The 57,671-nt window shown below is 60.1% G+C and carries 47 protein-coding genes (2 of these 47 cut by a window edge); 19 read left to right on the top strand and 28 right to left on the bottom strand.

Features of this window, described 5'->3' with window-relative positions; all coding sequences use genetic code 11:
• Both M0H32_RS08230 and M0H32_RS08225 read right to left on the bottom strand, forming a co-directional pair.
• Positions 1-175: the 5' end (the start) of an ABC transporter permease gene (locus M0H32_RS08230; protein ID WP_248153095.1), read on the bottom strand. Its footprint begins 539 nt before the window's first position; only the first 175 of its 714 coding nucleotides appear in the window; it begins with the start codon at positions 173-175; the stop codon falls past the left edge of the window.
• Positions 176-307: 132 nt separating this feature from the next.
• Positions 308-1,084, bottom strand: coding sequence for an ABC transporter substrate-binding protein (locus M0H32_RS08225; RefSeq protein WP_248153094.1), 777 nt, complete (start codon positions 1,082-1,084; stop codon positions 308-310).
• Between the two features lie 336 nt (positions 1,085-1,420).
• Here M0H32_RS08225 and M0H32_RS08220 point away from each other — a divergent pair, with 336 nt between their 5' ends.
• On the top strand, positions 1,421-2,068 hold the full coding sequence (locus M0H32_RS08220; RefSeq protein ID WP_248153093.1) for a glutathione S-transferase family protein: 648 nt from the start codon (positions 1,421-1,423) through the stop codon (positions 2,066-2,068).
• 29 nt (positions 2,069-2,097) lie between these two features.
• On the opposite strand, the gene M0H32_RS08215 is transcribed toward M0H32_RS08220, so the two are convergent.
• Positions 2,098-3,006 carry a LysR family transcriptional regulator gene (locus M0H32_RS08215; RefSeq protein WP_248153092.1) on the bottom strand — a complete coding sequence of 303 codons (909 nt, stop codon included), beginning with the start codon at positions 3,004-3,006 and terminating at the stop codon, positions 2,098-2,100.
• A 185-nt stretch (positions 3,007-3,191) separates the two neighbouring features.
• Between M0H32_RS08215 and M0H32_RS08210 the strand changes: the two genes are divergently transcribed.
• Positions 3,192-4,187: an MBL fold metallo-hydrolase gene (locus M0H32_RS08210; protein WP_248153091.1), complete on the top strand. Its 996-nt coding sequence runs from the start codon at positions 3,192-3,194 to the stop codon at positions 4,185-4,187.
• A 45-nt stretch (positions 4,188-4,232) separates the two neighbouring features.
• Here M0H32_RS08210 and M0H32_RS08205 read toward each other — a convergent pair whose 3' ends face one another.
• The 9 genes from M0H32_RS08205 to M0H32_RS08165 form a co-directional block, all read right to left on the bottom strand.
• Entirely contained in the window at positions 4,233-5,510 is a 1,278-nt protein-coding gene (locus M0H32_RS08205; protein ID WP_248153090.1) for a molybdopterin molybdotransferase MoeA, read from the bottom strand.
• Positions 5,507-6,028, bottom strand: a complete 522-nt coding sequence (gene mobB, locus M0H32_RS08200; protein WP_248153089.1) for a molybdopterin-guanine dinucleotide biosynthesis protein B — start codon at positions 6,026-6,028, stop codon at positions 5,507-5,509. The genes M0H32_RS08205 and mobB overlap by 4 nt, the downstream gene beginning before the upstream one ends.
• The gene (gene mobA / locus M0H32_RS08195) at positions 6,025-6,678 is read right to left on the bottom strand and encodes a molybdenum cofactor guanylyltransferase MobA (RefSeq protein WP_248153088.1); all 654 of its coding nucleotides are present in this window, start codon (positions 6,676-6,678) and stop codon (positions 6,025-6,027) included. Before mobA ends, mobB begins: the two co-directional genes overlap by 4 nt.
• A complete protein-coding gene (fdhD, locus tag M0H32_RS08190; protein ID WP_248153087.1) occupies positions 6,675-7,553 on the bottom strand; it encodes a formate dehydrogenase accessory sulfurtransferase FdhD in 879 nt (292 codons plus the stop codon). The genes mobA and fdhD overlap by 4 nt, the downstream gene beginning before the upstream one ends.
• Before the next feature lie 68 nt (positions 7,554-7,621).
• The gene (locus M0H32_RS08185; RefSeq protein WP_248153086.1) at positions 7,622-8,791 is read right to left on the bottom strand and encodes a benzoate/H(+) symporter BenE family transporter; all 1,170 of its coding nucleotides are present in this window, start codon (positions 8,789-8,791) and stop codon (positions 7,622-7,624) included.
• 133 nt (positions 8,792-8,924) lie between these two features.
• Positions 8,925-9,383, bottom strand: a complete 459-nt coding sequence (locus M0H32_RS08180) for a BLUF domain-containing protein (protein ID WP_248153085.1) — start codon at positions 9,381-9,383, stop codon at positions 8,925-8,927.
• A gap of 274 nt (positions 9,384-9,657) precedes the next feature.
• Positions 9,658-10,338, bottom strand: coding sequence for an SDR family oxidoreductase (locus M0H32_RS08175; protein WP_248153084.1), 681 nt, complete (start codon positions 10,336-10,338; stop codon positions 9,658-9,660).
• 158 nt (positions 10,339-10,496) lie between these two features.
• Positions 10,497-11,063: a substrate-binding periplasmic protein gene (locus tag M0H32_RS08170; RefSeq protein WP_248153083.1), complete on the bottom strand. Its 567-nt coding sequence runs from the start codon at positions 11,061-11,063 to the stop codon at positions 10,497-10,499.
• On the bottom strand, positions 11,060-11,227 hold the full coding sequence (locus M0H32_RS08165) for a hypothetical protein (protein ID WP_248153082.1): 168 nt from the start codon (positions 11,225-11,227) through the stop codon (positions 11,060-11,062). The genes M0H32_RS08170 and M0H32_RS08165 overlap by 4 nt, the downstream gene beginning before the upstream one ends.
• 262 nt (positions 11,228-11,489) lie before the next feature.
• Here M0H32_RS08165 and M0H32_RS08160 point away from each other — a divergent pair, with 262 nt between their 5' ends.
• Complete coding sequence (locus M0H32_RS08160) at positions 11,490-12,632, top strand: Mrp/NBP35 family ATP-binding protein (RefSeq protein ID WP_248153081.1); 1,143 nt, start codon at positions 11,490-11,492, stop codon at positions 12,630-12,632.
• Between the two features lie 430 nt (positions 12,633-13,062).
• Positions 13,063-14,301, top strand: coding sequence for a multidrug effflux MFS transporter (locus M0H32_RS08155; RefSeq protein ID WP_248153080.1), 1,239 nt, complete (start codon positions 13,063-13,065; stop codon positions 14,299-14,301).
• 42 nt (positions 14,302-14,343) lie between these two features.
• Here M0H32_RS08155 and moaA read toward each other — a convergent pair whose 3' ends face one another.
• From moaA to M0H32_RS08140, 3 genes are all read right to left on the bottom strand, one after another.
• On the bottom strand, positions 14,344-15,333 hold the full coding sequence (gene moaA, locus M0H32_RS08150) for a GTP 3',8-cyclase MoaA (protein ID WP_248153191.1): 990 nt from the start codon (positions 15,331-15,333) through the stop codon (positions 14,344-14,346).
• A 207-nt stretch (positions 15,334-15,540) separates the two neighbouring features.
• Entirely contained in the window at positions 15,541-15,987 is a 447-nt protein-coding gene (locus tag M0H32_RS08145; protein ID WP_248153079.1) for a MarR family winged helix-turn-helix transcriptional regulator, read from the bottom strand.
• Positions 15,980-17,086, bottom strand: coding sequence for an Acg family FMN-binding oxidoreductase (locus M0H32_RS08140; protein ID WP_248153078.1), 1,107 nt, complete (start codon positions 17,084-17,086; stop codon positions 15,980-15,982). Before M0H32_RS08140 ends, M0H32_RS08145 begins: the two co-directional genes overlap by 8 nt.
• A 154-nt stretch (positions 17,087-17,240) precedes the next feature.
• Here M0H32_RS08140 and M0H32_RS08135 point away from each other — a divergent pair, with 154 nt between their 5' ends.
• The 6 genes from M0H32_RS08135 to M0H32_RS08110 all read left to right on the top strand — a co-directional run bounded on the left by M0H32_RS08135 (position 17,241) and on the right by M0H32_RS08110 (position 21,335).
• Complete coding sequence (locus tag M0H32_RS08135; RefSeq protein ID WP_248153077.1) at positions 17,241-17,681, top strand: cupin domain-containing protein; 441 nt, start codon at positions 17,241-17,243, stop codon at positions 17,679-17,681.
• Complete coding sequence (locus tag M0H32_RS08130) at positions 17,678-18,019, top strand: ArsR/SmtB family transcription factor (RefSeq protein ID WP_248153076.1); 342 nt, start codon at positions 17,678-17,680, stop codon at positions 18,017-18,019. The genes M0H32_RS08135 and M0H32_RS08130 overlap by 4 nt, the downstream gene beginning before the upstream one ends.
• Entirely contained in the window at positions 18,016-18,450 is a 435-nt protein-coding gene (locus M0H32_RS08125) for an SRPBCC family protein (RefSeq protein ID WP_248153075.1), read from the top strand. Before M0H32_RS08130 ends, M0H32_RS08125 begins: the two co-directional genes overlap by 4 nt.
• Positions 18,451-18,550: 100 nt before the next feature.
• Positions 18,551-19,987, top strand: a complete 1,437-nt coding sequence (locus tag M0H32_RS08120; protein ID WP_248153074.1) for a cryptochrome/photolyase family protein — start codon at positions 18,551-18,553, stop codon at positions 19,985-19,987.
• A gap of 73 nt (positions 19,988-20,060) precedes the next feature.
• Positions 20,061-20,429, top strand: coding sequence for a gamma-butyrobetaine hydroxylase family protein (locus tag M0H32_RS08115; RefSeq protein ID WP_248153073.1), 369 nt, complete (start codon positions 20,061-20,063; stop codon positions 20,427-20,429).
• Between the two features lie 183 nt (positions 20,430-20,612).
• Complete coding sequence (locus tag M0H32_RS08110) at positions 20,613-21,335, top strand: DNA helicase (protein ID WP_248153072.1); 723 nt, start codon at positions 20,613-20,615, stop codon at positions 21,333-21,335.
• A 55-nt stretch (positions 21,336-21,390) separates the two neighbouring features.
• Here the strand turns inward: M0H32_RS08110 and M0H32_RS08105 are convergent, their stop codons facing one another.
• The 5 genes from M0H32_RS08105 to M0H32_RS08085 all read right to left on the bottom strand — a co-directional run bounded on the left by M0H32_RS08105 (position 21,391) and on the right by M0H32_RS08085 (position 26,228).
• Positions 21,391-21,984, bottom strand: a complete 594-nt coding sequence (locus M0H32_RS08105; RefSeq protein WP_248153071.1) for a L,D-transpeptidase — start codon at positions 21,982-21,984, stop codon at positions 21,391-21,393.
• Between the two features lie 663 nt (positions 21,985-22,647).
• A complete protein-coding gene (locus M0H32_RS08100; protein WP_248153070.1) occupies positions 22,648-24,285 on the bottom strand; it encodes a fumarate hydratase in 1,638 nt (545 codons plus the stop codon).
• A 138-nt stretch (positions 24,286-24,423) separates the two neighbouring features.
• Positions 24,424-24,981 carry a YceI family protein gene (locus M0H32_RS08095; protein ID WP_248153069.1) on the bottom strand — a complete coding sequence of 186 codons (558 nt, stop codon included), beginning with the start codon at positions 24,979-24,981 and terminating at the stop codon, positions 24,424-24,426.
• A gap of 24 nt (positions 24,982-25,005) precedes the next feature.
• Positions 25,006-25,590, bottom strand: coding sequence for a cytochrome b (locus tag M0H32_RS08090; RefSeq protein WP_248153068.1), 585 nt, complete (start codon positions 25,588-25,590; stop codon positions 25,006-25,008).
• 53 nt (positions 25,591-25,643) lie between these two features.
• Entirely contained in the window at positions 25,644-26,228 is a 585-nt protein-coding gene (locus tag M0H32_RS08085; RefSeq protein WP_248153067.1) for a YceI family protein, read from the bottom strand.
• A gap of 422 nt (positions 26,229-26,650) precedes the next feature.
• Here M0H32_RS08085 and M0H32_RS08080 point away from each other — a divergent pair, with 422 nt between their 5' ends.
• From M0H32_RS08080 to M0H32_RS08065, 4 genes are all read left to right on the top strand, one after another.
• Positions 26,651-27,370, top strand: coding sequence for a glycerophosphodiester phosphodiesterase (locus M0H32_RS08080; protein ID WP_248153066.1), 720 nt, complete (start codon positions 26,651-26,653; stop codon positions 27,368-27,370).
• A gap of 482 nt (positions 27,371-27,852) precedes the next feature.
• Complete coding sequence (locus M0H32_RS08075; RefSeq protein ID WP_248153065.1) at positions 27,853-28,860, top strand: FecR domain-containing protein; 1,008 nt, start codon at positions 27,853-27,855, stop codon at positions 28,858-28,860.
• Between the two features lie 344 nt (positions 28,861-29,204).
• Positions 29,205-30,227 carry a FecR domain-containing protein gene (locus M0H32_RS08070; protein ID WP_248153064.1) on the top strand — a complete coding sequence of 341 codons (1,023 nt, stop codon included), beginning with the start codon at positions 29,205-29,207 and terminating at the stop codon, positions 30,225-30,227.
• A gap of 76 nt (positions 30,228-30,303) precedes the next feature.
• Positions 30,304-33,069, top strand: coding sequence for an EAL domain-containing protein (locus M0H32_RS08065; protein ID WP_248153063.1), 2,766 nt, complete (start codon positions 30,304-30,306; stop codon positions 33,067-33,069).
• On the opposite strand, the gene M0H32_RS08060 is transcribed toward M0H32_RS08065, so the two are convergent.
• The 6 genes from M0H32_RS08060 to M0H32_RS08035 form a co-directional block, all read right to left on the bottom strand.
• Positions 33,066-34,523: an NAD-dependent succinate-semialdehyde dehydrogenase gene (locus tag M0H32_RS08060; protein ID WP_248153062.1), complete on the bottom strand. Its 1,458-nt coding sequence runs from the start codon at positions 34,521-34,523 to the stop codon at positions 33,066-33,068. The genes M0H32_RS08065 and M0H32_RS08060 overlap by 4 nt on opposite strands.
• 192 nt (positions 34,524-34,715) lie before the next feature.
• Complete coding sequence (locus tag M0H32_RS08055; RefSeq protein ID WP_248153061.1) at positions 34,716-35,069, bottom strand: helix-turn-helix domain-containing protein; 354 nt, start codon at positions 35,067-35,069, stop codon at positions 34,716-34,718.
• 226 nt (positions 35,070-35,295) lie between these two features.
• Positions 35,296-39,642 carry a translocation/assembly module TamB domain-containing protein gene (locus M0H32_RS08050; RefSeq protein ID WP_248153060.1) on the bottom strand — a complete coding sequence of 1,449 codons (4,347 nt, stop codon included), beginning with the start codon at positions 39,640-39,642 and terminating at the stop codon, positions 35,296-35,298.
• Positions 39,643-39,647: 5 nt separating this feature from the next.
• Entirely contained in the window at positions 39,648-41,495 is a 1,848-nt protein-coding gene (locus M0H32_RS08045) for an autotransporter assembly complex protein TamA (protein WP_345779323.1), read from the bottom strand.
• A gap of 454 nt (positions 41,496-41,949) precedes the next feature.
• Complete coding sequence (folD, locus tag M0H32_RS08040) at positions 41,950-42,861, bottom strand: bifunctional methylenetetrahydrofolate dehydrogenase/methenyltetrahydrofolate cyclohydrolase FolD (RefSeq protein WP_248153059.1); 912 nt, start codon at positions 42,859-42,861, stop codon at positions 41,950-41,952.
• 126 nt (positions 42,862-42,987) lie between these two features.
• Positions 42,988-44,172, bottom strand: coding sequence for an AGE family epimerase/isomerase (locus tag M0H32_RS08035; protein WP_248153058.1), 1,185 nt, complete (start codon positions 44,170-44,172; stop codon positions 42,988-42,990).
• A 237-nt stretch (positions 44,173-44,409) separates the two neighbouring features.
• Here M0H32_RS08035 and M0H32_RS08030 point away from each other — a divergent pair, with 237 nt between their 5' ends.
• From M0H32_RS08030 to M0H32_RS08010, 5 genes are all read left to right on the top strand, one after another.
• Positions 44,410-45,540 (top strand): SLBB domain-containing protein, encoded by a 1,131-nt coding sequence (locus M0H32_RS08030; protein ID WP_248153057.1) that lies wholly within the window; start codon positions 44,410-44,412, stop codon positions 45,538-45,540.
• A 76-nt stretch (positions 45,541-45,616) separates the two neighbouring features.
• On the top strand, positions 45,617-46,966 hold the full coding sequence (locus M0H32_RS08025; protein ID WP_248153056.1) for a capsule biosynthesis protein: 1,350 nt from the start codon (positions 45,617-45,619) through the stop codon (positions 46,964-46,966).
• Positions 46,967-47,084: 118 nt separating this feature from the next.
• The gene (locus tag M0H32_RS08020) at positions 47,085-48,272 is read left to right on the top strand and encodes a capsule biosynthesis protein (RefSeq protein WP_248153055.1); all 1,188 of its coding nucleotides are present in this window, start codon (positions 47,085-47,087) and stop codon (positions 48,270-48,272) included.
• Complete coding sequence (locus M0H32_RS08015; protein WP_248153054.1) at positions 48,269-50,008, top strand: capsular polysaccharide export protein, LipB/KpsS family; 1,740 nt, start codon at positions 48,269-48,271, stop codon at positions 50,006-50,008. Before M0H32_RS08020 ends, M0H32_RS08015 begins: the two co-directional genes overlap by 4 nt.
• A gap of 18 nt (positions 50,009-50,026) precedes the next feature.
• Positions 50,027-50,851: an SDR family NAD(P)-dependent oxidoreductase gene (locus M0H32_RS08010; RefSeq protein WP_248153053.1), complete on the top strand. Its 825-nt coding sequence runs from the start codon at positions 50,027-50,029 to the stop codon at positions 50,849-50,851.
• A 35-nt stretch (positions 50,852-50,886) separates the two neighbouring features.
• On the opposite strand, the gene M0H32_RS08005 is transcribed toward M0H32_RS08010, so the two are convergent.
• Positions 50,887-52,245 (bottom strand): aminotransferase class I/II-fold pyridoxal phosphate-dependent enzyme, encoded by a 1,359-nt coding sequence (locus M0H32_RS08005; RefSeq protein ID WP_248153052.1) that lies wholly within the window; start codon positions 52,243-52,245, stop codon positions 50,887-50,889.
• Positions 52,246-52,271: 26 nt separating this feature from the next.
• Positions 52,272-57,671 carry the 3' portion of a type I polyketide synthase gene (locus M0H32_RS08000; RefSeq protein WP_248153051.1) on the bottom strand. 2,214 nt of this gene lie beyond the right edge of the window, so 5,400 of the gene's 7,614 nt are visible here — the last part of the coding sequence; its start codon lies beyond the right edge, outside the window — the gene reads right to left on this strand; the stop codon is at positions 52,272-52,274.

Raw genomic sequence — 57,671 nt, 5'->3', positions numbered from 1 at the left:
CCGCGAGTTTCAGGCTCGGTTCCGACGACTTTTTTGCAAGTGCGATCAGAAACCCGAGAACCAGTCCGAACGGCAAGGTGGCGATTGCCAGTGAAACCGTTACCAGGACACCGAGCGCAATCGTATCGCCCCAGCCCTGGTCCCCAAAGGACAATAGCGTCAAAGCTTCATTCATAAGCCGGCGCTTCTTTCGTTCTTGTTGTTGTTATCCGGCCGCCCCTCCGGCCGTACCGCGGGATTTTTCCCTGCGGCATGGCGCGGCGCGCAGAACGCGCCGCGCCGGTTGCATTGTCAAGCAGCAGCTCGATCAGCCGCCGTAAACGTCAAACGTGAAGTACTTGTCGTTGATTTCCTTGTACTTGCCGTTCGCCAGGATGCCTTCGATGGCCTTGTTGAACATTTCTTTCAGTTCACCATCATCCTTGCGGATCGCAATGCCGGCGCCTTCGCCGTTGATGACCGGATCCGGGGTCAGCGTGCCGAGCAGCTTGCAGCAGGCGCCATCTTCGGTTGCCAGCCAGTCGGACAGCACGACGACGTCGTCGATGACGGCGTTGACGCGGCCGGAAGTGATATCAAGCTTGTACTCGTCCGGGGTGCCATAGAGAACCAGCTCAGCGGACGGAAGCTTTTCTTCGGCGTAGTTGGAGTGGGTCGTGGAGGACTGGGCTCCAAGCTTGATACCCTTCAGGTCTTCGTCGGACGTGCCGGTGAGGGCGGAATCCTTCGGCACGGCGATTGCCGGCGGGGTGTTGTAATACTTGTTGGTGAAGTCGACCTTCTGAAGGCGCTCTTCAGTGATCGACATGGACGCGATCACGGCGTCGAACTTGCCAGCCTGCAGCGCCGGGATCATGCCATCCCAGTCCTGGGTGACGAATTCGCACTCGACCTTCATCTCTTCACAAAGAGCATTGGCAATGTCGATGTCGAACCCGACCAGCTGACCGTCGGCGGTCAGGGAGTTGAACGGAGGATAAGCACCTTCGGTGCCGATGCGCACCTTGGACCAGTCTTTCGCCTCAGCGCCACCCACAGCAGCCAGAACTGCAACAGCGGCCGCAGCCATACGCAAAACACGCATTATTTAGTTCCCCTAATATTATTCTTCGCGACGCAGGCAGGTTCTTCCCGCCTTTTTGCCCGAAGGCCCTATTCCATACACTTCGCTTTAAATTTCAAGCAGGACTCCGAAAAAAACACAGGGGGATTTGGCCCAATTTTCACTTTTTGACAGGTGTCGTCGGGGAAACGGCGATGTTTGGAATGAAGGTCTTCCACGTCGGAATGTTCCGCCCGGATATTCACGCAGCTTATGATTTTGATGAAATAGTTGAATTTGTTGCAGCGAGAGCGACGCCTTAGATAATTCAGCCCGGCAGACGGCCTGCCTGCCGGACCATGGGAAAAGGAGCCTGTCGTGCCCGACTTCGATCTCTTCATCGGCAACAAGAACTATTCGTCCTGGTCGTTCCGGCCATGGATCGCCCTGCGACACAAGCAGATTGCCTTCCGGGAACATCTCGTGCCGTTCGATTTCAAGAACGGCAACCCGGATTTCGCGGCTTTCTCGCCAAGCATGAAGGTGCCTGTTCTCAAGGACGGCGATCTGACTGTCTGGGACAGCCTGGCCATTCTGGAATATGCCGCCGAACGTCACCCTGAAGCGGGTCTGTGGCCGGTTGCCACGGAAACGCGTGCCTTTGCCCGGGCCATTTCCGCGGAAATGCATTCCGGCTTCGCCGCGCTGCGCAGCGCCTGCCCGATGAACATGCGGCGCCGTTCGGACAAGCTCGATGTCAGTAAAGCGGTCAGAAAAGATGTGGCCCGGATCGTTGCCATCTGGAGCGAATGCCTGGAAAAATCCGGTGGCCCGTTCCTGTTCGGGGACTTCACCATTGCCGACGCAATGTACGCGCCTGTGGTCAGCCGCTTTGCCACCTATCGGCTTTCGGACGATCCGGTCGTACGGCGCTATCACGAAGCAATGACCGGAACGGAAGCCTGGCAGGCCTGGCAGACGGACGCGGTGAACGAGCCCTGGATCGTCGAGGAAGAGGAAGTTTGACGTCGTCTGACGTCCTTTATCGCGGGTAATCAGTCCGCGTAAAACGCGCCTTCCTGTTCAAAGAAAGCATGCAGGGCGTCAACAAAACGCCGGACCTTGAGCGGAATGAAGCGGTTGGACGGATAGACCGCGTGGACCGGGTGATGCGGGTACTGCCAGTCCGGCAGTACCTGCTCAAGCTCTCCGGATTTCAGATAGGGGTCTATCAGCCAGCGGTTCGACAGGGTGATGCCAAGTCCGGCGAGTGCTGCCTGGCGCAGTGTCGCGGAATTGTTGACGATCATGGTGGGGTTGATCCGGATCGAAAGCTGCTCACCGGCCGCCCCGAAGAAGGGCACGCAATCACCCGTCGAGATGTTCCGATAAAGCAGATAGTCGTGCTCGGTGAGGTCGTCGGGATGCTGCGGCCGGCCGCGCCGGTTCAGATAATCCGGCGAGGCGACGAGACACCGCCTCGCATGGCCCAGCTGGCGTACGATCAGGCGGTCGTCCTTGATCTCGCCCATGCGGATGGCGACATCGAGACGCTCCTGAATAACATCCACGAACTGATCGGACAGCGAGATTTCGAGCAGGATGTTGGGATGCTCCTTCTTGAAGCGGATCAGAAAATCGGACAGGACCGTTTCGGCAAAGCCGAGCGGCAGGCCGACGTTGAGGGGCCCGGTCATCTGCGCTTCTTCGCTCTGGACGGACCTGTCGGCTTCCGCCAGTCGCTCCAGAACGTCGCGGGCGTACACATAGTAGCGCTCGCCTGCCTCCGTCAGCTTCAATTGCCGTGTGGTGCGGTTCAGGAGACGGGTGCCCAGATCGTCCTCAAGGCCGCGAACCTGCTGGCTGATTGCGGGCTGCGACACGCCGAGATGCTTGGCGGCAGCGGAAAAGCTGCCGAGATTGACGGATTGAACGAAACCGGCGAGTGCGCTGAGCTTGTCCATGAGCTACCTGTCTTGGCAATGAGGACGGAGATGGCGCCTATATATAAGCAAGGCTAATGAGTTTTATAAGCCAGCCTCCTCTTCAAAATTTTTTTGAATGAAACACTTTTAGGGCAGCCCGCCGGATCCCTTCGGACCGGGCTTTCTCAAATTGCTTCACTTCAGTTCAAGCCGGGAGGCTTTTCATGACCAAATCCGACTTTTCCGTCTCCAGACGATCCCTTCTCGGCGCCGTTGCCGGCGCTGGCGCGGTGGCCGCAGCCGGCGGTGTTTCGCTGATCGCAGCGCCGGCACAGGCCGCGGCTCCCTTGGCGGGCGCGCCGTTCGCGGGCGCATTGCGCTACAAGGTCGGCGATTTCGAAATCACAGCTCTGCTCGACGGCTATCTCGATCTCACACCCGAAGTCGTCATTGGCTATGACGAGGCCGAGGGCCAGCGCCTGCGCGACAAATCCATGATCGAGGGCAACGCCCTGCGCATTCCCGTCAATGCCTTTCTGGTCAATACCGGCGAGCGGCTGATCCTGGTGGATGCGGGCACTTCCAATGCCATGGGCCCAACCATGGGCAAATTGCCCGGCGCCCTGGAAGCCGCGGGCGTCTCGCCGGATCAGGTCGATGCCATCCTGATCACCCACATGCATCCGGATCATTTGTTCGGCGTGGTCGATGGCGAGGGCAAGCGGGTCTTCGCCAATGCGGAACTGATTCTGCCGGAGGTCGACAACGCCTTCTGGTATGACGATGCCGCAATGAATGCCGCCCCGGACCAGTTCAAACCGTTCTACCTGGGCGCGCGCCGTGCCGCGGAAGCCTATCAGGGCAATCAGACGCTGTTTTCCGGCGAAGAGGAGATCGTGCCGGGCGTCCGCCCCCTGGCGTTGCCCGGACACACGCCGGGGCACACCGGCTATCTCTTCGACAGCAACGGCGAGACCCTGGCCATTGCCGGCGATATCCTGCACATGGCCGCCTATCAGTTCGACCGGCCTGACTGGGGCATCGGCTTCGATATCGATACGGCGCAGGCTGCGACGACCCGCAAGAGCTTCCTCGACCGGGCTGCCAGCGACAAACTGTTCTTTGCCGGCGCGCATATCCCGTTCCCGGGCCTTGGCCGGGTTGCCAGGGACGGTGAAGGCTATCGCTTCGTGCCCGCGGCCTTCCCCTACGCCTACTAGGGTCTGTGGGGGAACAGGCATTGGCCCGGCGGGACGGCCGCCGGGTCAGCGAATGCCGAAGCCGGAAAAGGGCAGGAAGGTCACCAGATCGCCCCGCTTCACAGCGGTGACGTCTTCTGGGATTTCGACAAGTCCGTCTGCCTCCCGCAATCCGGTGATTAGGCCGGACCCGTCGCGTGCGAATTTATGCGCGGCGGGTGTACCGTCGGCGCCCTGCCGCAGGGAGGCGCGGTAAAACTCCCGCCGGTCGGGTTTCTTTTTCGCCACCTCGAATGCAGCCGGAACCTTGAACGCCTGTGGTTCCAGAAACGCGCCGCCGCCGAGCACGCTCATCACCGGACGCGCATAGAGCAGGAAACAGACCATGGCGGCGACCGGGTTGCCGGGCAGGCCCAGGAAGACACAGTCGCCGATGGTGCCGAACATCATTGGCCGGCCGGGCTTGATCGCCAGCTGCCACATGTGCCGCGTGCCCAGCCTGTCCAGCGCGGTCAGCATGTGATCCTCTTCGCCGCGGCTGGCGCCGCCGGTCGTCAGGATGACGTCATGGTCTTTTGCGGCCTTGGTCAAGGTGGCTTCCACCAGACCTGGGTCATCCTTGAGGATGCCGAGATCGGTGACCTCCAGCGCAAGCGTGTCGCACAGGCCTTTGAGCAGGAAATGGTTGGAATCGTAAACATCGCCGACGGTGATCAGGTTGCCCGGACGGCGCAATTCATCTCCCGTGGAGACGAGCGCCACGTTCAGCTTGCGATAGACACTGACCTCGGCCTGGCCGGTTGAGGCGATCGCTGCAATGTCCTGAGGGCGCAGGCGCTGGCCAGCACTCAAAATGGTGGTGCCTTCCGCGACATCTTCCCCGGCAAGCCGGCAATTGGCGCCTTTTTTCAGACCCTGAGGCACGATGACGAACTTCTGACCGTCCTGGTCATGGGGCTCGCAGTCTTCCTGCATCGCGACCGTGTCGGCACCCGGCGGCATGACGGCGCCGGTGAAAATCCGGGCCGCGCCCCAGGGCGCCAGCGTGGCGTCTGTGGCATGGCCCGCCGCAATGCGCTGCTCAAGGCGGAAGAAGCCGCCGGCCTCGTCAAAATCGGCATGGCGAAAGGCATAGCCGTCGACGGCGGAATTGTCGGCCAGTGGCACATTGCGCGGCGCCATCACATCTTCGGCCAGCACGCGTTCCAGGCACGCTTCCAAGGGGACGGTTTCGCTCTTGGCGACGGCGCTCAGGCGCGACCTGAGGATTTCGAGAGCCTCGTGGTGGCGCAGACGGTCCCGGTCATGCAGAAAACAGTCGTCCAGGAGACGCTTTCCGGTCATGCCACACGCCTTTCAAGGTCCAGGCGCGACTGAATGAAATCAGCCATGGCCGGAACGTCGTTGAGGTCGAAAACCGGCAAGGTTTCGTTGGGAAGCACGTGGTCGGAGGCAACCGCCAGAATGTTCGGATCTGACGGGGCGAGGGGGCCGCGGTCCTGCGTTTCTAAGCGCCGGGCCTCGATTTTCGGATGGTTTTCCCGCTTGTAGCCTTCGATCAGGATCAGGTCGCAGGGGGCCAGGCGGGCGAGGATGTCCTCCAGCGGTGGCTCGTTCTCGTCCCTAAGTTCGTGCATCAAGGCCCAACGGCGTCCAGACACCAGCGCGACCTCCATTGCGCCAGCCTCCCGGTGCCGGTAGCTGTCGGCGCCCGGTTTGTCGATGTCGAAATTGTGGTGGGCGTGCTTGACGGTCGAGACCTTGAAGCCTCGCCGGGTGAATTCCGCCACCAGACTGGTGACAAGCTGGGTTTTGCCGGAATTCTTCCAGCCGGTGATACCGAATACAGGCGTGGGTTTCATTGTATATGCTGGCTCAGGGTGTCGCGGACGGTTGTCAGGTCGTCGGGCCGGTTGGCGTTGAAGAAAGGGTCCAGCCCGGTGGCCGGATCAAGGCTGAAAGCGACTTCCACGCTGTTGTGCCGGTCGACAAAGGCAAGCACCTTGCCGCTCTTGCCCGACGCCAGCCAGTCATGAAGATCGGCGCGCAGGGCCACCGGCCACAAACCGAAGACGGGATGCAGCTTTTCCGAGGAAGAGGCCAGGGCAATCACAGGCTTGTCGGTCGGCACGGCAGCGGAAAGACGGCGGACAAGGTCGGTGGGAAAAAAGGGAGTGTCGCCCGCGACCGACACCACGTGGCTGATCTCAGGCTTGTGTTGTTCGGCATAGCTCAGCCCGGCAAGGACGCCGGCCAGCGGTCCGGCATAGTCGCCGACCGGGTCCGCGACCACTGGCAGGGCAAACCGCTTGAAGCGCGAAGGATCGCCGTTGGCATTCAGAACGATATCGGTGATCTGCGGACGGAGTCTTGCCAGGATCAAGTCCAGCATGGACTTGCCGCCGAGATCCATGAGCGACTTGTCGCCGCCACCCATCCGGCGTGACTGGCCACCGGCCAGAACGCAGCCGAGCAATTTGTCTTTGGTCAGGTTTTGTCGGCTTGCCATCATTCTGCGAAAACGCTCCCCTTGCGACGGATCTTGTCCGGCTCCTCGTCCGCATGCAGCGGGTCCATGTCGAACTCGATGCGGTCCTGGCCGGCCAGAGCGACAAAGCGCTTACCGCGTGCGCGGCCGATCAGGGTCAGGCCCGCCTGCCGGGCCAGATCGACGCCCCAGGCGGTGAAACCCGAGCGTGAAACGAGAATCGGTATGCCCATCATCACGGTCTTGATCACCATTTCAGAGGTCAGGCGGCCGGTCGTGTAAAAGATCTTGTCGGACGCCGTAATGTCGTTGAGCACCATCCAGCCTGCGATCTTGTCGACCGCATTGTGGCGGCCGACATCTTCCATATAGACCAGCGGCCGGTCTTCCTGACACAGCACGCAGCCATGGATCGCACCGGCCTCCAGGTAAAGGGACGGGGTGGTGTTGATGGTCTTTGTCAGACTGTAGAGCCAGGACGTCTTCAGGCGCGCGTCCGCGGACAGAGACACGGTCTCGAAACCTTCCATGACGTCGCCGAACACAGTGCCCTGGGCGCAGCCGGAGGTGCGCACCTTCTTTTTGAGCTTTTCCTCAAAATTGGTTTCGCGCTCGGTGCGCACGATCACCACGTCGAGGTCGTCGTCATAGTCGATATCTGTAATGACATCGTCATCGGCGAGCATGTTCTGATTCTTCAGGTAACCGACCGCCAGCAGATCCGGATGGTCGCCGATCGTCATCATGGTGACGACTTCCTGCCGGTTCAGGTACAGCGTCAGCGGCTTTTCGGTCACCACCCTGGTTTCGACGGGCTCGCCATTCTGGTCGATCCCGGTCACCGAGGTCGACAATCCGGGGGCGAAGGGATCCGGTTGCAGCACATAAGGGCCTGTCACAGCCGCGCGACTCCATAATTTGTATCTTTGACAAACACTATGGGACGCGGTCACTGCGGGGCAAGGTGTTAGTTAGCACGTCTGGTACGGGCAAGTGCCATGAAGGCTCCGCCGGCCAGAAGGCCCCAGAAGGCACCTGAGACGCCAAAGAAGCTGACACCGGAGGCCGTCACCATGAAGGTGATGATGGCGCTGTCACGGGTCTCCGGCGATTTGGTGGCTTCGCCGATGGAAAAGGCGAAGGCACTCAAAAGCGCCAGGCCGGCGACCGCCTCGATCAGGATCGATGGGGTGGCAGCCACAAAGGCCATGACAAAACCGGCGAACAGACCGAACAGGATATAAACAGCGCCGGAAGTCGCCGCCGCCCAGTAGCGTTGTCCCGGATCCTTGTGCGCATCCTCGCTGGCGCACATGGCCGCGGTGATGGCCGCCAGATTGACCGCGTGCCCGCCGAAAGGCGCCGACAGCAGGCTGAACACACCGGACAGCGTGAACAGGGGGCCGCTGTGCGGTTCATAGCCATAGGCCTTGAGGACCGCGACGCCGGGAATATTCTGGGAGGCCATCGTCACGATGAACAGGGGCAGGGCGATGCTCACCAGGGCTTCGATGGAAAAGACCGGGCTGATCAGGACCGGAGTCGTGATCAGGTCGGTTGCGGAAAGGTCAATCGGGCCGCTGATGTAAAGCGCGATCACGAAGGTCATGGCCATGGCGAGAGGAATGGCGAACAGGCGCAGGAAGCGCAGCGCGATTGCCCAGACGGCGATGATTGCAAGGGCGCTCAGTGGAAGTTCGGCAACTGCCTTGACCGGGGCAAGGCACAGGCCGAAGAGGACACCGGCGAGCATGGCGTTGGCCAGCGGCGCGGGAATCGCGGCAACGGCGCGCCCGAAGGGGCGGACCAGACCGGCCAGCACAATCAGGATTGCACATACAATGAAGGCTCCGACAGCCGCGGCGAAACCTCCGTCGACAGGGCCGGCTGAGGCGAGCAGGGCGGCTCCCGGCGTGGACCAGGCGATGCTGACCGGGATTTTCGTTTTTAGAGACGCGACGATCGAACAAAGGCCCATGGAAATGGACAGGGCCATCAATCCGCTGGTCGCTTCCGCCACCGAGGCGCCAGAGGCCGACAGGCCCTGAATGACGATGGCGAAGGAGCTGGCGAAGCCGACAATGGCTGCCAATAGGCCTGCGGACAGAGATTGAAAATTGGGACGGCTTGCTGACATGGCCTGGCTCTCCATGGGCTGGAGCGCCAGCAATAGTTGCCATAAGCAAAATTGACTAGGACAAGAAAGTCACATCCGAAACCAAAACGCGGGCGGCATCGCGCAGTATCTGGCAGTTTGCCGCGCCCGCTGTTCAGATCATCAGCATCTCGTTGGTCAGGCGGCCCTGCTGAAGCTCGTTGGCGAAGTGGCTGAAGGCCAGATAGGCTTCGTCCCGTGTGACTTCTCCCGGATGGTCCAGAAGCGGGCGCAGCACATCGTGCTGGGCGGCGGCCCGGCCGTCGGTCAGATCGCGGAAGAACATCAGCGAGTTCGGAAAAAGACGAAAATCTGCGGGTTCGTGAATGATGCCCTCGATGTCGCTCAGGCGCGGGTCGTTCATCACGCAATAGACGGTATCGAGAACCTGGCCCGTGTAGCCTTCCAGCACCTGGATAATGTGCTGATCGACCAGCAGCAGCGCGCCGGTCACCCCGGCCTTGCGGTTGATGCGGCGGATCCGCAGCAAGGTCTTGTCGATCTCGTCGGGCAAGGGCAAACGCATCTTGTCCCACTTGATTCTGCTGCGATAGCAGGCGCGATACAGTTCCATGGCAGGTCCCATCCTTTTGCCGATGAAATCAGCCTGCGCTTCAATTCCTCACATTTGCTTAAAATTTGATTCAATTTGTAAGAAGAGCGGGCGTGGTTACCGATCCCTTGCCAAGTTCTGCGGATATCAGTGCTTGGCGGCGCGGCCGTGCCGTCAAGAAAACTGTGTAAAACAACGTGCTCAAATCTTTGTGTGGAAAAGGCTGCTGGACGCGCTGATCTTTCTTGAAAAAGGCGCTGCTTGTGACCCCGCAGTCCGAGTCGGACTGGTGAAATCAGAATGGCCGTTCTTCCCCCGACCATCTGAAAAATTTGCCGGTATCTGCAAGTGTCAGCCGTTCGGCGACCTCAAGAATTCCCTCTGCCACCGCAACCGGATCATTGTCGGCCTGCGGCCCGCCCATATCCGTGCGCACCCAGCCCGGATCGATCAGCGCGACAGGGATGTTGGAGGGTTCCAGTTCGGTTGCCAGTCCCTGCATCACCTTGTTGACGGCGGCCTTGGAGGCCCGGTAGGCCAGGGTGTCGGATTTGCGGTAGCCTATCCAGGCCATCTGGCTGGAGATCGTCAGAATCCGGCCGTTTACCGACTTGCGCAGCGGTGGCAGGAAAGCCTGCGACACGGCCAGGGGCGCGAGCGTGTTGACTTTCAGTGTTTCCGCGAAGCCGTCGAAATCCATGTCGAGCGGGGACTGCCGCTTGGGGCTAATGATGCCGGCGTTGTTGATCAGAAGATCAAGGGCATTGTCGAGGGAGGCTGCGACGGCATGCACGCGCGCATGGTCCGTCACGTCGAAGACCAGAGGCTTGAAGTCCCCGTCAAGGCGGGATGCAGTCTCGTGCGCCAGCTCTTCGGTACGGACCGAACCGTAGACGGTCCAGCCTCTGGCAAGCGCGGCGCGCGCGAGTTCAAATCCGATCCCGCGATTGGACGCGGTGACGAGACATACCGGCATGGTCAGATCCTGTGATTTTGCTTTTTGAAGGCAGGCAACTTGGCGGAGCGAAACGGTACTCCATTCAACCGGTCACGCAAGCCCGGTATTGTTCCGATCGGGCTAGGGATACAATTTGATCGACTATTGCAGGCCGTTCACTGGTATTTGGCGTGAATTTAGGCGTATGTGCCATCCGCCTTGACCTCGGCCAGGCCCTTGTTGAAGTCCTCAAGCAACAGGTTCGACAAGGGAAAAGCCTTCGACAGACAAAGAAAAAGCGGTTTGTCGGCCATGATCGAAAACCTGAACCTCCCGCTGAGGCCAAGCCACTTGATGAGGAAATCGGTTGCCTGCCGTCCGTTCAGAAAATTGTCGAGGCGTCCGTGTTCGAGCATCTTGATGCCAGCCTCGCCGTTGGGAATGTCGATTGGATCGATGCCGAAATCCGTCAGTTTCGCATGGGTCGAATATCCTGTGACCGCGCCGACTTTCTTGCCGATCAGATCGGCATGGCTTGAATTCTGGTCATCGGCAAAGTCGGAGCGGTAATAGACACCGTCCGTGGTGCTGCTCAGTTGCTCCGAATAGAAGGCGAATTCTTCGCGTTGGGCGCGGTAGGCGCAGGACAGGAGGCCGGCGGGGACTACCGCCACGGCCCGCTTCCAGGGAACAAAGGCGATTCTGGCCAGCCAGCCCGTCCGGGCAAAAGTCTCGATCACCACTTCATAATCGAAACCGCTCAATCCCTCCACGGCTCGGCCATTTCGAACGGCGGATAACCGGTTGCGAGAATGGTGATGGACTTGTCCGGCTGAGGGGTGGCAAAGGCGGGGCCTGCCAGGCCGAGAACGGCAACGAGTACCGTCGCCTCAATCTGGTTTTGAAAAACAGTGCCCAGTGTGCACATGTGTCTCTTTCTTCCGGTTGTATTTTTAAAAAGATACATCACAAAGGTTGGCGGGTGTGTTGCAAATGCCTGAGACCGATGGGCCGCTCGCGATTTTGGAAGCGGCCTTGTCTCTGAAATTCATCGCTCTTATGACTGCTCTGGAAGAGGCGACGTCCCGGGCTGCTACAGTTTGGCAACTTGCAGGGCGGCTGCTGCGATCTACATTCCGCCGATGAGCGTCGTTTTACGGACGCATCCCGGGGACAAGCAGGACGAAAAAATGAACGACACCATCAAAAACGCGGTCATGGATCGTCTGAGGCAAATCAAGGGGCCGGATCTGGAAGGCGACATTGTCTCTCTGGGACTGGTGTCTGATGTGTTTGTGTCCGACGGGCGGGTGGCGTTTTCGATCACCGTGCCCGCCGAGCGGGCTCAGGAGCTCGAGCCGCTGCGCCAGGCGGCCGACAAGGTGGTCCGCGAAGTGCCGGGCGTTGAAACGGCGATGGTCGCGCTGACGGCGGAGCGCGCTGCGGGGGGCGCCCGCAACACTGCGCCGAAGGCAACTCAGCCGGCGCCGCGAAAGGCGCCGGAGGAACAGGCACCGCAGAAGCCCGGTGTGCCGGGCATCAAGCACATTGTCGCCGTCGCGTCCGGCAAGGGCGGTGTCGGCAAGTCCACGACGACCGCGAATCTCGCCCTCGCGATGGCCGCGCTGGGCAAGAAGGTGGGCGTTCTGGACGCCGATATTTACGGTCCGTCCGTGCCGCGCCTGTTCAATGTCTCCGGCCGGCCGGAGCCGGTCGAAGGCCGGGTGCTGAAGCCGCTGGAAGGCTACGGCATCAAAGTGATGTCGATGGGGTTCATGGTGGAGGAAGAAACCCCGATGATCTGGCGCGGGCCCATGGTCATTTCGGCGCTCACCCAGATGTTGCGGGAAGTCGCCTGGGGCGAGCTGGACGTTCTCGTCGTCGACATGCCTCCGGGAACGGGGGACGCCCAGTTGACCATGGCCCAGCAGGTGCCGCTCGCCGGAGCCGTGATCGTGTCGACACCCCAGGACCTGGCGCTGATCGATGCCCGCAAGGGGCTCAATATGTTCAAGCGCGTCGACGTGCCGGTTCTCGGCATTGTCGAGAACATGAGCTATTTCCTCTGTCCCGACTGCGGCGGCCGGCACGATATCTTCGGCCATGGCGGCGCGCGCGCGGAAGCTGTGCGGCTCGGTGTGCCGTTCCTGGGAGAGGTTCCGCTGACCATGAAAATCCGGGAAACGTCGGACGCCGGCACGCCGGTCGTCGTGTCGGATCCAGAGGGGGACGTTGCGGGCATCTACAAGCAGATCGCCGCGTCCGTTCTGGCCGGCATCGAGGCCGCGGATGCATCGCAGGAGAAGGCCGCGCCCAGCATCGTGTTCGAATAGGCGCTCGCCAGACCGATCGTCCTCTTCGTCATCCCGTGCTTGACCCTGATCTGCCCCTGCCAATATTGGCAGGGGTTAAGCAATCTGAAGTTGAAACGTGCTTGGTGGTTGCATTTCTGGAAAGACATGCAACCTGCCCGGTTACCTGGAGATATGGCGAGCCGGTCCAAGGCAATGGTGCGCGCAGCGCCATGTGTCTCCATCGGCGGTCCGGCGGGCTGGCGGCGAAAATGAAGCCGTCACAGCCCGCACGGCAGGACAAGATCAATTCTTCGCTTCAGTGCGGCAAGCGGCTGACGTTTCACACCGTGAAATGATGAGCGCTTGGAACAATTGGCTTTTTCACGGCCGGATCACGGGCCTTCTGTATCTTGAACCCTTCAGACCACTCAGAGGAGTCGGTCACAACAACAAGGGTTCTCTCCCGGGCATGTCAGCTGGCGTCTCCCCTTCACGTGATGACGAAGCCAAACCGTCCTTGGGCGTGCTTGTTGCAATTTCCACCATTAGCCCGCTTGCCATGCAGATCTATCTGCCGTCGCTTGCAGGCATGATGGTTGTTTTTTCTGCAACCGCAGGTGAGATCCAGCTGACAATGTCAGCCTTTTTCATCGCGGTGGCCCTGTCACAACTGATCTGGGGTCCGTTGTCGGACCAGTTCGGACGCCGGCCGGTGGTGATCGCCGGTATGGTCCTGTTTGTGCTGGGCAGCATCCTGTGCCTCATGGCGACGACCATCCAGGCGCTGATCGCCGCAAGAGTGATCCAGGCTGCCGGCGGTTGCGCCGGTATCGTTCTGGGAAGGGCGATTATCCGCGACCTGCATGAACCCATGCGTGCTGCCAGCATGATCGGGTACCTGGCCATGGGCATGGCCGTGATGCCGACGATCGCGCCGGCAATCGGTGGCCTCTTGGATGAGTTCTACGGCTGGCAGGGCGGGTTCGTCTTGATGCTGATCTTTGGCGTGGGGGTCTTGGTAGCCTCCATCTATTGGTTGCCTGAAACGCACCATAAACTCAGCTCCGTCGGTGCGAAGCATATCCTGCGCGCCTACACAACCCTCCTACGGGAGCCGCTCTATTGGAGCTATTCCCTGACCGCAGCCTTCAGTGCATTGACCTATTTTGCCTATCTGGGCGGCGCACCGTTCATCTCCTCCGAGCTTCTGTCCCTGAGCGCGGCGGAGATGGGGTTCTATTTCATGTTTGTCGCGCTCGGCTATATCGCCGGCAACTACCTTTCCGGTCGGTTTGCGCAACGGGTGGGCATGTACCCGATGATCCTCTCCGGCACGCTGATTGGAGTTCTGAGCGTTTTGCTCATTGCAGGCTTCGCTCACTACGGCGTCCTGACGGCTCCAAGCCTGTTCCTGCCGATGTTCCTACTGGGCCTTGGCAATGGGGTCTGCCTGCCGAGCGCGCTCTCCGGAGCGGTGAGTGTCCGGCCAGAGCTGACTGGCGCCGCATCAGGCCTGACGGCATCCTTGCAGGTCGGGACCGGCGCAGTGGCTGGCTCCCTGGTTGCTTGGCTCTACACGGACAGCATGTTCGCAGGCACACCCTGGGGCATGGTTCTGATCATGGGGATCGGCATCGTCCTCAGCCTCGGCGCGGTTATCACGATCCGCCTGCAAATGTCATCCAGAGCGCTTCTTCCCGCCGAATAGCTGACAGACACGGACAAGTGGCGTCCATCTGAACGGGCGGACTCAGCCGCCGGTCACGCTCATATGGCGGGCGACAGCCGGTTGATTGCGCTTCCGGTCGATCACAAAATCGTGGCCCTTCGGCTTGCGGCCGATGGCCTCGTCAATCGCGCCGTTCAAAAGTTCGTTGCCCTCAGAGGCGCGCAGCGGCGCGCGCAGATCGGCCATGTCGTCCTGCCCCAGGCACATATAGAGCTGGCCGGTGCAGGTGACGCGGACCCGGTTGCAGCTTTCGCAGAAATTGTGGGTCATCGGGGTGATGAAGCCAAGGCGCCCGCCGGTTTCCTCAATGGTCACATACCGCGCCGGGCCGCCGGTCTTGTAGGGAATGTCGGTCAGGGTGAACCGCTCCGACAGGCGTTCGCGCACGGTGGAAAGCGGCAGATACTGGTCGGTCCGGTCGCCGTCGATCTCGCCGAGCGGCATGGTCTCGATCAGGGTAAGGTCGTGACCGTGCTCGTGGCACCATTCCAGCATCGGCACGATTTCGTCCTCGTTGACGCCCTTCAGCGCCACCATGTTGACTTTGATCTGCAAGCCGGCATCGGTCGCCGCCCGGATCCCATCCATGACCTTGCCAAGATCGCCCCAGCGGGTGACCGCCTTGAATTTCTGCACATCCAGCGTGTCGATCGACACGTTGATGCGCCGCACGCCGGCGTCATAAAGCTCATTGGCATAGCGGGCGAGCTGCGAGCCGTTTGTGGTGATCGTGAGTTCCTCGAGCGCACCGCTGTCCAGGTGACGTCCGAGGCTGCGGATCAGGCTCATGATGTTTTTGCGCACCAGCGGTTCACCGCCGGTCAGGCGCAGTTTGCGCACGCCCTTTTCAATGAAAGCCGTGCACAGGCGGTCGAGTTCCTCAAGGCTCAGCACTTCGCGTTTGGGCAGGAAGGTCATGTCTTCCGCCATGCAATAGACACAGCGGAAGTCGCAACGGTCGGTCACGGATACACGTAAGTAAGAGACGGCCCGGCCGAACGGATCGATCATCGGGGCCGGCGTCGCCGTCTTGCCGGTTGCCGTTGGTGCCGAAACCACAATCTTGCCGTCAGTCACGTGGCGCTCTCCCTGCGTTCCTGTTCTTTGTCCCGATCATATGGCGCTGACAGGAAGAAGATCAATCGAAACCGGACCGTCCTTGTCCAGTTTACGGCATCAGGTAAACTTGTCGGTGTATTTTTGTCAATCCGGAACCCGTCAGTCCCGGTAGGCATCCATGAAGACGCGGATCTCGGCAAGGGCGGGCAGCAGGGCGGCGACTCGCTCGGCGGGAATGGCTTTTTGCAGGTCTGCAATCTCCGGGTCGATCGAACGGATCGCATCCTCCCGGAAACGGCGGCCGGGGTCGGTCAACCAGACGGTTTTACTGCGGCCGTCCTCCGGGTTGGGGCGCATCTCGACAAAGCCGTGATCCAGCAACCCGTTCAAGGTATGGGTCATGGTCGTTTTGGGGACCTGAAACGCCTTGGCGAGGGTCAGCGGTGTCTGACCGTCGCGAACCCGGATCAGATGGTTGATCACGCTGAAATGGGGCAGGGTCAGCCCCTTCGGCAATCGGGCTTCCATCGCCGCGCGGCTTAGTTGCGCGAGAATTCCGATTTCATTGAAGAAGCTGAAAAAAATGTGCCGTGTATCGTTATCCATTTAATATCCGTGTTTCCAGCGGCCAGCGCGGCGTGCGCGCGGTTCCGGGGCCGTACCCAAGACGTCCAAGCATCTGAACCGTTTCCCCGGGTTTGGCAAGCATCCGGTGGGCTGCGCCGTAGTGAGGCGTCATTTCCTCATATTCCTGCAAGGCCTGGCTGACCGGGTGCAAAGCCAGTCCGAGACGGGTTGTCTCCAGATTGAGCCGCAGCCAGCGGCGGCCAGCGGCGATCTCGTCGGCGCGATCATTGCCCGCCGTTGTAAGCACCACATAGGCTGGTGTTGCATGCAGCATCGTCTCGTACATTTTGACGCCTTCCTTGAACCCGGTCGATTGCGGGTCAAGCTGGCTCTCGGGCGTCAGCACACCAGCTAGCATCAGGCTCTCCAGGAACGGGCCGCCAAGATCAATGCCATCCGGATTGGCGTTGATTTCCGCCTTGCCGAACCGCATCAGATCAACGCTTTCCTTCAGGGCCCGGTGGGTGTGCATTTCCGTCAGCCAGGCCTCCCAGGTCAGCGACTTGATCCTGGCGACCGTCTCCGGGTCGGTGATGACAACGCCGTAGGCGGCAAGGTCCGCAGCCGCACTGTCCGGTACCGGCCGGTCCTCAAACGGTTCCTTGCAGGAACGCCGGTCCAGAATGGAACCGGCGAGGGGATCCCTCGAAGCCCCACCCATCAGCCGCACGTGAGCGACAGGGCCGTCCCGGCCTTCCGGGAACAGGGTAATTTCGGCAGCGTTGCCGCGCAGGGTTGCCGCAACCGTCATCAGTTCCAGAAAGCAGCCCAGGCCGACAAAGATCTGACGATTGAAAGGATCGGTATGCGGCAGATCGCGGGTCGTGTCGCGGTGCAGCACGAAAGCGTCGGATCCCTCCAGTTCGACCAGCCACGGTTGGCGATTGTGCGGATTGGGCGCCAGAAGCGCGTAGGAGAGGGCAAATAGGCGCGGATCGTCATAGCCGCCCGCGGCCTGCCAGGGCTGCAGGGCACGTTGCGGTGTGCGGGTGGCCAGGAATGTGCCGGCGGAAGCGGACGCGGCGACAACCATGCCGCCTCCCAGAAGGGCCAGCGTTCTGCGTCGGGTCAAGGTCATGGAGGGCTCCTTATTGGTACGATATCGAACTATATAGTACGAAGTTGAACCAAATGCAATTTTTTTGACGATTGTTGCTTGCCTGCCTTGAAGTAACACCTTTTAGTGTTATATAAATGACACCAAATGGTGTCATAAGGAGAGTGCAATGAGAATGACGACGATCTTGCGGGCAGCTGCCGCGACATTTCTTTTGACCGGTCTGGCGGTCGAGGCCTCTGCGGACGGGATCCGTCTGATACCGCAGCCGGATCTTGTCTGGGAGGTAACCCCGGAAGGCGTTGCCTTCGCGGCGCTGAAGGGCAACCGCTTTCTAGAGAGCTACATGGCCATGGTTCGCTTGCCGGCCGGTCTTGTCAGCCCGATCCATGTGAAATCCGCCGGAATGTTCGGGCTCATCGTTTCGGGTGAGATGGTGCATGTGACAGGCAACGTCGCGCCAGCGCAGGAACAGGTCCTGAAAGCGGGGGACTACTATGAAATTCCCGCCGGTCTGGCGCACCTGAGCAAATGCGTTTCAACGACCGAGTGTGTCACCTTCCTCTATCAGGATGGCGCATTCGACTTTGTCCCGGTCGGGGAGACACGTCCATGAACACCGGCCCGCAAGCGGTCTTCAGGGCTTTGGCGGATCCCACACGGCGCCAGATCCTGATGCATCTGGCGCACGAGAACCTGGCGATATCCGACATTGCCGCCCGGTTCGACATCACCAGAACCGCCATCAACAAACATCTTGCGATTTTGGAGGAGGGCGGCCTCATCAAAAGCGAGGTCAGCGGCCGTGAGCGGCGTAACAGGCTGACACCGGAACCGATGAAATCCGCCTTTGAATGGCTTGGCCATTTCGAGCGGTACTGGGATGTCAAGCTCACCGATCTGCAGCGCGAAGTCGAAAAAGAAATGGCAGGGAAAAAGGAAACCGAGAAATGACGGCAACGACCATCACCAAGACAATTTTCCTCAACGCTCCCCGGGAGGTCGTCTGGGCTTTCCTGACGCAAAAGGACAAACTCGCACGCTGGTTTCATCCGGCCGAGGAAGACCTAAAGGAGGGGTGCGATTACACCCTGCTGGATCAGCATAACGGCTTGTCGAAAATCTGCTGGGGCAAGGTGCTGGAAATGAAGCCCTTCGCCAGCCTCGTCTATACCTTCACCGTGAAGCCGTTGAACGGCGCCATGACAACCGTTCGCTGGACACTGGAGGATGCTGCCGGCGGCACGCGTCTGACGCTGAGCCACGAAGGTATCGAGCAGGCGGCAGGCGAGGCGGCGTTCATGATGTTGAGCGCCCTGGATGCAGGCTGGGACGCCCATTTCGGCCGGCTGCGCGAGGCGGCCAGGGTTGCCGAGCCTGCCTGACAGGCCCGTGGAAGACCGCGGCCGGTGTCTGCACCGGCCGTTTTGTTGATCTTTTTTGCCGCCCTTCGCGTATTCAGTCTGCTGTGCAATGAGGGGCAACATGACGACACTGGTTTGGTTCCGACAGGATCTCAGGATTGAAGACAATCCGGCACTGACCGAGGCTGCGAAACGGGGCAGGGTGCTGCCGGTGTTCATTCTGGAAGATCCTGCTCATTCCGGCGAAAGCCACCCTTTTGGCGGTGCCAGCCGCTGGTGGCTGCATCACAGCCTGGCGGCCCTCAAATCGGATCTGCCGGGCCTGGTTCTTCTGCGGGGCAGTGCGCGCCATCTCGTCCCGGAGCTGGCAAAACAGCATGCGGTCGACGCGGTCTATTGGAATCGCTGTTACGAACCGCATGCGGTCGAGCGTGACACCGATCTGAAGGCGGCGTTGAAGGAAGACGGCTTCGAGGTCAAGAGTTTCAAGGCGTCGCTGCTGTTCGAGCCCTGGGAGCTTGAAACCAAGTCTGGTGGTCCCTTCAAGGTCTATTCGCCATTCTGGAAAACTGCACAGCAGCACCAGGTTCCGCTGCCGGTGCCGACTCCAAAAACAATCGACTGTGTTTCCGTGGATGATGGTGACGCTCTTGCGGATCTGGGCCTGTTGCCGACAAAACCGAACTGGGCAGCCGGTTGGGACGATCTTTGGCGACCTGGGGCCAAAGGCGCGCGGCAGCGTCTGGCGACCTTTCTGGAGGACGAACTGGAGGGCTACGGCAACCTGCGCAACCGGCCGGATCTACCGAATGTCTCGCGCCTGTCGCCGCATCTTCATTTCGGCGACATCTCGCCGCGCCAGGTCTGGCACGCGACCCAGCATGCAATGGACGCCGATGGCGGCCTTGCGAAGGACGGCCAGAAGTTCCTCTCCGAACTCGCCTGGCGCGAATTCTCCTATCACCTGCTCTACCACTTCCCTGGGCTGCCTGCGGACAATTGGCGGCCGGCCTTTGACGCCTATCCGTGGCGCGACGCGCCGGAGGACCTGGTACGTTGGCAAAAGGGCGAGACCGGATATCCGATTGTCGATGCCGGCATGCGCGAACTCTGGCAGACCGGCTACATGCATAACCGCGTGCGCATGATTGTCGCGAGTTTTCTGGTCAAGCATCTGCGCCTGCACTGGCACCATGGCGAGGCCTGGTTCCGGGACACGCTGCTCGACGCGGACCTCGCCAACAACTCGGCGAGCTGGCAGTGGGTGACCGGATCGGGCGCGGATGCGGCGCCCTATTTCCGGATCTTCAATCCGATCACCCAGGGTGAGAAATTCGACCCTGAGGGCAGCTATACGCGCCGCTGGGTCCCGGAGCTGAAAGACCTGGAGACCAAATACCTGTTTGCCCCGTTCGATGCGCCCAGATCAGTCCTGGAAAACGCGGGAGTGACGCTCGGCGAGACCTATCCGAAGCCAATTGTCAGCCATTCGTCAGCACGGCAAGCGGCTCTGGAGGGATACGAAGCGGTCAAGCAGGCGGGACAAAACGCGTCTTGACGGCAGGGAGGGGGCCGTTATCGTGCCCGCGCACCAGTCGCTGTTCAAAGTGGACCGCCAAAAAGGACCCATCATGACCGATCCCGCCGCGCCCTGGCCGACCGAGCTGCGCGTCTCCAAGGACAGGAAGACCCTGACCATCGCCTATAACACCGGAGAACGGCACGAACTGTCCGCCGAATATCTGCGTGTCTGCTCGCCGTCCGCGGAGGTCAAGGGCCACGCGCCGTCACAAAAACAGACTGTGCCGGGCAAGCGGGAAGTGGAGATCATCAAGGTGGAGCCTGTCGGCAATTATGCGGTGCGGATTCATTTTGACGATATGCACAATTCCGGGATTTTCTCCTGGACCTATTTCCTCGATCTCGGCCGGGACCGGGGCACCCATTGGGGGGGCTATCTGGGCGAGCTCGAGGCCAAGGGCCTGAGCCGGGACCGCTGACGGCGACCGGGCGCTGGTGAGCAAAGGGGCGAATCGGGTACCGTGGTGACGGCTTGACCCGCGCCTTCCCCCTCCAACCGGAGCAGCAGCCGACCTGCAAGGTGATCTTTCATCGGTCGTTCCGGACCCATGCGTTTGCATCAGGAGGGATTGCAGCTGCGCACGCGGTAAGGAAGTCGATCCATGAAGCTGACACATCCGATCTATCGTCTGAAGCGCGCCGCCCGGCAAAAGGCCCGGCAGACCCGCATGCCGCTCTCACAGGCTCTGAACGAGCTTGCCGCAGCTGAAGGGTTCAGCAATTGGAACCACCTTGCTTCCGCCTGGAGGTCCCGTAGCCCTGCCGAGGTTCTGCTGGACCGGTTGCCTTTGGGAAGTCTGATACTTCTGGCCGCAAGGCCTGGGCAGGGCAAGACACTGCTCGGCCTGGAGATTGCCGCGGCCGCATCAAACAGTGGAAGAAGCGCGACTTTCTTCTCCTCCGAGTGCTCCGAAACGGATGTGCAACGCAAGCTGACCGAAAGCGGCTATGGCATTGCGGGGAAGAAAACCGGTCCTGCGGCCGACCTCACCGATTGTGTCTGCGCGCGGCACATCATCTCGCGATTGGAACATGCACCGCGGGAGACGGTCGCCGTAATCGATTACCTGCAGGTGATGGATCAGGATCGCCGGGAACCGCCACTGGGCGAGCAGATCGACAACCTGAGGCGGTTCGCACGGAACCTTGGCCATACGATCGTGTTCCTGTCGCAGGTGCACCGGTCGTTCGATCCAAAGTCAAAGCCGCTGCCGGATTTTGATGACCTCAGGACGACCAACCCGGTTGATCTGTCCCTGTTCGACGCCGGCTGTTTTCTGCATGACGGTGACTTGGTTCTGAGGTCGTGTCCGGCCGAAGCGTGAAAAACAAAAAAAAAGCCGGGCTCAAGGCCCGGCTTTTCCGGCAAAACAGAGTGCCTTAACGCTTGACGATGACCTTCGAGCCGACCGTCACGCTGTTGTACAGGTGGATGACGTCTTCGTTGGCCAGACGGATACAGCCGGACGAAACGGCGGATCCGATGGTCCACGGTTCGGTGGTGCCATGAATGCGATAGAGCGTTGAGCCGATATACATGGCGCGTGCGCCCATCGGGTTGTTCGGACCGCCCGGCATGTAGGCCGGCAGAATGCGGCCCTTGGCGCGCTCGCGCGCACGCATCTGTGCAGGCGGCGTCCAGCTCGGCCATTCCGCCTTGCGCGAAATGCGGTGCGTACCGGCCCACTGGAACCCATCCTTGCCGACGCCGACGCCGTATTTCATTGCCTTGCCGCCCGGCAGGACGTGGTAGAGGCGACGTTCGGACGTGTCGATGATGATGGTACCGGCCGGATACGGGCCGTCATAACGAACGCGTTTGCGTTTGATCGGTGACGGTCCGCCCGGATGATATTTCGGCGTCACCCAGGTGTTCGTGCTGTGATCGAAATAGCCGTAGCGCGGTGCGGCCTGTGCCGTCAGCGCAAACACGCCGGCCATCACCGCCACCACAATGAAATAAAACCTGTTCATTCTAATCCCCCATTCGCACCGGGCCCACGCCACACGGGTGCTGGTCACAGAAGGTGACGTTACGCAAATGTCCTTGCCGCACTGTTAATAATGATGTCCCAAAACGGGCGCAAACGGAATCTCACGTTGGTGTGAGGCGTCTTCAAGTCCAGGGAATGTGCTGAAATTGCAACGGTTTTCTCAGCCGATACGCGATTGTCCCGACATCTCCCGTCAAGGTTGCTTCAGGAGCGTGTTTGCGAAAAGGTGACGGCGGATTTTTACTTTTCCGGCAACCAACGATTCATCGGTGTCCGAGGGCCGTGAGCCGATTCCCGATCAAGGAGACAGGACACTCTCTCAATGAAAAGGCCCGCAATCGGGTGCGGGCCTTCAGGGATGGTCTAATACCAACCTCAATAGATAGGAACCCATCTGATGGCGCTGATCCTGTTTGGCCGGCAAGGCGCGTTGCGCAGGACGGCCGGGTTGGCCGTTCAAGCGGCGCAACGCTGACCGGCGGGCCGGAGCACGCCACCGAAGGCCGTGTTTGGGGTCTGTTCAGCCGCGTCCCAGATTTTGAACGATAAACCATATCGCCCTGCAACCTGCTCCTTGCCGAACAGGCCCCAAACACGGTCAGATCGGTTCCTATCTATTGAGGTTGGTATTAGGCGGTGGAGCTTAGCTCAGGTTCAGTTCCTTGAAGAAGTCATTGCCCTTGTCGTCGACGACGATGAAGGCCGGGAAGTCTTCGACCTCGATCTTCCAGACCGCTTCCATGCCGAGTTCCTCGAATTCGACCACTTCCACCTTCTTGATGCAGTCCTGGGCAAGGCGCGCGGCGGGGCCGCCGATTGAGCCGAGATAGAAGCCGCCATGGGCCTGGCAGGCCCGGCGCACCTGGGCCGAACGGTTGCCCTTGGCCAGCATCACCATGGAGCCGCCTGCTGCTTGGAACTGGTCGACATAGGCGTCCATGCGGCCGGCCGTGGTTGGGCCGAAGGAGCCGGACGGCATGCCTTCGGGCGTCTTGGCCGGGCCGGCATAATAGATCGGGTGGTTCTTGAAATAGTCGGGCAGGGGCTCGCCGCTTTCCAGCCGGTCGCGCAGCTTGGAATGGGCGAGGTCCCGGGCAACGATAAGTGGGCCGCTGAGGGACAGGCGGGTCTTGATCGGATGCCGTGACAGCTCGCCGAGGATTTCGGACATCGGCCGGGTCAGGTCGATCTTGACCACATTGTCGGAGAGATGGTTATCGGTGACCTCCGGCAGATATTTTTCCGGATGCATCTCAAGCTGTTCCAGGAAAATACCGTCCTTGGTGATCTTGCCAACCGCCTGGCGGTCTGCGGAGCACGATACGGCCAGGCCGATCGGCAGAGACGCGCCGTGGCGCGGCAGGCGAATGACGCGGACGTCGTGGCAGAAGTATTTGCCGCCGAACTGGGCGCCGACGCCGGTTGCCTGGGTCAGTTTGTGGATCTCGGCTTCCATCTCGAGATCGCGGAAAGCGTGGCCGAGCTCGGAGCCCTGGGTCGGCAGACCGTCGAGATAACGGGCGGAGGCCAGTTTTGCCGTTTTCAGGTTCATTTCCGCCGAGGTGCCACCGATAACGATCGCCAGGTGATAAGGCGGGCAGGCGGCCGTGCCGAGTGTCAGGATCTTTTCCTTCAGAAACTCGACCATCCGGTCATGGGTGAGCAGGGACGGGGTGCCCTGGAACAGGAAGGTCTTGTTGGCCGAGCCGCCGCCCTTGGCCATGAACAGGAATTTGTAGGCATCCTCGCCCTCGGCATAGAGCTCGATCTGGGCCGGCATGTTGCTCTTGGTGTTGGTCTCCTCGAACATGGAAATCGGCGCAAGCTGCGAGTAGCGCAGGTTTTTCTTGTAATAGGCATCGCGGGCGCCTTCGCCGAGTGCGGCCTCGTCCGAGCCGTCTGTCCAGACCCGGCGACCCTTCTTGCCCATGATGATCGCCGTGCCGGTGTCCTGGCACATCGGCAAGACGCCATGGGAGGCGATGTTGGCGTTCTTCAGAAGGTCGAAGGCGACGAACTTGTCGTTTTCGGTGGCTTCCGGGTCGTCCAGGATTTTCTTCAGCTGCTCCAGGTGGCCCGGGCGCAGGAAATGATTGATGTCCTTGAAGGCTTCCTCTGCCAGAAGACGCAGGCCTTCCGGTTCGACCATAAGCACTTCCTCGCCATTGAATTCGGCGGTCCTGACAAATTCAGACGTCAATTTGCGGTAGGGCGTCTGGTCGGAGCCTTGCGGGAAAAGCGCGCTGTGCTGATAGGTGGGAGGTGTGAGGGGAGCGTTCATGGGACGGCTTTCCTGATCTGGCTGCTTCTGGCGGATTGTCACCCGGAAGCGCTGGATGTTTGGTGCAGTTCTCATACGGCAAAAAGGCCGCGGTCGCCAAGGGCCACGGCCTGATCAAATGGTCTCACGTCTGGCAGGTCAGCGTGTCGCGGTCAGATCCAGCGTCACTGTGACGGCATTGCCGACGGTTTCCGGTCCCATCGCGGTGCCAATCTGATAATCGAGGCGGTTGACGATGGCCATACCCTTGGCCTTGGCGATGTCGCCGACAATCTCCAGGGTGAAGTCGAGATCCACCGGATGCGACAGGCCCTTGACGGTCAGCGTTCCGGAGGCGCGGTAGCTGTTGCCTTCGACCAGCGTGGCGCCGTCAGACTTGAACACCGCCTCCGGAAACGCGGTGACGTCGAACCAGTCCTTGCCGGGCAGAGTGCCGTCAAATTGCTGATTGCCTGTGCTGGCGCTTGCCGGTTGGACCGTTGCAGAGATTTTGGCTGTCTCGGGATGATCCGGATCGAAATCGATGGTAGCGTCCCACGCGCCGAAAATGCCTTTTTGCAGGGCGTCGCCCTGCTTGACTTCAAAGCCGAGCTGGCTCTGGTCCCGGTCAACGGCCCAGGTCGTTGCCACAGCCGGATGGATGGCTGCTGCGCTTAATGCTGCAGTCAGCACAACAACGCTAAATTTCAATGCCATATCTGACTTTCCTTAATTTGATTATTAACTACCGGCCTTGGCGGGACGCGTCGATACCATACGTTTCAACGTGTCGTCCCTGGCGACCAGATGGTGTTTGAAGGCGGCCGCCGCATGCACCGCGATCAGCGCCATCAGCAGATAGGCGCCGTACTCATGCAGCAGCTTGAAGAAGCTTTCCGCCTGTTCCTGAGACCCAAGCGCTGCCGGCACCGGCAGGTGAGGCACGGGAAGGGTGTTGAAGAGCACGGTCGGAATGCCCCAGGGCGAGGCCGATACCATGAACCAACCGGTCAGGGGCAATGCAAACAACAGCGCGTAGAGCCCGATATGGCCCAGATGCGCACCGGCTCTTTCAAGCGGGTGCATGCCGTCCGGCAGACGCGGTGACGGATTCACAAACCGCCACAGCAGCCGGAACACGGCAAGGGCCAGCACCACAAAGCCGATGGACTTGTGCAGCTGGAAAAGCGCGAATGTGCTCGGCTGGTCGAGCGGCAGATCGTGCATGTAAAGTCCGAGCGCCAGCATGCCGAGGATCAGCAGGGCCATTGTCCAGTGGAAGACAATTGCAACTCCGCCGTATCCGCTTCTTGTGTTGCGCAGCATGGCAGGCTCCTTGTGAAGCGGAGGCCGAAACGATCGGCCCCCGCGAAATGATGTCAATTGGTTGCGTCGGTCTTCAGCGTTTCCGCGTGGAAGGTGACGGTCACTTCATCACCGACATATGGCACATACATGTCCATGCCGTAGTCGGACCGCTTGACGACGGTGGAGATCGCAAAGCCGGCGGCTTCCTTCTTGGCCATCGGATGCTCGCCGAGCGCGGTGACATTGACGGTGAGGGTGGCCGGTTTGGTGATGTCCTTGATGGTCAGGTCGCCGGTCACTTCGAGCTGGTTCTCACCGGTCTGTTCGACCTTGGTGCTCTTGAAGGTGGCTTTCGGAAATTTTTCTGCATCGAAAAAATCCGCGCTGAGGAAATGCGTGTCCCGCTCGGCCCAAAACGTGTCCAGGCTGGTGATGTCGATGGTGAATTCGACGGAGGAATTGGCGGGTGTGTCCTTGTCGATCAGAAGCGTTCCGTCCCAGGCGCCGAACCGGCCCTCGGTGGTGGAATAACCGAGGTGATTGTAGGAAAACGCCAGGTTGGCATGGGATTTGTCGAACTCAAAGGCGACGGGTTCGGCAAAGGCAGTGCCTGCCACAAGGGAAAGAGCCAGCGCGGAAGCTGCAAGACGGATCATGATCAAACCTCATTGATGTTACGGGAGCGTTCGCCCATGAACGCTGCAGACTGCAAGATAGGTATGAAATGACCGGCTTCAATTTGACTGACTGTTCGACAAGCTTGAACAATAACAGCGGTAATATCTGTTGGTTTAAAGGTCTCTACTCGCAATTTTACCATGTTTGCTCTGGTGGAAATTTGGCTGAGCTGGACACGCTCAAGGGAATCACCGCAGGATCAATCGGCCGGAAACGTGGAGCCCGGGTCGCAATCTTGGGTTGCTGAATCGAGTAAGTGCATGAAACTTCAAGAGAAGTTGTAGTGTCATCATTTCATTATGAAAATCAGGCACCAGTTGATCTACTTTCCCTTGAAAGCGGCTGATCCAAACGCCAGGTTTGCTCCGGACACCGATCCGGAGGCGCAGGAGAATCTAACGTGAAACAAGCGGTCGTCGTATGCCACCGGGGCGCAAGCCTATTGGCACCGGAAAACACGCTGGCGTCTCTGGAGAAGGCGATAGAGCTTGGTGCCGGCGTGGTGGAGCTGGATGTGCGCCCGTCAAGGGACGGTGTCCTGTATGTCATGCATGATGCGACCGTCGACCGGACCACGAATGGGACGGGGAGGATTTCGGACCTTTTGTCGGACGACATCGACCTGCTAGATGCCGGTGCCTGGTTCGGACCGGAATTCGAAGGCGAACGGGTGCCGCGGCTTGACCGGTTCCTTGATGTCTGCAAGGGCCGCATTGCCACTTATGTGGAGATCAAGGAAGGGGATCCGGCTGAAATCCGCGACATGCTGGCGATGCGCGGCATGCTCAACGATGCCTGGACCTTTTCTTTCGACCAATCCATCCGCGCGGAGGCCCGTGCCAAGGTGCCCGATCTTCGGCGCATGGTGCTTTATATTCACGTTGGCTCCGTCGACCGCGCAATAGCCCAGGACGCACATATTCTGGAGTTTCACGAAGACAATCTGGATCCGGATCTGGTGGCGGAGGCAAAGCGGGCCGGACTGGTTACCCAGATATTCTATGCCGGCAATGAGCGCGCCGTTTTTGAAAAAGCGGTGCGATGCGGCGTGGAGCAAATGAATATCGATGAAGTGGAACTGTTCCGCTCCGTTGAAAAGGAACTGCTGACGTCTGTCTGACAGAAGCGGGGCAACTTTTTCAAGACCTGACAGGGCAATCGCCAGAACGCTTGAGGCAGTTCGGAGGCGGACGTGCCATGACAAGACGTGTGCGGCGCGAAAGGCGAACTGAACCGGTCGCTGATTGCGTTCCCATGCACAGCCTCCGTAAATTTCCGAGCATGGTTTATAGTGTGTTGATCCAGTTACTCTGGGTGGAATTAGCGTAGATTTTCGGATCAATTCTATTTGCGGTAGGCTGTTTTGGTCAGGTCACTGTTGACGATCTGTTGCCGCGAAGTCTAAAATTTTAATCAGTTTCAATCCGGGCAATATTTCCAGTTTTTCTTCAATTCCCGTTAATTGCCCTTACGTAGGTTTTTCATTCGAATTGGCCAGGGGGGCTGCGAGTGACAAGCGAGACAAAATCTCATCATAAGATGTGCGTGCCGGCAGTGGCCGGGTGCGCGTTTGTCTTGCCGGACGTTGAGCGTGCTTTCCGCGTGGCTGTTGCAACCTTCCTGACCGCATTTTTCTTGTGTTGTCTTTCAATCGACGCCCGGTCGCAGAGCCAGGAAGACGCGGATGCGCCTTGGCATTGGCAGGTTGAGCGCGTCAGCGGGCGTGTCCAGGTGGAGACGCGCGAAGGAGAGCGCTTTACCGCCAAAAGAGGCATGATTGTCCGGCGGGGCTGGAAGGTCAAAACGGGGAGTGGCCGTATTGTCATCAGCCGCGGCGAAGAAAAATTCGTGGTTTCGCGAGGTGCGATCGTCACCCTGGAGCCCAAGGGCATCCTCATCAAGCGCATGACCGTCTACCAGGACCGCGGGCAAATCGATGTCGACGTGACACGCAGATGGTACCGGCATTTCAGGGTGGAAACGCCTTTCCTGGCGGCCGTGGTCAAGGGAACGAATTTCAGAAGCCGGGTGACCCAAAACACCGCGACGATCAATGTTGGGCACGGGGTGGTCGGCGTGCATGATTTTGCCTCCGGGCAACAGGCCAATATCGGAGCCGGCCAGTCAGCCTTTACCAATCCGGCGCGGCGTGTCGGGCTCAGCGTCAGAGGGCGGACACGGCCTCAAATCACCCAGGGGCGCAAGCGCGCACCCGCCTTCGCAACGCGGATTGTCAGAAATGTTCCGGCAACGCCTGCTGAAGCTCGTAAGGCAAACGCCGCGCAGTCCAACAGCAATGGCAACTCCAACGGCAATGGCAACGGGAATTCCAATAGCAACAGCAACGGGAATTCCAACGGCAATGGCAACGGGAATTCCAATGGCAACAGCAACGGGAATTCCAACGGCAACAGCAACGGGAATTCCAACGGCAATGGCAACGGGAATTCCAATGGCAACAGCAACGGGAATTCCAACGGCAACAGCAATGGGAACTCCAACGGCAACAGCAATGGGAATTCCAACGGCAACAGCAATGGGAATTCCAACGGCAACAGCAATGGAAACTCCAACGGCAACGGCAACGGAAATGGCAAGTCTGGCAGATAGATAGATCTGCCGATCCGCTGACGATTTCCGGTTAGAACCTCCGACTGTTCGACACGGGCCTGGCCCTAAAGTGTTTCGCTTCTTCCGAGAAGATCCGTTGCACCCGGACCGTGCTGGAAATTTGATTTTACAGCTCTGTCAGTGTTGGAGGTCAGACTGTCAGATTAGGTAAGGAAAGTCAGGTTCATTACAGCAGAATAATGGACAAATGTACCAAGTTTAAGCGTCTGTATCAGGTCATTTTCACTTTGGGTTAAGTGGTCTGGTGTTATCTGACGTCTAGGGAAACTCAAACAGGTCACATGGCTATGTATGATGTAAAAGGCCGGCTTCTTGAATTGTGCATGCCATTTGAGGCCCTTGGCTCCCTATGTAGACGTGCAGTCCTCCTCTCACAGAGCTGCTTTTTTGCCATTTTCGTAATAGTGGCCGCGTCGGGGGGCGTTCAGGCAAATTCGCAGGCCTGGCAGGTCAAGCGCGTGTCCGGTATTGCCTATTTTGTTGCGACGGGCGTCGATGCCTTCCGTGTCAAACGCGGAATGGTTCTTGAAAAAGGCTACACGATCGGAACACGTGCCGGCGCGCGCGTTTTGCTGGCGCGCGGAAGTGAGACCATTTCCGTTGGCCCAAACACGACGTTCGCCTTGTCTCAATACCGTAGCAATGGCTCGAACACGACGCTGTTGCAGCGCAAGGGCACGATTGAAGTCGATGTCCAGAAACGTCAAAGACCGCATTTCACCGTCGAAACTCCATTTTTTGCAGCTGTTGTCAAAGGCACCAAGTTCCAGGTGAGCGTGCGCGGCAAAAGCGCGGACGTGTCCGTTCAACGGGGTGTCGTCGGCGTATCGGATTTCGCCTCCGGTGACAGGGTCGACCTTCGCGCCGGCCAAAGTGCTTCAAGTGCGCCGGGCCGCCAGGTGGGCCTGACAGTGGGCGGTCGAACCCGGCCGGTTGTTCAACCCGGTGCGAAACGAGCGCCTGTGTTCGAAACGCCGGCCGTGGACAACGTGCCGACGAATGCCGCCAATTCTACCAATCGCAGCGGCCTGTTCGGCAACAGCAATGGAAATGGCAACGGCAACAGCAACGGGAATTCCAACGGTAACAGCAACGGGAATTCCAACGGTAACAGCAACGGGAATTCCAACGGTAACAGCAACGGCAATTCCAATGGCAACAGCAACGGGAATTCCAATGGCAACGGCAACGGGAACTCCAATGGCAACAGCAATGGCAATTCCAACGGCAACAGCAACGGGAATTCCAACGGCAACAGCAACGGGAATTCCAATGGCAACAGCAACGGCAATTCCAATGGCAACGGCAATGGCAATGGCAATTCCAACGGTAACGGCCGAAAGTGATATGATGTAAAATCCGTTGCTCGGTGAAGGGGAAACACCGACGACAGGGAACAAAGAAAGGCAGTGGGCTGAGGGTGTGAGAATCTGGCGGGCGGCTCTCAATAAGCGTGTCATCAACGCAGCTTTGATCGCAACCGTTGTGGTTGTGGCCGTTGTCCTTTTGCGCCTTGCCGGAGCGACAAACGCTCTGGACAGGGCTCTTTGGGAGACCCGCTTTCTCGCCGGCGAACGTCCTGTTTCCGGCGAAATTGTTGTCGTCGACATTGACGCAAAGAGTCTCGAAAAACTTGGCGTGTGGCCGCTGCCGAGGCGTTTGTTCGCCGAGCTGACCGACACGCTTGTCAAGGATGGCGCCAGGGACATCGTCTTCGATGTTGATTTCAGCGCAGCTTCAAATCCTGAAGACGACGCCATGCTTGCGGCGGCCTTTGAGCGGGCCGGGAATGTCAGTCTTGCCGTGTTTCGCCAGTCAGCATCCATGTCTCCGGAGGCAGGAGAAGTCACCAACAAGCCTCTGGATCAGTTTCTCGAAACCGCGTGGCCTGTGGTGGTCATGGTGCCAATGGAGCGCGACAGCCGCATCTGGCGCAACCTTTACGGCTTTGAGATAGACGGGTCTGCGGAGCTTTCCGCAGCTGCTTTTCTTGGCGACTACACCGGACATACCGAGGGGGCTTTTTGGCTGGACTACAGCATCGCCATCGACAAGCTTGAACGTGTCTCGCTGGTGGATGTGCTGGAGGGCAACGCGGCCCAAGGCCAATTTCTGGACAAGAAAGTCGTTGTCGGGGCGAGTGCGCAGGAGCTTCGGGATCTGTTTCCGGTGCCGGTCTATAGCGTGCTTCCCGGCAGTGTCATCCAGGCGCTCGGCGGCGAAACCCTGCTGCAGGGCCGCGCTCTTGAAAAGCAAGGCGAGGCGATTGTCATGGGCATCGCCTTTCTCGTATTTTTCCTGCTTCTTTTAACCAAAATCGAGGGCTGGGCGGTCAAGATTGTCGTGCTCTCTTTGACGGCGCTTTCCATTGAAATTGTCGCCTATGTAATTCTGACCTCGTCACCGGTGCTGGTTTCGACGGCAAGTGCCCATTTTATACTGATCATTGCCGCGGCCAGCGTGGTCTTGCGCGAGCTTGGCTTCCATAAGCTCCTGTCTCATCTGGCGACCATCAAGCGGCGCAACAGCGAGCGCATGCTCGGGCTTGTCTTCGACGACAGTTTCGACGCCATCGTCGTGATCCAGGATGACGGCAAGATCTCGGCGGCGAGCCAGATGGCCCGCACGCTTTTCCAGTCAGAGTCACTCCTGGGCAAGTCGGCGCGCGATGTGCTGCCACTGGAGCTGGTTGAGGAAGCTCTGTCGGTGCTGGCCGATCATACCGGTAACAAGCCGGTGGCGAAGATCCTGTCGCTGTCACGCCAGAACGGCGCGCGCCGCTACATCGAATATGTTGTGACCCGGTCCGAACGGTCGGTTGCACAGTCCGGCAGCACCAAAAAGGTTGCCACGCAATCCGTCGCCTGTCTCACCTGCCGGGATGTGACGGAAGAACGCGAGGCGGCCGAGCGTCTTGCCTACCTGGCCCGCTACGACATCGGTACCGGCCTATACAATCGCAACGGGTTCGAGGAGAAACTGGACAGCGCGACCCGGACCGCGCGCGGTTCCGGCCGCAAGGTCGGCGTCGTTCAGGTGGCGATCATCAATCTCGATCAGATCATTGCCTCACTTGGCTTTTCCTATGGCGATCAGGTGCGCAAATCCATTGCAACCCGTTTGAAAAGCCATCTGGCCCACAAAGCGGATTGGGCGGCGCTATCTCCTGAGGTCTTTGCCGGCGTCTTTCAGTGCGACCGGGACCAGGATGCCGAGATGATCGAGTCTTTAAAGGAGGTTGTCGGCGAGGACTACAAGATTGAGGGTGCGCGGATTTCGGTTCAGTTGAAATTCGGCTTCATTGTCTCGGACGGACAGATGTCACCGGAAAATCTCCTGAAGAAATCCGGCAACGCGCTGGCGAAGGTCCGCCGGGATCGACAGGTCCAGACGCTGGCCTTCAAGCCGGAGATGGACGTGGCGCTGGAACGCAGGCGCACTCTTGAAACGGAACTCTTCAAGGCCATCGTCCGGGACGAGCTGCATATGGTGTATCAGCCGCTCGTCAAGCTCGCGGACCAGTCCATTTTCGGCGTGGAAGCACTGTTGCGCTGGGATCATCGCGAACTTGGCCCGATTTCGCCGGCTGAGTTCGTGCCGATTGCGGAAGAGAACGGTTATATCGTCGAACTGGGGGCCTGGGCCCTGAACAGGGGGATGAAGGAAGCGCTGTCCTGGTCAAGTCCGCTCAGGCTGTCGGTGAATATTTCCGCCATCCAGCTCAGCAGGGGTAATCTGATTGCAACCGTGCAAGAAGCGCTTCACCGGACCAGCTTCCCGGCTGAGCGCCTGGATCTGGAGATCACGGAATCGCTTTTCATCGACGACAGTCTCGACCTTGAGTTCCATATGCGGGAGTTGAAGTCGATCGGCTGCAGTTTCTCGCTCGATGATTTCGGCACCGGCTATTCGTCCCTCGGCTATATCCCGAAATACCCGTTCTCCAAGATCAAGCTCGACAGGTCCTTTGTGCGTCAGTCGATCTCCAATGAGCAGGACATTGCTGTCATCGAAGCCGTTATGCATCTGGCGAAGGGCTATCGCATGGCGGTGGTCGTCGAGGGCATAGAAAACCCCGACCAGGCAAGCAAGCTCAAGGAACTTGGCTGCCAGCTCGGTCAGGGATTCCTGTTCGGGCGTCCGATGAGCGCGGTTAATCTGTCCACGCTGTTGTCGAATGCGGCCTAGACTCCAAGGCCGCCAATGCAGCTGTATTTGACGTTCAGATAGTCGTCGAGGCCGTATTTCGAGCCTTCATTGCCCATGCCGCTGTCCTTGACACCGCCAAACGGGGCAACCTCGGTGGTGATGACGCCTTCGTTCACGCCGACCAGACCGTATTGCAGCTGTTCCATGACGCGGAAGGTTCGGCCGAGGTCCTGAGAATAGAAATAGCAGGCCAGTCCGTATTCCGTGTCATTGGCCAGCTGAATGACTTCTTCTTCTGTGTCGAATTTGAACAGGGCGGCCAACGGGCCGAAGGTCTCTTCATGGGCGACCTTCATGTCGGCGGTGGCGCCGGTGATCAGGGTCGGCTCAAAGAATGAACCCGGGTTGTTCGGGCGGTTGCCGCCACTGACCAGTTTGCCGCCCTTGTCGAGCGCATCGCGCACGTGGTCTGCGACCTTTTCGACTGCTGCATCGTTGATCAGCGGGCCCTGAGTGACACCGGCGTCCAGGCCGTTGCCCACCTTCAACTGGGCGGCCATGGCGGCTTTCAGCTTGTCGGCAAAGGCGTCATATACGCCGGCCTGAACATACAGCCGGTTGGCGCAGACGCAGGTCTGGCCTGAGTTGCGGAACTTGCTGGCGATGGCTCCGTCCACGGCACGGTCAAGATCGGCGTCGTCGAAGACGATGAAGGGGGCGTTGCCGCCGAGTTCCATCGAGATCTTCTTCATGTTCTTGCCAGCATTGGATGCGAGCAGTTTGCCGACACGGGTCGAGCCGGTGAAAGTCAGTTTGCGCAGCACCGGGTTTTCGCACATTTCTTCGCCGATCGCCGGTGCATCGCCGGTGACGATGTTGATGACGCCCGCCGGCAATCCGGCTTTTTCGGCCATCACGCCGTAGATCAGCGCCGAATAGGGCGTGAATTCGGCGGGTTTCATCACCATGGTGCAGCCGGAGGCAAGTGCGGCACCGAGCTTGCGCGCAATCATGGAATTGGGGAAGTTCCACGGCGTGATCGACCCGACGACACCGACCGGCTCCTTGGTCACCAGGATGCGGCGGTCCGCCCAGGGAGACGGGATCGTGTCGCCATAGATGCGTTTGCCTTCCTCGGCGAAGAAGCGGATGTATTTGACGCCAAGCGCGATCTCGCCCTTGGCTTCGGCGAGCGGCTTGCCCATTTCCGTGGTGAGCAGAACTGCCAGGTCGTCCAGCTCCGCCATGATCACATCGCACAGCTTGTGCATGTGGGTCGCGCGGGCTTCGGCGGTCAGAGCTTTCCAGGCAGGAAAAGCCGCCTCCGCCGCCGCGATCGCCCGAGCCGTTTCAGGGCGGCCGCAATAGGGAATGGTTCCAATGGTCTCGCCGGTTGCCGGATTGGCGACGCCAATCGTCTGGCCGCTATCGGCATCGCACCAGGTGCCGCCGATAAAAACCTGTTCTTTCAACAACGAAGCATTCAATGACATGGAATTTCCCGATCCGATTGGCTTGGAAGCAGATAGATCCGACAGTGATAGGGGCGGGACAAAGGCTATGGCAAGCGCTTTCGTCAAAAAGCGCCGGGACCTGGCTTGATCCCGAGCGGCGGTGTTCCGCCCGGCGGGCAGCTGTCCGCGCAGTCCTGAACGATCGGATGAGAGGCTGCAAACCCGGCGGGATCAAACCCCGTCCAGGCGCTCCTGCAGAACCGCTATTTCGTCGGCAAGGGCCTGTGCCTGCCGGTGTATCCGCTCCAGCGCCATGCGCATACTGTCCAGGTCGGATACAACCGGCGTATCGGTCGCCGGTGGTGTGCCGCGGCCGACCAGAAGCCAGGTTGGGCTGACATTCAGAACACCGGCCAGCAGAACCAGCTTGTTGGAGCGGGGCTCCGAACGGTCGCTTTCCCAGCTTTGCAGGGTCGCAGTCTTGATGCCGAGCCGGCGCGCAAGTTGCGCCGTCGAAAGACCGGAGGCATCCCGCGCCTTGCAGATCCGTTCACCCAAGGTGTAGTCGCTGCTGCTCGTGGACATGATCGCGCTCCCGTCGTTTCCGGCTGACTCCGCCGCCAGATAAACGGTCTGCTCCGAATGGGACGGAGTGTTTCTTTTGAATGTTTGGCTCATGGCGCGCACCCTCGCACGTCTCCCGTGTGCGTCGCAACCGCCGGACGGCAATTTGTCGCAATCGCGGCCGGGAAGGGCGGCTCCGCGCGCAGGGCCTGTCAAAAATGCCGGGAGCCGTTCGTGAAGAGCGCCGTCAATATTCCCGTTCGAAGAAGATACCAGCTTTTGACTCTCCGTCGGCACCGACTTCACCACGCACCTTCAAGCCGCGATTGAGGTCGATGTCGACCTTGACGCGGCTTGAACCGCTGCCTGTGCCCTGTTCGACCCCGACATAGATGTTATCATTGATGTATTTGCCGACCGCGACCGACGGCCCGTTGTCGCCGTCAGTGTTGATGTCGATGGCATCAAGGCCAAGCGATTTGCGGATCTGTGCCAGCGGACCGTTGTCGCTGCCGCCCGTCAGGGTGGCGATGGCTGCCGCCAGGCGCGCGATCTGGGTCGGAGACAGATTGCCGACGCTCTTGCCAAACAGCAGCAAGGCCAGGACTTCGTCCTGTGGCAGTTCAGGGGACGAGGAGAACGCGATTTGCGGATCGTCTGCTTCCCCGCTGACTGTAACCGTGATGGTCGTGTCGCTGACCGCGGTTGAGGCGGCAAAATCAAGCACGGGCGTCATGGAGCCTTCAAAGGTGGCATTACCGCGCGAAAACACCAAGCGCCGTGTCAGAATATCAAGCTGGCCGCGCTTGAGGCTGAAGGCTCCGATGGCCTGTGGGGATGCGGTTGTACCGACGATCTTCAAATTCCCCTGCAGCTCCGCATCCAGGCCGCGTCCACGGATGAAGATCCGTCCCGGCGCAGACAGCAGGATGTCCAGCCGGGGTGGAACGGATTTCTGCTGCGCTTGGCCGGTTTGTGGTTCACCGCCCAGGTCCGCGACTTGCTGGCGGATCGCCTTGGAGGCGTTGACGTGCCGGACCTCCACGGGCGGGATTGCACCCGGAAGGGATTCTGGAATGGAGACATCCGCCTTGTTGATCGTAACCGTTCCGCCGATCAGTGCGGAGGCGCTGTTGGATGCTAACGGACCGGATACCTTGAGATCCGCGTCGACCTCCGCCGTCACAAGTCCCGGATCGATATAGCGGCCCTTGTTCAGCTTCAGCGACAAGTCAGCAGGAAACCCATTGTTCATACCGACGGTTCCGCCGGCTGAGAGCGAGCCGCCAGTGGCGAGGTCGCCCGTGATGCCGTTCAGCGATGCCTGATCCTGGCTGACCGCGGCGGTTCCGCGGATATTCTGGACCGTGAGCCCGGTCGAAAGGCTGGTCACTTTCAGGCCTGTCGGGGTCGCTGTGATCTGGTAGCTCGGAGCGCTGACAGTGCCACCGACGGAACCGGAGAGCGAGATGGTGCCTTCGGCTCGAATTCCTGCCTCCAGAAGCGGCCGCCTCAGCGCTTCGGTCGGAATGGTGCCGTTGAGGGTCAGGGCGAGCTTGTTGGGCGCCTGGAGGCCGACGGAGCCGCTGGCTGCGAGGTTCAAGCCGTTCGGGTCGGTGAGTTTGGTTTCCTGGGTGATCTGATTGTTCTTCAGGCTGCCGGAAGTGGACAGGCCAAGGGCAGCCAGTCCGTTGTTGCGCAATTCCGCCGCCGTCAGTCCTGCGCCTGTGATCGACCAGCTTGCTTCCGGCGCAGACGCGCTGCCCGTCGCCGCAACTTGTCCGCTGAGGGTTCCGCCGAGTCCCAGCGACGGCACGAAGGCATTGGCAAGGTTCAGAGGAACGGCGTTCAGATCGGCCTTCAGATCAAGCGTGTCGCCCGCCTTTCCGGAGAGGGCCAGGGAACCGTCGCCCAGTTGCAGTTCCAGCGGCTGGATCGTTGCCGTTCCGCCTGCGTAACGGATACTGGTCGGTTGTTTCAGTCTGCTGGCGAGGCCCTGGTAGCGCATGCCGAGTTCCGACAGAGCAAGCAGGTAAGTCTGGCTTTCCGGTTCGCTGACATGGGCCTTCAGGGTGAGGCCGTCCTTGCCGTCGCTTTCGAGAGCCACGGTCGCTGCAATCGCGGTACCGCCATCGTCAGGGCGGGCCTGAAGGCTCACGCTTTTGACCGGAGTTGCATCGGTCAGGAGATCGGACACCTCGATGTCGGCGGACACGGTTTCCGGGGCATAGGGCGCGGCCAGGTCGGCTTTCAGGGTCAGGCTGCCGATGCTGAGAGACGGCACATCGATTTTGCTGCCGTTTATGTCGAGCGCGAGCTTCTTTGTGTCCGGGTCGGCAGTCACTGTTCCGGACACGCGGCCACTGATCTCCGTCAGGAGGAGCGGCGAGAGGGACGCAAGATCCGGCGCGTCGATATCAAGATGGCCCTTGAGGGTCTCCACAGGCCGGTTGAGATCGGTCAGCGCAAGGGTGCCGGTCACAGTGTTTCCGGCCAGTTTGACGGAGAGTGGGCTGACCTCTGCACCGCCGTCCTTGCTGGTCAATTCCACATCGACAGAGATGGCTTGGCCATTGAGCTCCGCGGAGGTCTTGATTTTTGCCGTGGGGGCCGAGGCATCAGCGACGGCGTCCGCCGAAAATTCAAGATTGTCGAGCGGGGTTCCACTCAACAGGATCTTTTTCGAAGTGGCATCAGCCTTCACTTGCAGCGCCTTGAGCGGACCTGAGGTGTTGGCTTCCAATTCGAGGCTACCGGCGAGCTGCGGGTCGACCTTGGCGAGATCGGCAAGCGTTGCCGTGACTGTGGATGTCAGTTCGTCCTGGCTGTAACGGGCACCGCCCGTTACCGCAAGCTGGTCATTGGCAATCGCCAGGCTTTTGACGCTGATATCGGTGCTGCCGTTCAGATCGAGCGCGACATCCGTGCGGGTTTCGCCCGCCAGGAGAGCATCCGCCTGGATTATCCCCGTGGTCAGGTTCCGGCTGACCAGCGAGGCGGTCGCCGATCCGGTCAGGCGCGCCGGTTCGATGTCCGCGCTGAACTGCCCTGAGACGTTGCCGCCAAGATCGCGCCCGGCCAGACCCGACAGTTTCGACAGATCTTTCAGGGACAAGCGGCCCTGACCGTTCACGCGGTTGGCCGACAGCTCGGTATCGGTGAGCGTTGCGGCAAACACCGTTGAGGTCAGTGCAAGGTCCTTGACCGTGGCTGTCTGAGCCCTGCCATCTACACTTCCGTTTCCTGTGACGCTCAGCGGACCACTCAGGGGCTCCGTTTCCGGGGTCAGGCCTTCAAATTCCCTTACATCAAGCATCAACGAAAAGGGCGACGTCAGAGTGTCTGCACTCAGATCCGCCTTATTGCCAGAGGCCGCGAGGCGGATCGCCTGCGAGCGCAGCTCGGTTGTCTGAAAGGACGCCAGGTCGAGATTTACGGACCAGTCCGCTGCCGCCTGGGCCCCCGACACTGTGATCTTGCTGTCGAGCGGTCCGAACGCGATGCGCCGTTCGCCGATGTCAAGCGCTATCAGGGCGCCGTCACCGGCGCTGACCTTCAGATCTGCGTCAACGTCCACCTTGCCGTTGTCGAGTTCTGCACCGGCCAAAAGGCCGACGGTACTGGTCTTGACGCTGACATTGGCAGACAGCGGTGCAAATTCGGGCGAGAAACGCGCCGTGCCGGAAGCATTGGTCGTGCCGAGCACAAAGGCCTGGGCGGCCGGAGGCGCAAGCGGGGCCAGATCGCCATCCAGGTCAAAGGTCAGGTGCCGTTCCGAAGCGGTTTCGCGGATGGCGGCTGACCCGGTCACGGTGCTGCGGCCGTCAAGTGCGATGTCGAGCTTGGCGGCCCAGTCGGTCAGCGGTCCGCTCCCGGTGAGGGTAACATCGAGGGCCGGCAGGTCGGGAACGTCCAGCAGCCGCGCGGCAAGACCGCCACGGGGTTCTGAAACGTTGACGTCGAACAGCAGCGTTTCGGCGGCCGGTTCGAATTGCGCCTTGGCGACAAGTCCGGCTTCGACACCGTCAATTCGGTGGACATCAACGTCCGCGGTGATGAGGGCGGGGTCGAGCGCAAAGGAGCCGGAACCTGAGGCTGTCAGGGATACAGGTGCACCGAGCAGGCCGTCGCCAAGATTGATCTCGGAAAGCGACAGCTTGGCAAGCGTGATGTTGAAAGGCAGGGACAGCCCACCGGAACCGGTGTCTTCGCTCGTTGTTTCTGCTGTGCTGTCTTGCGGTGCCTCAGGCGGGCGGTGCAGATCGATCTGACCGGCAGTGAGCGCCGCGATGTCGATGTCTCCTGACAAAAGCGCGAGCGGATGCCAATCGACATCGATCCTGGACGCGGACAGCCAGGTGCCGCTCTGGTCCGCAATGGCCACATTGTCGACAGTCGCGTTCAGAGCGAAACTGAGATAGAGGCCGTCGATCGTGATCTTCTGGTCCGGTGTGGAGGCAAGCGAGCTGATGACGCTGGAAACAAACGTGCGCCCGGCAGGCACCTGCAGGGCACCGATGACAAGAACCGGTACGGCAACCGCGACAAGAAGCAGGAATCCGAAGATCCGCAAGGACAGATTGATGAAACGCATGTGCGTTAAAACGCCTGGCTCAAACCGACATAGAGGGCAAAATCCGGATCATCCTGTTCCGGATCCAGCGGAATGGCCGCATCGACTCGCAGCGGCCCTATAGGAGTAAAGTAGCGCAGGCCGGCGCCGACGCCCACCTTCAGTTCCTCGGAAAAATCGGGAACGCTGTCTTCATAGGCATTGCCGGCATCGACAAAGCCCACGATACCAATGGTGTCGGTCACCTTCACGCGGACCTCTCCGGACAGTTCTATCAGCGACCGGCCGCCAGCCACTTCGCCATTCACGCGTGGGCCGACATTGCGATAGGCGTAGCCGCGGATGGAGCCACCGCCACCGGCAATGAGACGGCGGCTCGCCGGGACGGATTCCACGGAGGGAGCAAGAATGGATCCTGCGGAGACCCGTCCCGCCAGGATGAAGCGTTTTGCCTCATCGAGAGCGTAGTAGCTGGACACCGTGCCCTTGACGAAGCCCATGGCGTTGGAATTGAGGGCGTCATAGGCCGGTTCGGCGTAAAGGGCGGCGAAAATGCCTTTCGACGGATTGAGCTTGTCGTCCCGGTTGTCGAAAGTCAGGTCGGTCGGCAGGCCGACGAGCAGGTAGTTTTCGTTGCCAAAGACGTCTTCCTCGTTGGCATAATAGACTTCCGCACCGGCGCGGCCCTTGAGCTGTTCGGAGAATTCCCGGTTCAGATAAGCGTCAAAGGTGACCGACCGGCTCTTATAGGCATCCGGGTTTTCCTGCTTTGCTCCAAGGCTGGTGGAGAAGCTGGTCAATGGGCCGAACACGCCGGGTTTTTCAAATGCGATCCTCGCGGAATACTCCTGGTCGGCGATGCTCTTGTCGCCGATGCGTCCGACCGAACCTTCGACCGACAGCAGTTCACCGCGTCCGAACAGGTTCCGCCGGCGCCAATAGGCCTCGACGCCAAAACCCTCGGTGCTGGACCAGGAGGCACCGGCACCGACCACGTGACGCTTGCGCTCGCTGACTTCAATCAGAATCGGCAGGGAGCCGTCCGGACCCGCAATGTCACCCTCCACAAAGCGGATGGACGAAAAAATACCCAGTTCGTTTAGCCGCTTGCGCGCGCGGGCGAGGTCCTCCGGCGAATAGATGCCGCCTTGGGGCAGCATGGCCTGCTGCACCACGAAGTCCGGGTCGGTCACTTCGGTGCCGCTGACGGAGACCCGGCCGAAGCGGGCCTGCGGGCCCGTATCGGAGATCAGCGTCACATCAAGGGTGTTGCTGGCGTGGTCCGCTGTAATCCGGCGTTCCGCGATCCTCGCCTTTGGATAACCCCGGCCGCGCAGCACGCTGACGAGCTGCCTTTCGGCAGAAAGGATCTTGCCGGACGCAGCGGTTTCGCCGCTGGTCAGTCCCCAAAAGGTTGGATCGGTCGACAGATCACTGCCGCGGGTGTCCACTGCGACTTTGCCGAATGTGAACACCGGCCCCGGCGAAACCAGGATTGCAACCTTGACCGGACGTCCGTCCGGAAGATCGCTCTGCTCCAGGGCCGTTTCCAGCGGGAGGCCGGCCAGAGAGACGTCAACGGTGCCGCCATAGCGGCCGTCGGCATAAAGCTGCGCAATCAGCCGCTCGCGATCCGACAAGGCCCTGGCGATCAGCCCAGCTTCGCCGGAAGGCGGCTTGTCCTGTTGCTGGATGAGAAGAGACGCGGATTTCAGCTGGTCCGTCAGCTCTTCAGACCCGCTGGAGACGCTCAGTTCGGCCTCATAGGGCGTCGGGTCCGGAACGGCTTCGGCCTGTTCCTGGGACGCTTCAAAAAACTTCCAGCCGAAAATCTCAAAGGCATGGCCCGGGAGAGACGCCGTTGCGAGCAGCAAGCTTGTCAGTCCGGGAAGGGCCGATTTGCGGGCACACCAAAAGGCGCCAGCACCAATACGGTCAGCCAGCGAAGGAAGCGCGTTGCGCATGCCGGCCCTGTGGCCGGACTTGCAGGACGGTAGACCCTTCACTCACTGCCGCCTGACGGATTGGCAGGGCCGATTGATCACAGAGCATTCTGTCAAATTCCGGCCCACTGCTTATGCAGCCCCTACGTTACCAAGCCTAAGGTGCCATGGTTAAAACAATCCGAACACGATAGACCATGCCCCTGAAGGAAGCGCAAGGGTGAAGGTGTACCGCGGCTGTTGCGTCGGTACGGGTTTTTACGCAGCTGTGACGTTTCTGCAAGCATAGGGAAAATGCTGGGAAATCCGGCCGCGCGCCCAAGAGGGGCGTGGCCAGAAGAGACGTGGCCAGAAGAGACGTGGCCAGAAGAGACGTGGCGGCGCCTTAGAACAGCGGTTCTTCGTCTGGCAGACCCAATAGGCGCCGCGCGGCGGTCAGGGTGTTGACCATCAGCATGGCGATCGTCATCGGGCCGACGCCACCCGGGACCGGTGTGATGGCTCCGGCATGATCGACCGCCTCGTTAAAGGCGACGTCACCGACAAGGCGGTTCTTGCCTTCGCCGAGCTCCGGTGCGGGGATGCGGTTGATGCCGACGTCGATCACCGTGGCGCCGGGCTTGATCCAGTCACCCTTGATCATTTCGGGACGGCCGACGGCAGCAACGACAATGTCGGCGGCACGGACAACGTCCGGCAGGTCGCGTGTGCGGCTATGCGCAATCGTGACGGTGCAGCTTTCCTGCAGCAGCAAGCTTGCCATCGGCTTGCCGACAATGTTGGACCGGCCAATGACGACGGCATTCTTGCCGGACAGGGTATCGCCCAGTGTCCGCTTCAGGAGCACGAGACTGCCGGCGGGGGTGCAGGGGACAAGGGCACTGTCGCGTTCGCCTGCGGTCAGCAGGCCGACATTGACCGGATGAAACCCGTCGACATCCTTTTCCGGGCGGATCAGCCTCAGAACCTTGCTTTCATCGATATGGCCGGGCAGGGGCAACTGCACCAGGATGCCGTGGATTTCCGGATCGTTGTTCAGCTGCTCGACAAGCGCAAGAACGTCGGCTTCGCTGGTTTCGGCGCCAAGGGTGTGCTTGACCGAATGGAAGCCGCAGGCCTCCGCTGCCCGGTCCTTGTTGCGCACATAAACCTGGCTCGCCGGGTCTTCACCGACAAGGACAACCGCAAGGCCGGGGCGTTTGCCGCTGGTCTCGAGCAATTTGGCTGCCCGGTTGGTGATCTCCTGGCGGACGGATTCCGCTATGGCTTTGCCGTCGATGATTTGAGCCTGGGGCATTCGGCCTCCTTCGCCGTCTTGCGTCGTCGCTGTTAATCCGGGCTCAAGCTATAAAGAGCTGGCGGCAAATGAAAAAGGCCGTTTGCGTCGTTTCGTGCTCTGGTTTCGCCATCCCGGCAAGGACAGCTAAATCGATCTCGCAAAGGCGTCCAGTTCGGATATGGCGCAGACGATGTGATAAAGTGAGCTGGCGGGGGACGCTTCTTCAACGAATGTGCCGTCGGCAGTCATCTTGTCGCGCCAAAGACCAGCGGGTACATCTTCAAAATAGGTTTGCAGCGCACGCACGGCATCCGGGATGTCGGCAAGATAGGCGTCCCGTTCGGGGCCGCTCGACAGGCGTGCGAGCGCCACAGCCGCCTTGATCCATTCTGTTTGCGCCCACAGGCGCGCGAGCGGGTCGCGTACAGTGAAGTCGTCGTTCAGGGCCATGAACGCAACACCGCGGCTTTCGTCGATGCCGTAGGTCCAGCCAATGTCGTAAAGGCGCCGCGCCGCGATGAGCGCACCGGCATCGCCGCGCGCCTGACCCCATTTGACCAGCAGCCAGGCCCACTCGAATTGATGCCCGGGTTCCACGGTCCTGCCTGTATCATCCGGGCTAGGGGACCAGTCCATCGCAAAGAACTCACGCAGCCCGCCGGAGACAGGGTCTATGAAGCGCGTCAAGGCGAGTTCCGCGATCTCGTCGGACAGATCCCGCCACGCCGGGTCATCGGAAACGCTTTCCCAGGCAAGGCAGGCTTCGAACAAGTGCATATGCGGATTTGATCGCAAGGGAAGGCGATCTGGATTGTCCTCCCGAAAACCGGTCTCGGGGTGACGATATTTTTCGAGCAGGAGTTTGAGAAGGTTGGAAGCAAGTTCGGTGGCACCGGCGCTGCGCGCGGGAAGAGCCGCCGCGACCTGCGCAAATCCGAACAGGGAAAAGGCCTGGTTGTAGAGATCGAATGTGGGGTCGCAGATGTTGTTGCTGCTATCGACTGCTGCTGCAAAATGTCCTGCTTCAGAAAGGAATGTTGCCGCATACCAGTCATGGAGCGTGGTCACGATGTCTTCCGCCGGTCCGGTCCAGCCAAGTTTCGCACCTTCCAAAAAGGAATAAATCTGTCTTGCGACAACGCGCGCCCTGCATGGAGATGCGGTTCCCGTCAGCGTGGCCAATTCAATCGCCTCGTGACACGTGCCTCGCTCGGAATCGATACCTTTTTCCGACCAGACGGGAAGCGCGCTATCAACGAGCCAGCCTGTTAAATCTAACGATAAACTTTTAACTGTATGAACAGTGCTGGTATGAAGTGAAGCGGTCATGAAAAGGGTCGGAGCTCCTGGGGTTGCCAACGGTTCGCTTCGTCGATTTTATGTGTCGCGGACGCCTGCCAGAAGACGATAAATCGGAAATTAATCAATTGACTAGGAAAAACTGGTCTACTGTTACAGCAAAGTCACAGCTGGGATGTTTCTCCGGGGGATAGCGCGTATGCATCTTGGACATGACCGCGATTGGGTGCTACCAGACTGGCAGCAATAAGGGTGGAACGGGTACTAATGCGGATTTTGTTAGTTTTGGTGGCTGCGGCGGGCTTGTTCGGATGCGCCGCATTGCCTGGCGATGGGCCGGCAGCCATCAACATTACCACTCAGGATGTTGAAGACAGCGCTCAATCAGGAGATTACACGGTCGTTACGATCGATCCTGGGAATATTGATGCGATCAGAAGCTACAGACCTATGGCATTCGCCAACCAGTTTCGTGGTGTCGGTCGCGGAGGCTCGCCAACCCTTCTTGGTGTCGGTGACACCCTGACCGTTTCCATCTGGGAAGCTTCTCCCGATGGCCTTTTTTCAAGTGGAGACAGCGGTTCTAGCCAAATCCCTTCGGTTGTTGACGAGCACGGGTACATTTTCGTCCCCTATGCGGGGCGTGTGCGCGCTGCCGGTCTTTCGATCGAAGGCTTGAGACAGTCTGTTCAGAAGAAACTTATTGGCAAGGCTGTTGAGCCGCAGGTTCTCATTTCCCTACGTGACAAGCTCAGTTCAACTGCTGTTGTTGTTGGCGATGTCGCCAAACCCGGTGTTTATCCGCTGCCACTACGCGATACCCGGTTGCTCGATCTTGTTGCTCAGGCTGGTGGCGCGCGGGAGGCGACTTACGAAACTGTTGTTACGCTCAAGCGCGGAAACCGGGCAGGTACGACGCGCCTGGAAGATCTGATCGACTATCCGGAAAACAACGTCCTGATTTCTCCCAACGACAATATTCTGTTGTCACACCGGCCACGTACATTCTCTGCCTTTGGCGCTGTCAAAGCGAACCAGCTGGTGCCTTTCAGGACCAAAAGCGTTACGATGGCGGAGGCGTTGGCAACCGTCGGCGGCTTGAGGGATGAGCGCGCGGACGCCAATGGTGTGTTCCTGTTCCGTTACGAAGATGCGGAACTTGTGCGTCGTTTGAAGCCGGAGCTTGCAGAAAAGCTTGCTGGGGCAGAGACCGTACCGCTTGTATACAAGCTCGGTTTGCGTGACCCGAAGGGTTTCTTCATGTCTCAGCATTTCGAGATGCGGGACAAGGACATTCTTTATGTGTCCAACCATCCGACTGCGGAACTCGGCAAATTCCTGCAGATTATCGCTCCGCTCATCAGCAACTACTCGACTGTGCAGCGCATTACCGATTAAGTGTTGTTGATTGGAACGGAGCGCACTACGGCCCCTAAAGGTCGCCGTGGGCAGGCCTGTGGATTGGCAAATAAGTATGGGTTCAGTCGACTCCTTGGTGGCGCTTTTTTTGCAGGGCCCGCCTGGCAAGTTTGCGCGCACGATCGCGGACAGCCTTGAAGCGGTTGGCGCGAAGACTTGTCGTGTCAATCTGTGCGCGGGAGACTGGTTGAACTGGCATGACAATCGCTGTACGTCGTATGGAGGCAGCCTGCGGGACTGGCCGAACTGGCTCCGATCCTTTTGCCGTGAAAACAACGTCACGCATATCATCTATTATGCCGACCGCGTGCCTTACCATGTTGCAGCAGCGGAAATTGGGGCAGAACTCGGTCTCACATGCCTTGCCTATGAAAACGGTTATTTGAGGCCAGACTGGATCACGCTGGAACATTACGGCATGTCCGCCCATTCCCGTTTCCCGGCAGATCCAGACCTGATCCGCCGGCTGGGGGCAGATCTTCCTGAAATCGATCGCACGCCGCTGTATCGATATCCGTTTATCAATGAGGCACTGAACGAGGTGTCCTGGAACATGGCCAATGTGATTTTTCCGTTGGCCTTTCCGGGATACGTGCGGGACAAGCTCTATCACCCGCTAATCGACTATCTGAGCAACATCCCGCGATTTTCTTTGGCAAGACGCCGAAATCGGCACGCTAAGCACGTGATTGACGATATTATCTCCACAAATCTGCCCTATTACGTGTTTCCTCTACAGTTGCAGAGCGACTACCAGCTGCGTTTCAATTCCCAATATGACCACATTGCCGAAGCCGCCGAGGAAGTCATCGTGTCTTTTGCGGCACATGCCCCCAGCGCCGCGCGTCTGGTTTTCAAAATCCATCCGCTCGACAATGGCATGGAACCGTGGGCTAAAATTCTCAGAACACTTGCCAAAAAACATCGCGTGAAAAAACGTGTTCTTCTGGTGGATGGCGGTGACCTCAATCAGTTGCTGACCCACGCGGCAGGATCTCTGACGATCAACAGCACAACTGGGCTTCATGCATTGCGTGTGGGATGCCCGACAAAGGTCTTGGGCATCGCCACGTATGATATTCCCGGATTGACCTGTCAGAAGGACCTGGACGCATTTTGGCGAAATGGGACGGCGCCGGACACTCATTTGCTCGACTGCCTCGAACGCCTGTTGGCTGCCGCCATTCAAGTCAAGGGATGCTTCTATACGAAGGAAGGCCGTGAAGCCGCGGCGACCCTCATGGCGGAGCGTATCGTGAACGACACGGTCAACCAGCCTCAAGCTCTTTGCGAGCCCCCCCCGCGACTGGCAATAGCGAAATCGCGCGGCATTGCCACGAATTTTGCGGAACAACTGCGAAAACGCGGCAAGACCGAGCGGTGGACTCATGCCTGGGACGGGTAAGGCACAGGCTCAATCACCGTTGAGCCTCACCTCCGGCCGTCGCGTGTTGTTTTTGCAAGGACCGTTGTCGCCGTTGTTCAAGATGATCGGCGCCCGTCTGCGTGAACGTGGATTTCCGGTGAGCCGCATCAATTTTTGTGCCGGGGACTGGATACACTGGCACGGCGACGGGTGCAGCAGTTTCAAAGGAACGCCCGGGGACTGGCCGGCCTTTATCAGTGACTACCTGACAAGCAACCACATCACCGATCTTGTCCTGCACGGGGATCAAAGGCTCTATCACCGCATTGCGATTGAAAAGGCCCGGAAGCTGGGTATTTACATTGCCGTGACTGAACTCGGTGCCTTGCGACCAGGCTGGATGACCCTGGAGCGCGACGGCCTGTCGACCCTTAGTCATTTTCCGAACGACCCCGACGCAATTCGCAAAATCGCGGATCGGGCGGGCGCAATAGATTTGAGCCCCCGGTTCCCGTCATCCTTCTGGCTGCAAACGGGACCGGACGTCCTCTACAATCTGGCAAATGTGTTTTTGAAGCCGCTTTACCCGCACTATCAGCGCCATACGATCTATCCACCGGTCGAGGAATATCTTCGCGGTGCGGCGCGGCTCCTGCGTCAGGGAATTCGCGATAGAAAGGCGAGGGAGGTTGTCGCGAAGGTGCAGGCGGTAGGGAGGCCGTATTTCGTTCTCCCGATACAGCTGGAAGGCGATTTCCAGCTCCGCCGTCATTCGCCTTATGACAGTTTCACTGACGTGCTGGAAACCGTCTTTCGCTCCTTCGCCAGGGCAGCTCCATACGAGGCCCAACTGCTCTTGAAGAGCCACCCGCTCGATGTCGGCTTCGAGACCTGGCCTCAGGTCGCGGCAGAACTTGCGAACGCGCATGGCTTGGGCGAGCGGGTCCACTATCTGGACGGCGGCGGCCTGGCGAAGCCGTTCGAGAAAGCGTCAGGCATAGCGACACTCAACTCCACGGCCGGTCTCGAAGCGCTGCAGGCCGGTCTTCCGGTCAAGACACTGGTGCCGGCGCATTTTGATATTGCCGGATTAACCCATCAGGGGACGCTGGACACATTCTGGTCGAAACCTGAGTTGCCGGATGCCGGTCTTCTGGCGGCCTATGTCACTGCGCTCGCGGCAACGACCCAGGTCAGAGGCTCGATTCACAACAGGGACGGTGTTGCGGTGGCCGCTGAAAACATGGCCGAGAAGATCGCGGCCCGTGCCCTCAATCCGCTCGGTGCTTATGTCGATCCGCCGCCGAGACTGGAAAAAGCGCGCGAGCTTGGGGTGCCGCTATGACGGAAAGAACCAGGTCATGGCGCAGGGACATCCGTTTCGCCGATCCGTCGCTGAAGCCGCTTCGGAAGCGTCTGGCTGCAGCACTGACAAACGGTGCGCTCCAACCGCCGCCTGACGGCCGTCCCTACGTCGCAGTTGGCGAGGGGGCATTTTTCGGGCCCGGAAAAGCCTGGATGCGGGCCGGCGCGACACCTCTTCTGGTACTTGATGGACCGACGCCGCAAAACGCACGACGAATGCCGCCAAGCCTGATCTTGCTGCCGGTCGAACAAGACCAGCAAGACCAGCAACCTTCAGAAGAACTTGTGGGCAGGTCGCTCCTTCGTTCTTTTCGGCAATCGCCGAACAGAGACACTGTCGATTTTTCCGGACTGTGGCAGCTAAGCAATTTTTCTGCGCAGGCGTCCGGCGAAAGCGCACCGCTCGGCTGCTCCGGGCGTTGCCTCGAGCAGCTGTTGAGCGGAAAGGATGATGCGCAGTCGAAACACCCTTTCTGGTCCACCCTGTCGACGATCTGCGCGGTGGAAGGGATTCCACTCGAACCACTGCTCGATCATGTGCTGACTTACCGGACCGTCTGGTATTCGCCTTACACCGGCGCGTCCATCTCTGCCGAGGCCGCCGCTGAGATTTGCCGATTGATGTTCACCCACTGGCAGGAAAACGCGCAACCGGCCCATTGTTACGGCGCGCAGTACTGGAACCACCCGTCCATCCGGGCAACCTTCTCCGGGAAAGGAGGGGAAGCCACCTTTCCCGAAACCCAGGAAGAAGCGATTGCCGCCGCCAAGGCGACTGGGGGGCGCATCCTGTCCTGGGCCGGCCGTACCGATGCGGCTTTTGAAGCCGACTGCGCGCGCGAGGGCCTGTCTCTGGTGCGGATAGAGGACGGGTTCCTGCGTTCCGTGGGGCTCGGCGCTGGACTCGCCCGTGGCGCAATGCTCGCCGCAGACGACTTGGGCATCTACTATGATCCGTCCCGGCCCAGCCGGCTTGAGGTCTTGTTGCGGGACCATGATCTGACACCGGATGAGATCGAACGTGGGCACACGCTGATTGAGCTCATTCGCAAAGCCAAGGTGTCTAAATACAATTTCGGATCGGCCCGCAGTTTCGAATTTCCAGCAAGAAAAACAAAGATACTCGTCCCCGGACAGGTCGCCGATGACGCCGCCATCCGGAAATCGCGCTCGGCAACAATCGACTGCGCAAACACGCCCAATGTAAATCTCGATCTTTTGCAACTTGCACGTGACCGCAATCCAGATGCCTTTCTGGTGTTTAAGCCGCATCCGGATGTTGAAACCGGATTGCGCAAAGGCAAGCTTTCCCGGCAGGAAGCGTTGGCATTCGCGGATGACTTCGCCGAAGACGCCAACATCATCGATCTCCTGGAAGCGGTGGATGCGGTGGAAACCTTCTCATCCCTTTCAGGGTTCGAGGCATTGTTGCGCGGAAAGAAAGTGTCGGTGCACGGCGCCCCGTTTTACGCCGGCTGGGGGCTGTGCGAGGATCTGACACATCTGGAGGGCAGGGGACGGCAGCGCAGTCTGGCCGAACTGGTTTTTCTGTCACTTGTGATTTATGCACGCACTATCGATCCGGTCACACTTCTGCCGTGCTCACCGGAGTTTCTGGTGTCGCGACTGGCCGAACAAAGGGCCGATCGCAGGCACCTGTTGATCACCGCCGTCAAGCGGCATGCTTCCTGGTTTGGCCGGAAGATCGGACTGTAACGAGTAGAAGGACGGGCCATGACAGGCGTTCAAGACAGGGTCATCGTGCTGACCGGCGCAAGCGGCGGGATCGGCCAGTCGCTTGCCCGGGAGTTTGCCGGTGCCGGAACCTATTTTGCTCTGATTGCCAGGGACGAAGCGCGTTTGCTGCCCTTGCTGGAGGAAATAAAGGCAGCGGGCAGCGACGGCGAGACCAAGGCAATCGACATTCGCGACCGCGATGCCCTTCACGCCTACCTGAAGGATCTGGACAAACGCCATCCGATTGACCTGGTCATCGCCAATGCGGGCGTGACCGCTGGTCTCGGCCCCAACCGCACACGCGAAAGCGACGCCGACAGCGACCGGCAGATCGACGTCAATTACCGGGGCGTGGTCAACACGGTGACCGGCGCCATCGACGCCATGCAGGCCCGGCGGCGCGGCCAGGTGGTTCTGATTTCCTCGCTGGCAGGGATGCGGGCATTGCCGGACATGCCGAGCTACAGCGCCACCAAGGCCGCGCTCATTGCCTATGGCCATTCCCTGCGCGGCTGGCTGAAGCCGTTCGGGGTTTCCGTGACGATCATTTGCCCGGGATTTGTCACCTCACCGATGTCCGCCCGCCACAAAGGTGCTAAGCCTTTCGAAATGCCGGCGGATCGGGCGGCCAAGCTGATGCGCAAAGCAATCGAGAAACGCAAGGCCTTCTATGCCTTTCCGTTCTTGCTTGCCTTTGGCATCCGCCTTCAGAACCTCCTGCCGGCAAAGCTCGGCGATCTGTTCATGGGCGGCTTTGATGTGGAGATCGAGCAGGATCCGAGGTACCGGGAAGCGGACCGCCGGCAGGAAAATGCCGGCTGAAGCAAACTGCGGCGCTTGTGAGCGCCGCGAAGGGCTTACCGGGCCGCCTTGATCAGGCGATCGACGGCCGTTCCATCCGCGCGCATGGCGTCCAGTTCGGCTGCGGTTGTTTCCACGGCGCGGGCGATCTGCTCTTCCGTGTGCTCGCTGGTGATGAAGAAACGGATCCGCGCAGACTTTTCGGGTACCGCGGGAAAAATGATCGGCAGGGCGTTGATGCCCTTTGCCAGCAAGCGATTGGACAGCGTGGCCGCGCCAGCGGAATCGCCGACAATGACCGGAACAACCGCGTAGCCCGCGCTCGGACCCGTGTTCAACCCGGCTTCCTTGGCCAGCTTCAGGAACAGGGCGCCGTTCTTCTGCAGGCGCTCGACACGATCCGGTTCCTGCTCCAGCAGCTCGGCGGAGGCAATCGCCGCGCCGGCAAGGGCAGCCGACAGTCCGACGGAAAAAACAAACCCCGGAGCGGACACCTTCAGATAGTCGCACAGGACTTTGGACCCGGCGATGTAGCCGCCGCAGGACGAAAATGTCTTGCTGAGCGTACCCATCCACATCTCGACCTCATTGGGGTCGATGCCAAAGTGTTCGGCGATGCCCTTGCCGGTCTTGCCGAGCACGCCGATGGAATGGGCTTCGTCGACCATGAGCCAGGCGTCATAGGCCTGCTTCAGCTTCACGATCCGCCTGAGGTCGGGGAAATCCCCGTCCATGGAATAGAGCCCCTCGACAACAATCAGCACCTTGTCGAATTTGTGCCGATGATCGGACAGCATCTTTTCAAGACCGTCCAGATCGTCATGGGGGAAATTCATTCGGGTGGCGCCGGACAGCCGAACGCCTTCGGCAATCGAGTTGTGCACGAAGGCATCGGTCAGCACCAGGTCGCCCTTGTGCATCATGTGGCCGATCGTGGTCACGTTGGTGGCGTGTCCCGACACCATGACGATGGACGATTCCACACCGTGGATACGCGCCAGAGCGGCTTCCAGTTCCCCGTGGAAGGGCCGCTCGCCCGCGACGATCCGGCTCGCCGATACGCTTGTTCCGAATTGGTCCAGATAGGCCTTGGCGGTCTGGTTGACCTTCGGGTGTCCGTTCAGGCCCAGGTAGTTGTAGGACGCAAAATTATCGTAGTTGCCACCGTTGATGACACTGGTGCCTGCGGCCAGGCCGTCATGCGGCCGGAAAAACGGGTTTTCGATGCCCATCATGTCCGCCGCGGCACGGTGCATCTGAAGCTGCTTGACCTGCGGCAGTTCCTTGAAGTCGTAAACCTTGCGCTTGGGTGCGGCAGCAGCAGGCCGGGCCGCGGTCGATGCGGCCCGACCGCGTGCGGAGCGGCGGTTGGCTTTCAAGCTGTCCATCAGCTTGGCGCGATCATCTGCGCCCATTCCTGTTATTCCTTAAATAACGCCGGTTACAGGAAGGACCCGAGTTCCCGGCTCTTGTTCTCAACTTCTGCGGCAACGTCGGACAGATCTTCCGTTTCCGGCCGGTTGTCGTCCATATGCAGGCTTGCGAGCTGCTGAGTCTCGTCGGAGATGCCCGACGCATTTTCCTCTCCCAGAACGCGATTGGCAACACGTCCGGACAGATCAATCAGCGTTGCGCCGTTGGCGAGCGACATCAGCGGAATGTCGATGCCCAGCTGGCGTTCTGCGCTCATGCGCAGCTCCAGCGCCATCAGCGAGTCCATACCAATGTCCGACAGCGGCTTGTGCGGGTCGATTTCCTCCGGTGCAATCCGAAGGATCTTGCCGATTTCAGCAGCCAGCAGCTTGGCAACCGTTTGCGCCGCGGTGACCTGATCCATACCTTCCAGCATGGCCGCCAGATCGATCACGCCATCCGCACCGGCATCGTCCTCATCTCCGAGGCCCAGCAGGCTGACAAGAGGCGTGCCGACCAGCGCGAGATCCTTGCGGGCAGCCTGCCAGTCGATACGGGCATAGCCAAGGGCCGCGTGCTGGACGTCGGTCCCATCCGGGAGCGCCATAAGTGCCATCAGGCCGTCGAGCGCCTCTTTTGCCGTGAGGGCATGGCGGCCGAGCTTGCGCGACAGCAAATCGTTGACGTCTTCGTTGCGGGCAAGATAACCGGCATCGGAAATGGCGCCCCAGGCGACGGCCAGAGCCGGCCTGCCTTCGGACCGGCGCTTTCGGGCCAGGCCTTCCAGATAACCGTTGGCAGCGACATAGTTCGCCTGGCCGGGGTTGCCGACAAGCGTCGTCGCGGACGAATACAGGACGAAGTGGTCAAGCGGATCGTCCGCAGTCAACTGATCGAGCAGTTCCGCGCCCTGAATCTTCGGTGCCAGAACGCTGGTCAATCCGTTGTGATCCATATTGGCAAGCAGAACGTCGTTCAGCACCATGGCGGTGTGGAAGACACCCTTCAGTGGCTTGCCGTCAGCGCGGATCGCGGCAAGCGCCGTCTTGATGGCGGCAACGTCGGTGATGTCGCAAGCATAGCCTTTGACGGAGACACCGCGTTCGGCAAGCTCGGCGATGACCTGTTGCGCCTCGTCACTGCTGTCGCCACGGCGGCTGAGCACGGCCAGTGAGGTCGCACCGTGATCGGCCAGTCGGTGCAACAGCGCTGCGCCAAATCCACCAAAACCGCCGGCAATCAGATAAACAGCGTTGCTGTCAAACGCGATTTCACGCGCTGCCGGCACAGATTCCGGCGCTTCGGGTGGCCGAATGACGATCTTGCCGATATGGCCGGCCTGCTGCATCAGGCGGAACGCGTCGACCACATCCGGTGCTTCGAACACACGGTGCGGAAGCGGACGGAGTGTGCCGTCCTCGAACAGCTCCACCAGCTTGACGAACAGCGCCTCTGCAAGCTTCGGCTGGCGGGTCAGCAGCTGGTCGGCATCGATGCCGAAATAGGTCAGGTTCTGCCGGAAGGGGCGCAAACCGATGCGGGTGTTGCCGTAATAGTCGCGTTTGCCAAGTTCCAGGAACCGTCCGAAGGGTTTCAGAACATCAATGCTGCGCTCCATCGCCTCGCCGAACAGCGAGTTCAGCACCACATCGACCCCTTCGCCACCCGTTTCCGCCATGACGGCATCTACGAAGGCAAGGCTGCGGGAATCGAGCACCACGTCGGCGCCGAGAAGCGACAGCGTGTTGCGCTTGTCCTCGGATCCGGCGGTCGCGATGATTTTCGCGCCGCGCCACTTGGCGATTTGCAGAGCAGCAAGACCGACACCGCCGGCACCGCCATGGATCAGCACCGTATCGCCTTCGGAAAGCTCGGCAAGATGCACCAGGGCGTAATAGGCGGTCAGGAAAGTCACCGGAATGGTGGCGGCTTCCTCGGCAGACACGGTGCTCGGCATCGGCGCACAGCCGCTTTCGTCCACCGTGACATGGGTCGCGAAACAGGCCGGTGCGAACGTGATCACCTTGTCGCCCGGTTGGAACCTGGTCACATCCGGTCCGACGGAAACCACATGTCCGCAGCACTCCATGCCGAGGGTCGGGCCCGCAAAACCGTCTTCCAGGGCTTCTTCCGGAAGCAGGCCAAGCGCCCACATGACATCGCGGAAGTTCAGGCCGCTGGCTTCAACGGCGATCTCGACATCCTTGCCCGCGATCGGCTTGCGTTCGACGGCCTGCCAGGCCAGCTGGTCAAGCGAACCCTGGCGCAGAATGTCCAGCCGCATGGCCGGGCTGGCGCCTTCGGGCAGGTTTGTGTCGGAAAGGACACCACCGCTCAGGAGACGGATGCCGGAGCGCGTCTTGCTGTCCAGCACAATCTCCCGTTCGCCATTCATGGTGAGGATTTCGTCAGCGACTCGCGCCGCTGCGATCCCGGGCTCAAGGTCCGGAGACACGTCGATCAGCTTCAGGTTCGCGTCAGGGTATTCGTTCATCACGACGCGGCCGAAGGCCCAGATACCGGCCTGGTCCGGCGCGGCAGCCTTGCCGCCGGCAATGTCCTGGGCACCCGCGGGGGCGAGCAGGGACACTTCACCGCTGTCGGCGCCAAGCGCTTTCAGGATCGCCATCAGGCTATAGGCGCGCGAATCCACCGTGGCCAGTGCGTTGCCCGGTTTTGCATAGGCGCCGAGGAGATGGACCACCCGGCCGTTGTGTTCCTTCAGCAGCGTGTTAAGTGCCTCATCCGCCTCTTCCGATTGACGATCGGCATCCAGCGCCGCGCTCCAGATATTGTCGCCGAGTTGCTCGGTAACATCGCCGGGGACGAGCAATGTCGCCCTATGGCCGGTGCGCTCCAGGCAGGCCTTCAAACCTTCGGCCAGGCGATGTGCAGGGCCCTCGGAATCCGTCAGAAGAAGATAGGATTTCTGCAGGTTTTCCGTCTGCTCGCCTTCTTCCGCGTCAACTTCGGTCTGAGCGTCCTGGGTCTCGACAGCCCGGGCACTGATAAGGTCGGCCTCAATCAGCAGGCTCTTGAGCGGCAGTGTTTCCACGCAACGCAGACCGGCGGTCTCGAGCGACTTTGTCCAGTCGGATTGCTGCTTGGACACGGGGAATTCTGCGCTTGCGCTTTCGCTCCACCAATCGGCGCCCACACCCATGATCAGATCCGTCAACGGATGCGGCAAGGCTTCCGCGCCCAGCATGACGCCGCCCGCTACCATGGAACGGGCAAGACGCTTCAGTGTATCGGTGTCGAACTCAGCGAGTGACGTGTCGAACAGGACGATGTCGAAGTGGTTCTCAAAGGTGAAATCGGCTTCCGTCGGTTCGACGAAGGCCGTAGCCGAGCTTCCCTGCCAAAGGCGTTCGCCGCGGCCGACCGCAGATGCGCTCGCATCGGTGACAACGAGCGCCATGTAGGTCGGATCGAGCAGGGCGTCGATGGAAGACGCAAGGCCACCGGTGGCGCCAACAAGCAAGACACGAAGAGCCTGGGTGGCCGGCCAGTCGCCGATCAAGGTCTCGACAGAAGCTCTCAGGGCAGCTGAAAGCGCTCGCTTGCCGGGGGAGGACGACCGGTAGGCTTCGAAAAGGCTGGAAGCGTATTCCTGGCCGGCAGTCTCCACGAGCCCGGTGCGCAAGACATCGCTCAAGCCCGTCCAGAGGCGTGCGAGCAGAGCGGCTTCGGCGATATGCTCGCCGCCGCCGTCCGTCAGCGCCTGCAACAGTTGGGACGCGGATGGATTGCCAGACGGATCCGTCAGCTGGTAGCCGTCGTCGCCTTCCTCGCAAAGACCACTCTCGGTGAGCCAATTCAGCATGCTTGCCGCGAGCGGAACCGCGCTTTCGTGCAAGGTTTCCGCCTCGACCAGGTTCTGCAGGACAAGCTGGCCGTCGCCGTAAAGATCGAACAGTGTCTGGTGCACGATGGTCCGGCCAAGAGCCTCGATCAGCACGCGGCTGTCGTCGAGCTCCTGATCTTCCGAACCGGCCAGGTCCAGCTTGGCCGCCAGTGCCTGAAGTCCCCGGTAGCTGTCGTCCAGCGGCGAAACGCGGTCGCGTTCCGGCAGAATGGTCGCGATCTGGCGATAGACCAGGTCGTCGGGACGTGTGTCTTGGCCAAGAGAAACCGACTTGAATCGGGCCTTGGTCAACCGCGCGACCACCAGGCCGTCTTCGCCCAGGAATTCGAAGCTTGCCTCGATCGAGCGCGGCGAGGCCTTGGTGACTTCGATGCGTACCGACGCCGGATGGGTTTCGGGCGCCAGAAGACGCAGCGCGCCCATGCGGATCGGCAGGAAGGAGGTGTTCTGGGGGACGTTTTCGACGCCGTCTAGCAGCGCGAACAGCCCGTGGAAGCCCGAGTCCACAAGGGTCGGGCACAGCGAGAAGGGATATTTCGAAATGCATTCGTCCTGCGCGAGCAGAGTCACCGTCGCGCTGGTCTTGGAATGCTTGACAACCTTGTCGGCACGCCGGAACGCCGGACCGTAATTGAGCCCGAAGGTTTTCGTGAGCTCGTAAAGCGCCACGTGATCCAGCTCGGCCACGGTTTCCGAGTTTTCCTTCAGCCAAGGAGAACGCGTCGTGGTCGACGGAGTCATGAATGTGCCGCGGGCGTTCAGCGACCAGTCATTGTCCGAAAGGCGCGGCCGGGACAGAATTTCCACCACATGATCGTCCGGTGAAATCCGGACCTGCGTTTCCCAGATCTCGTCGCCCTCGATCACCAGCGGCCGCAGGATGTCGAAATCGCGCAGTTCAATCTGGTCGTTCCGGGACCAGCGCAAGGCGGCCCTGAGGCTCATCTCGATGTAGCCGGCTGCCGGGAAGACGACGCTGTCCTCGACCTTGTGATCGTTCAGGAAAGCCAGGGATCCGCTGTCGATGTGGTTGAACCACTCGGCGGCATCCTGGCGCAGCCGGTAGCCAAGCAGAGGCCAGGTCTGGCCGAACATGAAATCGACCCGTTCCGGGCTGTTTTCCGGACGGAATTCCGTGTTTTGCCATGGATAGGAGGGCAACGGCACAAGCGTGGCCGGCTTCGCGCCAACATACTGCTCGAGGTTGGTTTTGCCACCGTTTGCAAGAATGGTCGCCGCGATCCGGTCCAGCGGGTTGCCGAGGGGAGCCGCTGCCGCTTTCTTTGACGGTTCCTTCAGCGTTTCCAGGAACTTGGCCTTCTTGCCCTTCGCGCGCAGGACATCGTTTATATAGGTGCCCAGAACCGGCTTGGGACCGATTTCAAGCAGCACGGCAAAGTCGTCCATCGCCATGTTTTCTACGGCGGCCGCGAAGCGCACGGGCCGGCGCACATTGCTCCACCAATAGTCGGCCGAAACACTGATGTCGGTTTCGCCCGGCGTGACCGTCGAATAGAACGGCAATTCAGGCGCTTTCGGGGCCAGGCCTTCGAGCGCTTC

The sequence above is a fragment of the Roseibium sediminicola genome, from assembly GCF_023156505.1.
Lineage (GTDB): Bacteria > Pseudomonadota > Alphaproteobacteria > Rhizobiales > Stappiaceae > Roseibium > Roseibium sediminicola.
The sequence above is the reverse complement of the archived record's forward strand: the minus strand, read 5'-3'. Positions and strand labels throughout refer to the sequence as shown.

Coding starts and splice junctions, on each gene's coding strand:
- M0H32_RS08225 (WP_248153094.1), bottom strand. CDS start 1,084: ATGCGTGTTTTGCGTATGGCTGCGGCCGCTGTTGCAGTTCTGGCTGCT.
- M0H32_RS08215 (WP_248153092.1), bottom strand. CDS start 3,006: ATGGACAAGCTCAGCGCACTCGCCGGTTTCGTTCAATCCGTCAATCTC.
- M0H32_RS08210 (WP_248153091.1), top strand. CDS start 3,192: ATGACCAAATCCGACTTTTCCGTCTCCAGACGATCCCTTCTCGGCGCC.
- M0H32_RS08205 (WP_248153090.1), bottom strand. CDS start 5,510: ATGACCGGAAAGCGTCTCCTGGACGACTGTTTTCTGCATGACCGGGAC.
- mobB (WP_248153089.1), bottom strand. CDS start 6,028: ATGAAACCCACGCCTGTATTCGGTATCACCGGCTGGAAGAATTCCGGC.
- mobA (WP_248153088.1), bottom strand. CDS start 6,678: ATGATGGCAAGCCGACAAAACCTGACCAAAGACAAATTGCTCGGCTGC.
- M0H32_RS08185 (WP_248153086.1), bottom strand. CDS start 8,791: ATGTCAGCAAGCCGTCCCAATTTTCAATCTCTGTCCGCAGGCCTATTG.
- M0H32_RS08180 (WP_248153085.1), bottom strand. CDS start 9,383: ATGGAACTGTATCGCGCCTGCTATCGCAGCAGAATCAAGTGGGACAAG.
- M0H32_RS08175 (WP_248153084.1), bottom strand. CDS start 10,338: ATGCCGGTATGTCTCGTCACCGCGTCCAATCGCGGGATCGGATTTGAA.
- M0H32_RS08165 (WP_248153082.1), bottom strand. CDS start 11,227: ATGTGCACACTGGGCACTGTTTTTCAAAACCAGATTGAGGCGACGGTA.
- M0H32_RS08160 (WP_248153081.1), top strand. CDS start 11,490: ATGAACGACACCATCAAAAACGCGGTCATGGATCGTCTGAGGCAAATC.
- M0H32_RS08155 (WP_248153080.1), top strand. CDS start 13,063: ATGTCAGCTGGCGTCTCCCCTTCACGTGATGACGAAGCCAAACCGTCC.
- moaA (WP_248153191.1), bottom strand. CDS start 15,333: ATGATCGATCCGTTCGGCCGGGCCGTCTCTTACTTACGTGTATCCGTG.
- M0H32_RS08145 (WP_248153079.1), bottom strand. CDS start 15,987: ATGGATAACGATACACGGCACATTTTTTTCAGCTTCTTCAATGAAATC.
- M0H32_RS08140 (WP_248153078.1), bottom strand. CDS start 17,086: ATGACCTTGACCCGACGCAGAACGCTGGCCCTTCTGGGAGGCGGCATG.
- M0H32_RS08135 (WP_248153077.1), top strand. CDS start 17,241: ATGACGACGATCTTGCGGGCAGCTGCCGCGACATTTCTTTTGACCGGT.
- M0H32_RS08130 (WP_248153076.1), top strand. CDS start 17,678: ATGAACACCGGCCCGCAAGCGGTCTTCAGGGCTTTGGCGGATCCCACA.
- M0H32_RS08125 (WP_248153075.1), top strand. CDS start 18,016: ATGACGGCAACGACCATCACCAAGACAATTTTCCTCAACGCTCCCCGG.
- M0H32_RS08120 (WP_248153074.1), top strand. CDS start 18,551: ATGACGACACTGGTTTGGTTCCGACAGGATCTCAGGATTGAAGACAAT.
- M0H32_RS08115 (WP_248153073.1), top strand. CDS start 20,061: ATGACCGATCCCGCCGCGCCCTGGCCGACCGAGCTGCGCGTCTCCAAG.
- M0H32_RS08110 (WP_248153072.1), top strand. CDS start 20,613: ATGAAGCTGACACATCCGATCTATCGTCTGAAGCGCGCCGCCCGGCAA.
- M0H32_RS08105 (WP_248153071.1), bottom strand. CDS start 21,984: ATGAACAGGTTTTATTTCATTGTGGTGGCGGTGATGGCCGGCGTGTTT.
- M0H32_RS08100 (WP_248153070.1), bottom strand. CDS start 24,285: ATGAACGCTCCCCTCACACCTCCCACCTATCAGCACAGCGCGCTTTTC.
- M0H32_RS08095 (WP_248153069.1), bottom strand. CDS start 24,981: ATGGCATTGAAATTTAGCGTTGTTGTGCTGACTGCAGCATTAAGCGCA.
- M0H32_RS08090 (WP_248153068.1), bottom strand. CDS start 25,590: ATGCTGCGCAACACAAGAAGCGGATACGGCGGAGTTGCAATTGTCTTC.
- M0H32_RS08085 (WP_248153067.1), bottom strand. CDS start 26,228: ATGATCCGTCTTGCAGCTTCCGCGCTGGCTCTTTCCCTTGTGGCAGGC.
- M0H32_RS08070 (WP_248153064.1), top strand. CDS start 29,205: ATGCCATTTGAGGCCCTTGGCTCCCTATGTAGACGTGCAGTCCTCCTC.
- M0H32_RS08060 (WP_248153062.1), bottom strand. CDS start 34,523: ATGTCATTGAATGCTTCGTTGTTGAAAGAACAGGTTTTTATCGGCGGC.
- M0H32_RS08055 (WP_248153061.1), bottom strand. CDS start 35,069: ATGTCCACGAGCAGCAGCGACTACACCTTGGGTGAACGGATCTGCAAG.
- M0H32_RS08050 (WP_248153060.1), bottom strand. CDS start 39,642: ATGCGTTTCATCAATCTGTCCTTGCGGATCTTCGGATTCCTGCTTCTT.
- folD (WP_248153059.1), bottom strand. CDS start 42,861: ATGCCCCAGGCTCAAATCATCGACGGCAAAGCCATAGCGGAATCCGTC.
- M0H32_RS08035 (WP_248153058.1), bottom strand. CDS start 44,172: ATGACCGCTTCACTTCATACCAGCACTGTTCATACAGTTAAAAGTTTA.
- M0H32_RS08030 (WP_248153057.1), top strand. CDS start 44,410: ATGCGGATTTTGTTAGTTTTGGTGGCTGCGGCGGGCTTGTTCGGATGC.
- M0H32_RS08025 (WP_248153056.1), top strand. CDS start 45,617: ATGGGTTCAGTCGACTCCTTGGTGGCGCTTTTTTTGCAGGGCCCGCCT.
- M0H32_RS08015 (WP_248153054.1), top strand. CDS start 48,269: ATGACGGAAAGAACCAGGTCATGGCGCAGGGACATCCGTTTCGCCGAT.
- M0H32_RS08010 (WP_248153053.1), top strand. CDS start 50,027: ATGACAGGCGTTCAAGACAGGGTCATCGTGCTGACCGGCGCAAGCGGC.
- M0H32_RS08005 (WP_248153052.1), bottom strand. CDS start 52,245: ATGGGCGCAGATGATCGCGCCAAGCTGATGGACAGCTTGAAAGCCAAC.